Annotated in this window: 51 protein-coding genes (2 of these 51 running past the window's edge); 17 read left to right on the plus strand and 34 right to left on the minus strand. The window is 72.5% G+C overall.

The window, feature by feature from the left end:
- Positions 1-245, minus strand: the start of a protein-coding gene (locus HGK34_RS03045) for a LysR substrate-binding domain-containing protein (RefSeq protein ID WP_307815704.1). The gene continues 691 nt to the left of window position 1, outside the view; the window shows 245 of its 936 coding nt (coding positions 1-245); it begins with the start codon at positions 243-245; the stop codon falls past the left edge of the window.
- 179 nt (positions 246-424) lie between these two features.
- Here HGK34_RS03045 and HGK34_RS03050 point away from each other — a divergent pair, with 179 nt between their 5' ends.
- From HGK34_RS03050 to HGK34_RS03065, 4 genes are all read left to right on the plus strand, one after another.
- Positions 425-979, plus strand: coding sequence for an NADPH-dependent F420 reductase (locus HGK34_RS03050; protein WP_201845103.1), 555 nt, complete (start codon positions 425-427; stop codon positions 977-979).
- A gap of 49 nt (positions 980-1,028) precedes the next feature.
- A complete protein-coding gene (locus HGK34_RS03055) occupies positions 1,029-1,466 on the plus strand; it encodes an isochorismatase family protein (RefSeq protein ID WP_201845104.1) in 438 nt (145 codons plus the stop codon).
- Positions 1,463-1,690 (plus strand): hypothetical protein, encoded by a 228-nt coding sequence (locus tag HGK34_RS03060; protein ID WP_201845105.1) that lies wholly within the window; start codon positions 1,463-1,465, stop codon positions 1,688-1,690. The genes HGK34_RS03055 and HGK34_RS03060 overlap by 4 nt, the downstream gene beginning before the upstream one ends.
- Positions 1,691-1,911: 221 nt before the next feature.
- Positions 1,912-3,054 (plus strand): alpha/beta fold hydrolase, encoded by a 1,143-nt coding sequence (locus tag HGK34_RS03065; protein WP_201845106.1) that lies wholly within the window; start codon positions 1,912-1,914, stop codon positions 3,052-3,054.
- Positions 3,055-3,285: 231 nt separating this feature from the next.
- Here HGK34_RS03065 and HGK34_RS03070 read toward each other — a convergent pair whose 3' ends face one another.
- Together HGK34_RS03070 and HGK34_RS03075 are read right to left on the minus strand one after the other, a co-directional pair.
- Positions 3,286-3,945, minus strand: a complete 660-nt coding sequence (locus HGK34_RS03070; protein WP_201845107.1) for an NADPH-dependent F420 reductase — start codon at positions 3,943-3,945, stop codon at positions 3,286-3,288.
- Complete coding sequence (locus HGK34_RS03075) at positions 3,942-5,012, minus strand: LLM class flavin-dependent oxidoreductase (protein WP_201845108.1); 1,071 nt, start codon at positions 5,010-5,012, stop codon at positions 3,942-3,944. The genes HGK34_RS03070 and HGK34_RS03075 overlap by 4 nt, the downstream gene beginning before the upstream one ends.
- A gap of 97 nt (positions 5,013-5,109) precedes the next feature.
- Here HGK34_RS03075 and HGK34_RS03080 point away from each other — a divergent pair, with 97 nt between their 5' ends.
- The 8 genes from HGK34_RS03080 to HGK34_RS03115 all read left to right on the plus strand — a co-directional run bounded on the left by HGK34_RS03080 (position 5,110) and on the right by HGK34_RS03115 (position 13,724).
- Positions 5,110-5,580: a MarR family winged helix-turn-helix transcriptional regulator gene (locus HGK34_RS03080; RefSeq protein ID WP_201845109.1), complete on the plus strand. Its 471-nt coding sequence runs from the start codon at positions 5,110-5,112 to the stop codon at positions 5,578-5,580.
- Positions 5,581-5,620: 40 nt separating this feature from the next.
- The gene (locus HGK34_RS03085; RefSeq protein ID WP_201845110.1) at positions 5,621-5,953 is read left to right on the plus strand and encodes a GNAT family N-acetyltransferase; all 333 of its coding nucleotides are present in this window, start codon (positions 5,621-5,623) and stop codon (positions 5,951-5,953) included.
- 67 nt (positions 5,954-6,020) lie between these two features.
- Positions 6,021-6,506 carry a cation:proton antiporter regulatory subunit gene (locus HGK34_RS23415; protein WP_201845111.1) on the plus strand — a complete coding sequence of 162 codons (486 nt, stop codon included), beginning with the start codon at positions 6,021-6,023 and terminating at the stop codon, positions 6,504-6,506.
- Between the two features lie 3 nt (positions 6,507-6,509).
- The gene (locus HGK34_RS03095; protein WP_201845112.1) at positions 6,510-7,715 is read left to right on the plus strand and encodes a cation:proton antiporter; all 1,206 of its coding nucleotides are present in this window, start codon (positions 6,510-6,512) and stop codon (positions 7,713-7,715) included.
- A 316-nt stretch (positions 7,716-8,031) separates the two neighbouring features.
- Positions 8,032-10,758 carry a helix-turn-helix transcriptional regulator gene (locus HGK34_RS03100; RefSeq protein WP_307815695.1) on the plus strand — a complete coding sequence of 909 codons (2,727 nt, stop codon included), beginning with the start codon at positions 8,032-8,034 and terminating at the stop codon, positions 10,756-10,758.
- A gap of 178 nt (positions 10,759-10,936) precedes the next feature.
- Complete coding sequence (locus HGK34_RS03105) at positions 10,937-11,926, plus strand: SLAC1 family transporter (protein ID WP_201845114.1); 990 nt, start codon at positions 10,937-10,939, stop codon at positions 11,924-11,926.
- The gene (locus HGK34_RS03110; protein ID WP_201845115.1) at positions 11,914-12,747 is read left to right on the plus strand and encodes an alpha/beta fold hydrolase; all 834 of its coding nucleotides are present in this window, start codon (positions 11,914-11,916) and stop codon (positions 12,745-12,747) included. Before HGK34_RS03105 ends, HGK34_RS03110 begins: the two co-directional genes overlap by 13 nt.
- 152 nt (positions 12,748-12,899) lie before the next feature.
- The gene (locus HGK34_RS03115; RefSeq protein ID WP_201845116.1) at positions 12,900-13,724 is read left to right on the plus strand and encodes an alpha/beta fold hydrolase; all 825 of its coding nucleotides are present in this window, start codon (positions 12,900-12,902) and stop codon (positions 13,722-13,724) included.
- A gap of 444 nt (positions 13,725-14,168) precedes the next feature.
- Here the strand turns inward: HGK34_RS03115 and HGK34_RS03120 are convergent, their stop codons facing one another.
- From HGK34_RS03120 to efeU, 11 genes are all read right to left on the minus strand, one after another.
- Positions 14,169-14,537, minus strand: a complete 369-nt coding sequence (locus HGK34_RS03120; RefSeq protein ID WP_372433063.1) for a metal-sulfur cluster assembly factor — start codon at positions 14,535-14,537, stop codon at positions 14,169-14,171.
- 60 nt (positions 14,538-14,597) lie between these two features.
- Entirely contained in the window at positions 14,598-15,089 is a 492-nt protein-coding gene (gene sufU, locus HGK34_RS03125; RefSeq protein WP_201845117.1) for a Fe-S cluster assembly sulfur transfer protein SufU, read from the minus strand.
- Between the two features lie 145 nt (positions 15,090-15,234).
- A complete protein-coding gene (locus tag HGK34_RS03130) occupies positions 15,235-16,584 on the minus strand; it encodes a SufS family cysteine desulfurase (protein ID WP_201845118.1) in 1,350 nt (449 codons plus the stop codon).
- Between the two features lie 150 nt (positions 16,585-16,734).
- Complete coding sequence (gene sufC, locus HGK34_RS03135) at positions 16,735-17,505, minus strand: Fe-S cluster assembly ATPase SufC (protein ID WP_201845119.1); 771 nt, start codon at positions 17,503-17,505, stop codon at positions 16,735-16,737.
- 128 nt (positions 17,506-17,633) lie between these two features.
- Complete coding sequence (locus HGK34_RS03140; protein ID WP_201845120.1) at positions 17,634-17,960, minus strand: non-heme iron oxygenase ferredoxin subunit; 327 nt, start codon at positions 17,958-17,960, stop codon at positions 17,634-17,636.
- Positions 17,961-17,967: 7 nt separating this feature from the next.
- Positions 17,968-19,239: a Fe-S cluster assembly protein SufD gene (sufD, locus tag HGK34_RS03145; RefSeq protein ID WP_201845121.1), complete on the minus strand. Its 1,272-nt coding sequence runs from the start codon at positions 19,237-19,239 to the stop codon at positions 17,968-17,970.
- A 1-nt stretch (position 19,240) separates the two neighbouring features.
- Positions 19,241-20,671 (minus strand): Fe-S cluster assembly protein SufB, encoded by a 1,431-nt coding sequence (gene sufB / locus HGK34_RS03150; RefSeq protein ID WP_201845122.1) that lies wholly within the window; start codon positions 20,669-20,671, stop codon positions 19,241-19,243.
- Positions 20,668-21,534, minus strand: a complete 867-nt coding sequence (locus HGK34_RS03155) for a helix-turn-helix transcriptional regulator (protein WP_201845123.1) — start codon at positions 21,532-21,534, stop codon at positions 20,668-20,670. Before HGK34_RS03155 ends, sufB begins: the two co-directional genes overlap by 4 nt.
- A 164-nt stretch (positions 21,535-21,698) precedes the next feature.
- A complete protein-coding gene (gene efeB / locus HGK34_RS03160; protein WP_201845124.1) occupies positions 21,699-23,114 on the minus strand; it encodes an iron uptake transporter deferrochelatase/peroxidase subunit in 1,416 nt (471 codons plus the stop codon).
- Positions 23,111-24,310 (minus strand): iron uptake system protein EfeO, encoded by a 1,200-nt coding sequence (efeO, locus tag HGK34_RS03165; protein WP_201845125.1) that lies wholly within the window; start codon positions 24,308-24,310, stop codon positions 23,111-23,113. The genes efeB and efeO overlap by 4 nt, the downstream gene beginning before the upstream one ends.
- Entirely contained in the window at positions 24,307-25,167 is an 861-nt protein-coding gene (gene efeU / locus HGK34_RS03170; protein WP_201845126.1) for an iron uptake transporter permease EfeU, read from the minus strand. Before efeU ends, efeO begins: the two co-directional genes overlap by 4 nt.
- Positions 25,168-25,404: 237 nt before the next feature.
- Here efeU and HGK34_RS03175 point away from each other — a divergent pair, with 237 nt between their 5' ends.
- From HGK34_RS03175 to HGK34_RS03190, 4 genes are all read left to right on the plus strand, one after another.
- Positions 25,405-26,478 carry an ABC transporter ATP-binding protein gene (locus HGK34_RS03175; protein WP_201845127.1) on the plus strand — a complete coding sequence of 358 codons (1,074 nt, stop codon included), beginning with the start codon at positions 25,405-25,407 and terminating at the stop codon, positions 26,476-26,478.
- A complete protein-coding gene (locus HGK34_RS03180; protein WP_201845128.1) occupies positions 26,475-27,305 on the plus strand; it encodes an ABC transporter permease in 831 nt (276 codons plus the stop codon). The genes HGK34_RS03175 and HGK34_RS03180 overlap by 4 nt, the downstream gene beginning before the upstream one ends.
- Before the next feature lie 265 nt (positions 27,306-27,570).
- Entirely contained in the window at positions 27,571-29,115 is a 1,545-nt protein-coding gene (locus HGK34_RS03185) for a S8 family peptidase (protein WP_307815697.1), read from the plus strand.
- Between the two features lie 71 nt (positions 29,116-29,186).
- A complete protein-coding gene (locus HGK34_RS03190) occupies positions 29,187-30,170 on the plus strand; it encodes a COX15/CtaA family protein (RefSeq protein WP_307815698.1) in 984 nt (327 codons plus the stop codon).
- A gap of 119 nt (positions 30,171-30,289) precedes the next feature.
- Here HGK34_RS03190 and HGK34_RS03195 read toward each other — a convergent pair whose 3' ends face one another.
- Positions 30,290-32,761, minus strand: a complete 2,472-nt coding sequence (locus HGK34_RS03195; protein ID WP_201845130.1) for a glycoside hydrolase family 48 protein — start codon at positions 32,759-32,761, stop codon at positions 30,290-30,292.
- 211 nt (positions 32,762-32,972) lie between these two features.
- Here HGK34_RS03195 and HGK34_RS03200 point away from each other — a divergent pair, with 211 nt between their 5' ends.
- The gene (locus tag HGK34_RS03200) at positions 32,973-34,091 is read left to right on the plus strand and encodes a hypothetical protein (protein WP_201845131.1); all 1,119 of its coding nucleotides are present in this window, start codon (positions 32,973-32,975) and stop codon (positions 34,089-34,091) included.
- 227 nt (positions 34,092-34,318) lie between these two features.
- On the opposite strand, the gene HGK34_RS03205 is transcribed toward HGK34_RS03200, so the two are convergent.
- The 19 genes from HGK34_RS03205 to aceB form a co-directional block, all read right to left on the minus strand.
- Positions 34,319-35,308: a hypothetical protein gene (locus HGK34_RS03205; protein ID WP_201845132.1), complete on the minus strand. Its 990-nt coding sequence runs from the start codon at positions 35,306-35,308 to the stop codon at positions 34,319-34,321.
- Between the two features lie 106 nt (positions 35,309-35,414).
- Positions 35,415-36,182, minus strand: a complete 768-nt coding sequence (locus tag HGK34_RS03210; RefSeq protein WP_201845133.1) for a DUF4230 domain-containing protein — start codon at positions 36,180-36,182, stop codon at positions 35,415-35,417.
- Positions 36,183-36,381: 199 nt separating this feature from the next.
- The gene (locus tag HGK34_RS23420; protein WP_307815699.1) at positions 36,382-37,287 is read right to left on the minus strand and encodes an NUDIX domain-containing protein; all 906 of its coding nucleotides are present in this window, start codon (positions 37,285-37,287) and stop codon (positions 36,382-36,384) included.
- Positions 37,288-37,291: 4 nt separating this feature from the next.
- A complete protein-coding gene (gene pyrG / locus HGK34_RS03220; protein ID WP_307815700.1) occupies positions 37,292-38,968 on the minus strand; it encodes a CTP synthase in 1,677 nt (558 codons plus the stop codon).
- Positions 38,969-39,113: 145 nt separating this feature from the next.
- Positions 39,114-40,871: a murein biosynthesis integral membrane protein MurJ gene (gene murJ, locus HGK34_RS03225; RefSeq protein WP_201845134.1), complete on the minus strand. Its 1,758-nt coding sequence runs from the start codon at positions 40,869-40,871 to the stop codon at positions 39,114-39,116.
- Positions 40,868-41,839 carry a hypothetical protein gene (locus tag HGK34_RS03230; protein WP_244666340.1) on the minus strand — a complete coding sequence of 324 codons (972 nt, stop codon included), beginning with the start codon at positions 41,837-41,839 and terminating at the stop codon, positions 40,868-40,870. Before HGK34_RS03230 ends, murJ begins: the two co-directional genes overlap by 4 nt.
- A gap of 43 nt (positions 41,840-41,882) precedes the next feature.
- Positions 41,883-42,917: a copper transporter gene (locus HGK34_RS03235; protein ID WP_201845135.1), complete on the minus strand. Its 1,035-nt coding sequence runs from the start codon at positions 42,915-42,917 to the stop codon at positions 41,883-41,885.
- Positions 42,918-43,010: 93 nt separating this feature from the next.
- Complete coding sequence (gene steA / locus HGK34_RS03240) at positions 43,011-44,207, minus strand: putative cytokinetic ring protein SteA (protein ID WP_244666341.1); 1,197 nt, start codon at positions 44,205-44,207, stop codon at positions 43,011-43,013.
- Positions 44,208-44,212: 5 nt separating this feature from the next.
- Complete coding sequence (recN, locus tag HGK34_RS03245) at positions 44,213-46,024, minus strand: DNA repair protein RecN (RefSeq protein WP_201845137.1); 1,812 nt, start codon at positions 46,022-46,024, stop codon at positions 44,213-44,215.
- Position 46,025: 1 nt separating this feature from the next.
- Entirely contained in the window at positions 46,026-46,955 is a 930-nt protein-coding gene (locus HGK34_RS03250) for an NAD kinase (protein ID WP_201845138.1), read from the minus strand.
- The gene (locus tag HGK34_RS03255; protein ID WP_201845139.1) at positions 46,952-48,007 is read right to left on the minus strand and encodes a TlyA family RNA methyltransferase; all 1,056 of its coding nucleotides are present in this window, start codon (positions 48,005-48,007) and stop codon (positions 46,952-46,954) included. Before HGK34_RS03255 ends, HGK34_RS03250 begins: the two co-directional genes overlap by 4 nt.
- 15 nt (positions 48,008-48,022) lie before the next feature.
- Positions 48,023-48,274 carry a hypothetical protein gene (locus tag HGK34_RS03260; RefSeq protein ID WP_201845140.1) on the minus strand — a complete coding sequence of 84 codons (252 nt, stop codon included), beginning with the start codon at positions 48,272-48,274 and terminating at the stop codon, positions 48,023-48,025.
- A 153-nt stretch (positions 48,275-48,427) separates the two neighbouring features.
- Complete coding sequence (locus tag HGK34_RS03265) at positions 48,428-49,420, minus strand: HAD-IIA family hydrolase (protein ID WP_201845141.1); 993 nt, start codon at positions 49,418-49,420, stop codon at positions 48,428-48,430.
- A complete protein-coding gene (locus HGK34_RS03270) occupies positions 49,417-50,559 on the minus strand; it encodes an ICP22 family protein (RefSeq protein ID WP_201845142.1) in 1,143 nt (380 codons plus the stop codon). The genes HGK34_RS03265 and HGK34_RS03270 overlap by 4 nt, the downstream gene beginning before the upstream one ends.
- Positions 50,547-51,902, minus strand: coding sequence for a hypothetical protein (locus HGK34_RS03275; RefSeq protein ID WP_201845143.1), 1,356 nt, complete (start codon positions 51,900-51,902; stop codon positions 50,547-50,549). Before HGK34_RS03275 ends, HGK34_RS03270 begins: the two co-directional genes overlap by 13 nt.
- Positions 51,903-52,222: 320 nt before the next feature.
- Positions 52,223-53,572, minus strand: coding sequence for a (Fe-S)-binding protein (locus HGK34_RS03280; protein WP_201845144.1), 1,350 nt, complete (start codon positions 53,570-53,572; stop codon positions 52,223-52,225).
- Complete coding sequence (locus tag HGK34_RS03285; RefSeq protein ID WP_201845145.1) at positions 53,572-54,948, minus strand: FAD-binding oxidoreductase; 1,377 nt, start codon at positions 54,946-54,948, stop codon at positions 53,572-53,574. Before HGK34_RS03285 ends, HGK34_RS03280 begins: the two co-directional genes overlap by 1 nt.
- On the minus strand, positions 54,948-56,489 hold the full coding sequence (locus HGK34_RS03290; RefSeq protein WP_443677250.1) for an FAD-linked oxidase C-terminal domain-containing protein: 1,542 nt from the start codon (positions 56,487-56,489) through the stop codon (positions 54,948-54,950). Before HGK34_RS03290 ends, HGK34_RS03285 begins: the two co-directional genes overlap by 1 nt.
- Before the next feature lie 247 nt (positions 56,490-56,736).
- Positions 56,737-57,671 carry the 3' portion of a malate synthase A gene (gene aceB / locus HGK34_RS03295; RefSeq protein WP_201845146.1) on the minus strand. It continues 652 nt past the right edge of the window, so only the last 935 of its 1,587 coding nucleotides appear in the window; its start codon lies off the right edge, out of view — the gene reads right to left on this strand; its stop codon occupies positions 56,737-56,739.

Below are 57,671 nucleotides of genomic sequence, written 5' to 3' on the forward strand. Positions count from 1 at the left end.
GCTTGTTCCAGTGCGGTCAGCGCCTTGGGCGCCTCCTGAAGGAGCGTTCGCCCCGCGGCGGTCAGCTGCACCCGGCGACTCGAACGGACGAACAGCGGCGTGCCGAGCGTCTCCTCGAGCTTGCGGATCTGCTGGCTCAGAGACGGCTGGGAGACGTAGAGGCGCATGGCCGCGCGGCCGAAGTGGAGCTCTTCGGCGACAGCCAGGAAGTAGCGCAGGAGGCGCGGGCCGATATCAATAGACAGATCCTATCGTGCGACGTCAGTACAAGTCTTGGACGCCCACCAGACGCCCGTCATAGCGTCGTACCACGCCATGGGTACAGGCTCCAGCCCTGCCCGTCGATGCCGGTGGGCCGTGCCCGGAACCGGTCTCTTGGCCGGCCTGCCCGGTCGGCGCCCCACACCACCTGGCAAGGAGAGCCATGAACATCACCGTGATCGGACGAGGCAACATCGGCGGCGGTCTGGCCGACCTGTGGGAGCGCGCCGGACACCACGTGACCCGGCTGGGACGCGACGGCGGGGATGCCGGCACCGCGGAAGCGGTGCTGCTCGCCGTCCCGGGAGCCGCCGTGGAGGTAGCTCTGTCGTCCGTCAGAGGGCTGGATGGCAAGCCGGTGCTCGACGCTACCAACCTCTACGGCGGCGCTCGGACTCCGGCGGGGTTCACCTCGAACGCCGAGTACGTCAAGGCCGTGACGGGCGGGCCGACGGCGAAGGCGTTCAGCACCAACTTCGCATCCCTTTTCGGTCAGATCTCCGACGCCCGGGTGCGACCGAGCAACCTCTGGGCGGGTGACGACGAGGCCGCAGGCATCGTCAGGCAGCTCAGCCTCGATGCGGGCTACGAGGCGGTCCGGCTGGGAGACCTGAGCATGGCCGCCACCCAGGAGAGCCTCGCGGGTGTGCTCCTCTCCATCGCACAGTCCGGGCTCGGCCAGTTCGTCTACCGCATGGCCGCGCCCGAACAGCTCTGAGTCTGCCCCTCTCCTCCCGGCGTCCAACCCATCACACAGAAGGAAGAACATGACGCGTACCGCAAAGGTCGGCCTCGACGCACTGCTCACCCCCGAGGAGAGCGTGCTGGTGCTCATCGACCACCAGCCCTTCCAGGTCGCCAATCTCCACAGTCACGAACCGACCATGGTCGTCAACAACGCCGTCGGCCTCGCCAAGTTCGCGAAGGTCTTCGACGTGCCGACGATTCTGACCACAGTGATCGAGGAACGCGGCGGCCACCTCATCCAGGCGATCCAGGACGTCTTCCCGGACCAGAAGCCGATCAACCGCACGTCGATCAACACCTGGGAAGACCCTCGCGTCGTCGACGCCGTGAAGAAGACCGGGCGCAAGAAGCTGATCATCGCCGGGCTGTGGACCGAGATCTGCGTCGCCATGCCCGCCATCCACGCGCTGGACGAGGGGTACGACGTCTTCGTCGTCACGGACGCCAGCGGCGGGTGAGCGCCGAGTCGCACGACATGGCGGTACGCCGCATGGAACGGGCCGGCGTGGTCCCGGTCACCTGGCTGGTCGTGTCCAGCGAATGGCAGCGCGACTGGGCTCGCGAGGAGACGGCCGACCAGCTCGGACCGATCCTCTTCGAGCACGGCGGCGCCACCGGCGTCGCACTCGCCTGGGAGCTGCAGCTGCTGGCCACACCCAGCACCGACGGCGCAGGTGCGTAGCGTCGGCTGCTGCTGAACCGGAGGCGGGCCTGGCGACCGTGGCGTTGGCCGGGCTCGTCCCCGTGCGTCCGTCGAAGGAGAGATCGCGTGCGCCGAACGAGTTGACGTTGTTCCAAGGACACGGTCTCTACTGGCGACGAACCGAGATCACTCGACATCTGCAGCCTGCGACCACAAGGAACGTCGTGGGCGAGATGGCCACCAAGTAACGGAGAACTCCAGTGCAGCTGCTGCGACTGCCCGACGGACGCGATCTCGAGTACGAGGTACAAGGACCGGGCACGGGACCGGTCGTCCTGTTCCACCACGGAATGCCGAGCTCGGCCGTCCCGACGGACACGATCCTGGGTTCGATGACGGAGCGCGGGTTCCGGGTGATCACGTACTCGCGGGCGGGGTACGGCACGTCGAGCCCCGCCGCTGGTCGGTCCGTCGCCGACACGGCTGCCGACTGCGCCTACCTGCTCACCCGCCTCGGCGTCGAGCGGTACCTGGTGGTCGGGTGGTCCGCCGGTGGTCCGCATGCGCTGGCCAGCGCGGCGGCTGCTCCTGAGAGCGTCGAGGGGGTGCTGGTCGTCGCCTCGTTCGCACCGTTCGACGCCGGGGGCCCCGACGACGTCGCGGCCGAGGCGGCGTCCTCGCTGCCACCGGTGGACCTGGCGGTGCTGACCGCCGGGTACGGCATGGACGACGCGGTCGACATGGACCACGACTTGCCGGGAGGGGACGCGGGCTGGGTCGCGGACCTGGCCGCGCTCACCGGCCCGTGGGGTTTCGACCTCGACGCCGTCACGGTGCCGGTCGAGCTGTGGCACGGCGCTCTGGACCATGTGGTCCCGGCCGCGCACGGGTTGTGGTTGGCCGAACACCTGCCCACGGCGCAGAGGCATCTGGAACCCGGGCACGGGCACCTCTCTCTGGCGGTCGACAGGCTGGGCGAGAAGCTCGAGGCGCTGTCGTACCGGACCGCCTGCGTGGCCTGCCACGCCGCCCGCTCGCTGGCGAGGCCGACCGCCCGCGGGGTCGCAGTGGCCTACCTGACCGGCGCGGTCAGGACAACCGTCCATCCTGAGGACCCGGTCGGGCCCCGGGGTGAGCTGACCGCGCCGGACGGCGGCGACGACGGGCACACGGCCCCTGACGATCTGATCACCTGGCGTGAGGAGGGGGTCATCCTGTTGCGTGAACGGTTCTCGCGCGCCGTCGAGGAGCGTGATCTGCCACCCGATGCCGACCCGGAGCAGCTGGCTCGCTACGTCATCACGATCGGGTACGGCATCGCCGTTCAGGCCGCGAACGGCGTCCCGCGCCTGGAGCTGCAGGAAGCAGCGGACCTGGCACTGAGGGGCTGGCCGTCCGAGTAGACGCTCTCGGGCGATGTCCCGTCACGGGACAGGTGGCGTGGGCGGCCAGGAATCATGGTGCGACATTCCTCAGATCCCCTCGGTGCGGCCCGGCGGGTTGCGCCACGGTGTGATGACCACGTCCTCTGTGCCGTGCAGTGTTGCTCACCTGAACCACTCCTCGACTCGGGTTGTCATTCCATCTCTGTCCTGAGGCAGGTCCACGACCTGGAGCTGCGCACGGTCATCCGCCTACGGGCTCGGCACGACCCCCTCGGTCAGAAGTCGCAGATCGGCTGCCTGGACGTTCACGCCGAAGGTGGCGGTGCCCGGCTCGAGCCGGGCACCCTCGGCGAGCGGTCCGATCAGTACGGGGTCGAAGCCCAGGTCGTCGACGAGCACAGCCACCTCGGCGACGTCCGCCGTCCGGTCACCGGCGACCGCGATCGCCTTGCGGCCCGGTGTTCCGGCAGGTCGGGCACCGTCCTCCAGGTCGTGATACCCCATGTGGTTGAGGGCCTTGACCACGTGTGCGCCGTCGAGAAACTTCTGCACCTGCTCGCTGGACGAGACACCGGGCTCGAGGACCCGCTCGCGAGGCCCGTCGACCTCCCACCAGTGGTTCATGGCGTCGACGACGAGCTTGCCGCGCAGCTCGTCGGCCGGGACGGCGCGGTACTTGCCGAGCGGGAGGGCGAGGATCACGACGTCGGCCTCCCGTGCGGCGTCGACGGCCCGGACGGCGGTGGCACCGGGCGTCAGGACGTCGACGGTGAGGGCGATCTTCGAGGGGTCCCCCGACCCCGCGACAAGGACCCGGTACCCGGCGGCGAGGGCGAGGCGGGCCAGGACCGTGCCCACCTTGCCTGCGCCGAGAACGCCGATGGTGCGCGCGGTCGTACGCGCGATCATCGCGCCGCCTCCAGCGTGCTGGGCTCGTCGGCGAGCAGCTCACGCACCATCGGGATCACCTCGGTGCCGTACATCTCGACGGCGCGCAGCCGGTCGCTCGCGGAGACGGCGCCCGCGGCGGAGTAGATCAGGTCGAAGCGCCCGACGTCGAGCGCACCGATGGTGCGGGCCATCTTGCGCGCGACGGTCTCGGGGGAACCGACGTACAGGGATCCGCCCTCGACCTCGGCGTCGAACTCCTCGCGACGCAGGGGCGGCCAGCCGCGCAGTGCACCGATGCGGTCGCGCATCTCCTTGTACCCCGGGTAGAAGAGGCGCTTGGCGTCGTCGTCGGTCGCGGCGACGAATCCGGGTGAGTGCACCCCGACCGGGTAGGCGGTCGTGCCGAGCTGGTCCGTGGCACGCCGGTACAGGTCGACGTACGGGGCGAACCTGTCGGGCGTGCCACCGATGATCGCGAGCATGAGCCGGAACCCGTACTGCGCGGTGCGGATGACCGACTGCGGCGAGCCACCCACGCCGACCCAGGTCGTCAGCCGGCCGGACTCCGTCTTGGGGAACACGTCGGCGCCCGCGAGGGCCGCCCGCGTGGTGCCCTCCCACGTGACCGGACCCTCGTCCAGCAGCTTGTGGAACAGGTCGATCTTCTCCTCGAACAGGATCTCGTAGTCGGCCAGGTCGTAGCCGAACAGCGGGAAGGATTCGGTGAACGAGCCGCGGCCCAGGATCACCTCGGCGCGCCCGCTCGAGAGCGCGTCGACGGTAGCGAAGCGCTGGAAGACGCGCACCGGGTCGTCGGAGGACAGGACGGTCACACCCGAGGCGAGGCGGATGCGCTCGGTGCGGGTCGCGATGCCTGCCAGCACCGTCTCCGGGGTGGAGATCGAGAACTCGGGGCGGTGGTGCTCGCCGAGGGCGATGACGTCCACGCCGGTCTGGTCGGCGAGCACCGCCTCGTCCACGACGGCGCGGATCGCCTGACCGTGGGAGACGACGTCGCCCTGGTCGTCACGGGGCAGGTCACCGAAACTGTCGATGCCGAACTGGACGGTGGTGCGGTCGGTCATGGGTTCGCTCCTCGTGGGATCCGGGACTCATCCCGATTGGATTGACATGTCAATCCTGTATCGTGCAGAGTTGACGTGTCAATTCCCGGAGGGTCCTATGGCTCAGGAGAAGCGTCGCGCGATGCCCACGCGCGAGCAGCTGCGCATCTGGCGCAACTACATCGAGACGGCCGACGCATTGCGCACCCGCCTGGAGGGACGCCTGCAGAGCGAGTCGTCCCTGTCCTCCGCCGACTATCGAGTACTGCTCGAGCTGAGCGAGGCGGACCGGAGGACACTGCGCTCCTCCGAGCTGGCCGCGCTGATCGGCTGGCAACGCAGCCGGCTGTCACACCACCTGGGGCGGATGGAGAAGCGCGGGCTCGTCCACCGAGCGCCGTGCCCCGACGATGTCCACGGCATCGACGTGCGACTGACCGACCTCGGTGCGGAAACGTTCCGGCACGGCTCGGTGCCCCACCTTCGCGACGTGCACGAGCTCTTCGTCGACGCGCTCACCCCGGAACAGTTCGCGCAGGTCGACGAGTTCACCGAGGCACTACGTCGGCACCTGGACCTCGAGCCGTAGCACTGCACGACGAGAAACCTGTCACGAGAGGACCGAAGAGATGAACGAGCAGGACCAGCAAGAAGTGACCGTCCGAGACAACCCTGACGAGAGCCGCTTCGACGTGCTCGTCGACGACACCCCGGCCGGGTTCTCCGTCTACAAGGACCTGGGCGACAACCAGCGCATCTTTTACCACACGGTGGTCTTCGACGAGTTCGGAGGCCGCGGTCTGGCCAGTACGCTCACGCGCACCGCACTGAGCACCAGCATCCAGGCGGGATACCGCATCGTGCCCGTCTGCCCCTACGTGAAGAAATGGCTCTCGACGCACCACGACTTCGACGACGCCATCGACCCCGTGGGCCGGGAGCAGCTCCGCGCCCTGAGCTGAACAGTGCACGACGACGCGGCGAGGGCCACCCGGCACGACGACGCAATGGCGAATGGAGGGATTGACCGTGGACGTTGAGCGCACGGAGCTACCCGGGATCGGTGTCCGCTTCGAGTTCGAGACCAAGCGGGGAGTGCGCCTGGGCGTCGTCGCCCACCGCGACGGCCGCCGTGACTTCATTCTCTACGACCCCGACGACCCCGACTCGGCTCTCGAGTGCATCAACCTCGACGCCGACGAGTCAGGGGCCATGGGCGAGCTACTTGGTGGCGCCCGCGTCATCGAGAAGCTCAACCGGCTGCATCACGAGATCGACAACCTCGTGTCACGGCAGCTCCTGGTCGAGCCGACCAGCCCCTTTGCGGACCGGCCACTCGGTGACACCCGGGCGCGTACCCGCACCGGCGCCTCCGTCGTGGCGATCATCCGTGACTCGGGTGTCGAGACCGGGCCCTCGCCGTCGACGGTCCTGCACGTCGGCGACCGCCTGGTGACGATCGGCACCGAGGAGGCGGTCGCCAAGGTCAGCCGCATCCTGCGCGGGCTCGAGTAGGCCTTGCACCATCTCGTCGAGGTCTTTCTGCAGCTCGGGCTGGTCATTCTGGGCCTGGGCGTCCTGGGTGCGGCCGCCGGTCGCTTCGGGATCTCAGCCATCCCGCTCTACCTGCTCGGAGGACTGGCGTTCGGGGTCGGAGGCGTCCACGATCTCGGGGAGATCACGGCGTTTCTCGACATCGGGGCGGAGATCGGCATCGTCCTGCTCCTGTTCACGATCGGGCTGGAGTACACGCCGCGCGAACTGGTCGGGACCATGCGCACCTCCTGGCGGGGCGCGGTCGTCGATCTGCTCCTGAACGCCGCACCCGGTGTGATCTGCGCGCTGCTGCTCGGCTGGGGTCCGCTGGCCGCCGTCGTGTTCGGCGGCGTCACGTACATCTCGTCCTCCGGCATCATCGCCAAGGTCATGACCGACCTGGGCTGGCTCGGCAACCGGGAGACCCCGACCGTCCTCTCGCTGCTCGTGGCCGAGGACCTCGTCATGGCGATCTACCTGCCGATCGTCACCACGATCCTCGCCGGGCTGGCATTCGCACAGGCCGCCTGGGGTCTCGCGCTGGCCCTGCTCGCCGTCGGTGCCGCGTTCCTGATCGCCTCCCGCGGCGGAAGCCTGCTCTCGCGGTTTCTCGCGTCACCCAACGACGAGATCCTCATGCTCAAGGTTCTCGGCGTGATCCTGGTTGTCGCCGGGCTCGCCGAGCAGGTCCACGTCTCGGCCGCCGTCGGCGCGTTCTTCGTCGGTATCGCGCTCTCCGGCGAGGTCTCGCACCAGGCCGAGCGGGTCCTGACACCGCTCAAGAACCTGTTCGCGGCCGTCTTCTTCGTCAACTTCGGCCTGCAGACCGACCCGCAGTCCCTGCCGCCCGTGCTCGCCGTGGCCGCAGGTCTGGCGGTCGTGACGGTCGGCACGAAGTTCGCCACCGGCTGGTGGGCGGCGCGTCGGACCGGCTCGGCCTTCACCGGCCGGCTGCGCGCCGGGCTGCTGCTCCTTCCCCGCGGAGAGTTCTCCATCGTCATCGCCGGCCTCGGAGTCTCAGCCGGACTCGACCCGCAGCTGGGCTCGATGGCCGCCGCCTACGTGCTGATCCTGGCCGCACTCGGACCGCTCGCGCCACGCCTGGCCGACCCGATCTCGACCAGGCACCGCAAGAAGCTCCGGGCCCGCCGGCTGAAGTCGGCAACGGGTGCCGAGCACGTGGTGTGAGTTCCCGGCAAAGGTCCACCGCCGAGAGGTGCACCGGACCGCGACCGGAAGACGTCGGGAGGCGCAGATCGCCGGGCCCGGGGGGGGCAGGGGTCCGGCGTCGATCGGGGTGACGTGCCCTCACACGGCAGGGCCGGACGCCCCGGTGAGCAGCACCAGCAGGGGCAGGGCGGCGCCGGTCAGCGCGTCGACGCGCGGGCCCGCTACGATACCGAATATGCTCCGAGGTCCGGGTGGCGCGTCTCACGGGGCAGGGACGAGCATCGCGACAACAGGCGGATTCGTCGAGCCCACCGGGCGACGTAGCCGGCCGCTCGTGGGTCGGCAGGCGGAGTGCGAGAGGCTCAACCTTCTGATCGGCGCCGTCCGCGTCGGAAAGAGTCAGTCCCTGGTGGTCCGCGGGGAGCCCGGAGTGGGCAAGTCGGCGCTCCTGCTGCACCTCATGGACAACGCACCCGGATGCCGTGTGGTGTCGGCTCTGGGCATCCAGTCGGAGATGGAGCTGCCGTACGCGGCGCTGCACCAGTTGTGCATGCCGCTGCTCGGCCTCCTCGACGCGGTGCCACAACCTCAGCGCGATGCTCTCGGAACAGCGTTCGGCGTGCATGCGGGCCCGCCCCCGGATCGCTTCCTGGTGGGCGTGGCGGTGCTCAGCCTGCTGTCGGTGGCCGCCGAAGAACAGCCGCTTCTCTGTGTGGTGGACGACGCCCAGTGGCTGGATCGCGTTTCCGCCCAGGTCCTGGCCTTCGTGGCACGACGACTGGACGCCGAGTCAGTGGCGTGTCTCTTCGGCGCGCGGACAGCCGGCGCTGCCGACGAACTTTCCGGGCTTCCGCAACTACAGGTCGGCGCCCTGAACGAGGGCGAAGCGCGAGAGTTGCTCAGCACGGTGATCCGAGGTCCTCTGGACGAGCAAGTACGCGATCGGATCATCGCCGAGGCCCACGGCAACCCGCTGGCGCTTCTCGAGCTGCCGCGCAGTCTGGCGCACGACGAGCTGGCCGGCGGCTTCGGGCTGCTGACGGCGCAGGCACTACCTGGGCGTCTCGAAGACACCTTCCGCCGGAGACTGGCTCCGCTGCCCCCGGACACCCGGCTGCTGCTGCTCCTGGCCTCCGCCGAACCGCTGGGCGACCCCGTGCTGGTCCGGCGCGCGGCGCTTCGGCTCGGTATCAAGTCCGCGGCCTCGGCCACCGCTCCAGCGGCCGACCTGATCGATCTCGGCTTGCGCGTGCGTTTTCGGCACCCGCTCGTCCGGTCCGCGGTCTACCGTGCGGCCACACCAGAGGAACGCATGAGGGTGCACGGCGCCTTGGCCGAGGTGACCGATGCCGCGACCGACCCGGACCGGCGTGCGTGGCACCACGCGCACGCCGCGGCCGAGCCGAACGAGGAGACTGCCGGCGAACTGGAGCATTCAGCCGGACGCGCGCAGGCGCGCGGGGGCCGGGCTGCGGCCGCGGCGTTCATGAGACGGGCGGCCGAGCTCACCCCGGAACCCGGGCGCCGAGCCGAGCGGGCGCTGGCCGCGGCATGGGCCAGCGAGGAAGCCGGCGCACCCGAAGCCGCGAGCGAGCTCCTGACGGCAGCAACGGCCGGGCCGCTCGGCCCGCTGGAACGTGCTCGCGCTTCCCTGTTGCGCGCCCAGATCGCCTTCACCTCCAACCACGGCAACCTCGTTCCGCCACTGCTGCTGCAGGCTGCCCGCCAGCTCGAACCCCTGGACGTACCGCTCGCACGCGAGGCCTACCTGCAGGCGCTCTCCTCGGCGATGTTCGCCGGGCGGCTGACACAGGGAGCCGCGCTCCTGGACGTCGCGGCGGCGGCCAAGGACGCGCCCCCTCCCCCGGGCGTTCCCACGCTGGCCGACCTGCTCCTCGACGCCGTGGCCTTGTTCACCGGGGGCGACGCGCGTGCCGCGGCGCCGGCGATGCAGAGAGCGCTCAAGGCTTCCCTGGACGGCGGCATCCCCGTCGAGGAGGAGATCCGCTGGCTGTGGCTCGCCTTCGGAAACGCGGTGGCGCAGTGGGACGACACGGCCACACGCAGGCTCTCGGAGCACCACGTACGCCTGGCACGCGACACCGGGGCGCTGTCGGTCCTCCCTCTGGCATTGAACTCGCGCATCATGGTCCACCTCTTCGAAGGAGAGCTGGACGAAGCCGAGACGCTGAGCCAGGAGGTGGACGTCATCACGACGGCGACCCAGATCCAGGTCACCAACTACGGGGCGCTCGCTCTCGCCGCGTGGCGGGGCCGTGAGCCGGAGGCGGCGGAACTCATCCACGTGAGCCGTGCGCAGGCCATGAAGCGAGGCGAGGGGGTCGGGCTGACGGTCATCCAGTGGGTGAGCGCGATCCTCTACAACGGTCTGGGCCGGTACGCCGATGCCCGGGCGGCCGCCCAGCAAGCCAGCGCCGACCCGCCGGCGAACGGCGCGGCACGGCAGTGGGCCCCCACAGAGCTCGTAGAGGCAGCGGCTCGGTGCGGCGACCAGGACCTCGCGCACCAGGCGCTGGAAGCGGTGACCGAGACGACCCAGGCGAGCACCACGGACTGGGGACCAGGTATCGAGGCCCGCTCGCGTGCCCTTCTCACCAAGGGACATCAGGCCGAGGAGTTGTACCGGGAAGCCATCGACCGGCTCAGTCGCACCCGACTGCGCTCAGAAGCTGCCCGCGCCCATCTTCTCTACGGTGAGTGGCTACGGCGCGAACGCCGCCGGCTCGACGCCCGTGAGCAGCTGCGCACCGCACACGAGCAGTTCACGGCCATGGGAGCAGAAGCTTTCGCAGAGCGCGCGGCACGGGAGCTGCGAGCCAGCGGAGAGACCGCCCATCGTCAGACCATCGCCACCGGCAACCACCTGACGCCACGTGAAGCTCAGATCGTCCGGCTGGCGAGTGACGGGCTCACCAACTCCGAGGTCGGCAGCCAGCTGTTCATCAGCGCTCGTACCGTCGAGTACCACCTGAGCAAGGTCTTCGCCAAGACCGGTGTGACGTCCCGTACCGGGCTCGGTGTTCTTCTCTCCAACAGCTGATCGCCACCCCGGCAACGGGACCGCGTCTCGCGGTCTACCCGTGATCGGACTGGGGGCACCACGGATGCGACGGCGCGTCGACTCGCGCCACTGTTGCACGGTAATGCCGTGAGGTGAAGCAACCCGTCACCCACCGGATGGTTCACACGGCAGATCGGCGCGAGACTCGGAGCCTGTCATGACCGCAAGGTCCATCCCGCTCAACCTCTTCGGTATCCCGTTCGGCCTGACCGGCCTCGCCGGCGCCTGGCTGGCCGTCGCCCACCAGGGGCATGCCTGGCCCGGTGTCGGCGCGATCCTGCTCTTGCTGGCGGCTCTGACATGGCTGCTCGTGACCGGGAGCTACCTGCGATACGCGCTTGCGGCCAGAAGCATCGTGAGCGACCTGGTTGATCCGGTCAGGGCGCCGTTCGCCTCGCTGTTCACCATCGTGCCGATGGTGCTGGCGGCCGATGGACTGTACCCGCGGGCTCCCACAGCGGGGCGACTCGTCGTGGACGTCTTCCTGGTACTCACCATCGTGCTCGGCGCATGGTTCACCGGCCAGTGGATGTACCGGGGCGTCCGCCTGGATCAGTTCCATCCTGGCCACTTCCTCCCCACGGTGGCGGGCGGACTGCTCGCCGCCAGAGCGGCAGCCCAGGTAGGACAGCACCAGCTGGGCGAGGTCATGTTCGGGCTCGGCATGATCTGCTGGCTCGTCCTCGGCTCGCTCATCCTGGGGCGGCTGCTCTTTCGCCCGCCGCTGCCACCTGCACTGCTCCCCACGATGGCCATCGAGGTCGCCCCCGCCGCGGTGGCGACCCTGGCCTGGTTCAGCCTGTACGGCGACCGGGTCACCCCGGTGGTTTCCCTCTTCGCGGGCTACGGCCTGCTCATGGTCCTGGCCCAGCTCCGCCTGCTCCCCGCGTTCGTGCGACTGCCGTTCGCGAGCAGCACCTGGGCGTTCACCTTCAGCTGGGCCGCGGTGGCGACCACCGTGATCCACTGGGTCGCACAGCTGTCACCGGCCGGTGCACAGTTCTACGAGTACGTAGTCCTCGCGGTGGTGACCGCGCTGATCGGCGGTATCGGCGTCCGCACCCTCGTCGCAGTCGCACGCCGCCAGTTCCCGGCTCCACCTGCCCGGGTCGCACCGCCGGCAAGGACGACGCCATGGCCAACGTGACGGTCGACCGCGAGAACTCAGCCCAGATCGACATCTACTACGAGGACCACGGGAGCGGCCAGGCCGTCGTCCTGATCCATGGCTACCCCCTCGACGGCCGCTCGTGGGAGAAGCAGGAGCACGCCCTCCTGCGGGCCGGATTCCGGGTGATCACCTACGACCGGCGAGGCTTTGGCCAGTCGGCCAGACCATCGGGCGGCTACGACTACGACACCTTCGCCGCCGATCTCGACGGCCTGCTGAACCACCTTCAGCTCGAGAGCACCATCCTGGTCGGCCACGCGATGGGCACCGGCGAGATCACCCGCTACCTGAGCACCTACGGGTCGGCACGGGTGAGCAAGGCGGTGCTGCTGAGCGCGATCCCGCCCTTTCTGCTCAAGACCGGCGACAACCCGGACGGCGTCGACAAGTCGGTCTTCGACCGCATCAAGGCGGCAGTCCTGCACGACCGGCCCGCATTCATCAGGCGGTATCTGGACGACTTCTTCGGCGTCGGCCTCGAAGCCGGCCGCCGGGCCGGTGAGCAGGCGCGGCTGAGCAGCTTCAGGGCCGGGGTCAGCGCCTCCCCGATCGCCACCTACGCCTGTGTGGACACATGGCTGACAGACTTCCGTGCCGACCTTCCTTGGATTGACGTGCCGGTCCTGCTCGTCCATGGCGACGCCGACCGGCTCTTGCCCTTCCATGCCACCGCCGCACGGCTGCCCGGCCTGATCAAGGACCTGGAGTTGGTCACCATCAGGGATGGGCCACACAGCATCGCCTGGTCCTACCCCGAGGAGGTCAATGCCGCTCTGCTCAGCTTCCTGACCCGCTGATCCGGGCGGGACACCGGACCGGGGCAGGTGCTGGTGGCGGGCACGATCAACAGAAAGGTGGTCATCGACATCTCGTCCGGCAGCTGAGCACACCGACAACCGGAGCCCGCTCAAGAAGGGCAGCTCCTCGCACAACCAACGGAGACGGAACAATGCCAACGATTACCACCAACGACGGCGTCGAGATCTTCTACAAGGACTGGGGGACGGGGCAGCCGATCGTGTTCAGCCACGGCTGGCCGCTGTCGGCGGACGACTGGGACACGCAGATGCTGTTCTTCGTCCAGCAGGGCTACCGGGTCATCGCGCACGACCGACGCGGCCACGGCCGCTCCACGCAGGTCGGCGACGGTCACGACATGGACCACTACGCCGACGACCTGGCCGCGGTCACGGCGCACCTGGACCTGCAGGACGCCGTGCACGTCGGGCACTCCACCGGTGGCGGCGAGGTGATCCACTACATCGCCCGGCACGGCGAGTCCCGCGTGGCCAAGGCCGCCATCATCTCCGCGATCCCGCCGCTGATGCTGCAGACCGAGGCCAACCCCGGCGGCCTTCCCCGCAGCGTCTTCGACGACCTGCGCAACCAGCTCGCGGCCAACCGGTCGGAGTTCTACGTGTCTCTGGCCTCTGGACCGTTCTACGGTTTCAACCGGCCGGGGGTGGAGATGCGCGAGCCGCTGGTGCGTAACTGGTGGCGCCAGGGCATGACGGGCGGAGCCAAGGCCCACTACGACGGCATCAAGGCGTTCTCGGAGAGCGACTTCACCGACGACCTGCGCAAGATCACGGTCCCGGTGCTGGTCATGCACGGCGACGACGACCAGATCGTCCCGTACGCCGACTCGGCACCGTTGTCGGCCGAGCTCCTGCAGAACGGCACCCTGAAGACGTACGCGGGCTTCCCGCACGGCATGCCCACCACGCACGCCGACGTCATCAACGCCGACCTGCTCGAATTCATCAAGTCCTGACCGCTCCGGCCGCAGCGACCTGCCACAGCAGGCCACCGCGTCCAAGCAGCATGGGTGCGGCACTCGCACCCGACGCGAACGGTGCTTGGTGCCGGGTGCTTGGTGCCGTGCGACAAGGGCGGCATCAAGCACCGCACAGCCCAACACCACCATAGATGCCAGCAACAACGGCAGATGCCCCCGACCGGCCTCGATCCGACCAGCCTCGATCCGCTCGGCCCACTCTGCGAACGTGATCGCTCGCTGTTGCGCCAGGAGTCCCTCGCGCTCACGGACTTCCGGCGGCTTCCACTCTCCACGGTCAATGAGGATCCGCTCGTCGTCGAGCCAGGCCTCTGCCGCCATCTTGTTCTGTCCGCTTCCGTCCCGCAGGCCCGAGAGAGAACCAGCAGGTCAGACGGCATTTCCCCAGTTCAGGGACCTACCGCCCGACCCCACCACCTCTCAGACGTTGAACCCCAACATCCGCAGCTGCTCCTTGCCCTCGTCCGTGATCTTCTCCGGACCCCACGGCGGCATCCACACCCAGTTGATGCGGTGGCCGGTCACGATGCCCTCCAGGGCCTGCGCGGACTGGTCCTCGATCACGTCGGTCAGCGGGCAGGCCGCGGACGTGAGGGTCATGTCGATGGTGGCGAAGCTGTTCTGGTCGAGCTGCACCCCGTAGACGAGGCCCAGGTCGACGACGTTGATCCCCAGCTCGGGGTCGATCACGTCGCGCAGCGCCTCCTCGACGTCGGCGACGTTCGCGGGCGCACCGGCCGCGGCCGCAGCCTCCGCCACGGGCGCCTCCGTCACGGGCGCCTCGGTCACGGGCGCCTCGGGCGCTTCCTGCCCGACGTCGGTCGTGGTTCCCTCGGTCATGTCCGTCCTTCAGTCGTTGGTGGCCGACGCGCCGCTGCGCACCAGCGAGTCCTTGAGCGCCGCCCAGCCGAGCAGCGCGCACTTGATCCGGGCGGGGTACTTCGACACCCCGGTGAAGGCGGTGGCGTCGCCGAGGTCGTCCTCACGGTCCTCGTCGTCGAGCCCCTTGCCGCGGGAGCTCATGAGGTCGTGGAAGAGCCCGTCCAGGCGCGCCACCTCGTCCAGCGGCTGGTCGCTGACCAGCTCGGTCATCACGGACACCGACGCCTGCGAGATGGAACAGCCCTGACCCTCCCAGGACACGCCGGCCACCCGCGCGGGCTCTCCCTCGGCCCCGGGCACGACGTCGACCCGCAGGGTCACCTCGTCCCCGCAGGTCGGGTTCACCTGGTGCGACTCCCCGTGCAGGTGGTCGGCGTCCACGTCGATCAGCCCCCGGCCCACCGGGTGCTTCGCGTGATCCAGGATCACCTGCTGGTACATCTGCTCGAGCGAGCTCACGCCTGTCCCTTTCCGAAGTTCTCGTCCACCGTAACGCCGCGCGGGCGTCCGGCGCCCGGTCCTGCCGGGCGTCCGGCCGTCGCGGGAGCCGCCGGCGACGACCGCCGACCGCTCCCCCACCGGCCGCCCGCGCGGCGAACCCGGCTCATTCCTCTCCGAAGAACGCCCGGACCCCCGCCAACGCTTCCCGGAAGGCGGTGACCTCGTCGAGAGTCGTGTACACGGCCGCCGACGCCCGTGCCGAGGCGGCCAGCCCGAACCGCCGGTGCAACGGCTGCGCGCAGTGGTGCCCCACCCGCACGGCGATCCCGGCGTCGTCCAGCACCTGCCCGACGTCGTGCGCGTGCACGCCGTCGACCACGAACGACACGGCCGCGACACGGTCCGGCAGCCCGGCCTCCGGGCCGGCGTCCTCCCCGAGCGTTCCGACCGTCTCCGGCCCGAGCACCCGCACGCCCGGGATCTCCCCGATCTTCAGCAGTTCCTCCGCCAGCTCCGCCTCGTGTGCGGCCACCGCGTCCATGCCGAGCTCACGCAGGTAGTCGGCGGCAGCGCCGAAGCCGACGGCCTGCGCGACCATCTGCGTGCCCGCCTCGAACTTCAGCGGCGGCGGGGCGAACGTGGTGGCCTCCATGGTCACCACCTCCACCATGGACCCGCCCGTGGTGACCGGCGGCAGCGCCTCCAGCAGCTCACGCCGCCCGTACAGCGCGCCGACCCCCGTGGGGCCGAGCGTCTTGTGCGCGGAGAACACCGCGAAGTCGACGTCCAGCGCGTGGAAGTCGACCGGGCGGTGCGGCACGGACTGGCAGGCGTCGAGCACGGTGAGCGCACCGGCGTCGCGCGCGGCGGCGGCGATCCGGGCCACCGGTGCCACGGCCCCGGTCACGTTGGACACGTGGGCGAAGGCCACCACGCGGGTCCGCTCGGTGACCAGGTCATCGAGCCCGGACAGGTCGAGCCGCCCGTCCTCCCTCACCGGGATCCACCGCAGCGTCGCACCCGTGCGGGCCGCGAGCTCCTGCCACGGCACGAGGTTGGAGTGGTGTTCGGCCTCGGTCACGAGGATCTCGTCGCCCGGCCCGATCCGGAACTGCTCCGCGGCGGCTCCCCCACGCCCGAGCGTCGCGTTCTGGATACCCGTGGCCACGAGGTTGATCCCCATCGTGGCGCCGGCCGTCCACACGATCTCGTCGGCCTCGACACCCACCAGGGCCGCGACCTGCTCACGTGCGTGCTCGAACGCCTCGGTGGCCTCCTCCGCCAGCGCGTGCGCGCCGCGGTGCACGGCGGCGTTGCGCTGCTCGTAGAAGTCCACCTCGGTGTCGAGCACCACCTGCGGCTTCTGCGACGTCGCCGCCGAGTCGAGATAGACGAGAGGTTTACCGTCGCGCACCGTGCGTCCGAGCAGCGGGAAGTCCGCCCGGACGGCCGCCAGCTCGGCGGGTGTGAAGGTGCGGGCGGCCCGCCCGGCCCCTACTTCAGTGGTGGTCATGATCTCTCCTCGGCACCGATGCTCTCCCGGCGGACGAGCCGCCGTCCGGCCGGTCCTCGCGTGACCGGCCTGGTGGGTGATCGGCCGCCGCGCGCCGGTCCACGGACCGGGCGGCCGATCGCGCGGCCGGTCGCCCGGCCGCGCCGTACGTCAGACGGAGGCCGGGGCCGCCGCGCCGACGTACTTGTCGTAGCCCTCTTCCTCCAGGCGCTCGGCCAGCTCCGGGCCGCCCTCCTCGGCGATGCGGCCGTCGACGAAGACGTGCACGAAGTCCGGCTTGATGTACCGCAGGATGCGCGTGTAGTGCGTGATGAGCAGCACGCCGACGTCCGTGTTCTCCTTGGCGCGGTTCACGCCCTCGGACACGATGCGCAGCGCGTCCACGTCGAGGCCGGAGTCGGTCTCGTCGAGGATCGCGAAGTGCGGCTTGAACAGCTCCATCTGCAGGATCTCGTGCCGCTTCTTCTCACCGCCGGAGAAGCCCTCGTTCACCGAGCGCTCGGAGAAGGCGGAGTCGATGCGCAGGTTGCCCATCGCCTCCTTGACCTCCTTGCCCCAGGTGCGCAGCTTCGGGGCCTCGCCGTCGATGGCGGTCTTCGCGGTGCGCAGGAAGTTCGCCACCGACACGCCCGGCACCTCGACCGGGTACTGCATCGCCAGGAACAGGCCGGCGCGGGCCCGCTCGTCGACGGTCATGGCCAGGACGTCCTCGCCGTCCAGCGTGACGGTGCCGGAGGTCACCTGGTACTTGGGGTGGCCGGCGAGCGCCGAGGCGAGGGTCGACTTGCCCGAACCGTTGGGGCCCATGATGGCGTGGGTCTGGCCGGAGGTGATGGTCAGGTCGACGCCGCGCAGGATCTGCTTGGGGCCTTCCTTGGTCTCGACGCTGACGTGCAGGTCGCGGATCTCGAGGGTGGACATACGTTCTCTCCAGGTTCTTGCGGAAGCTTCGTGTTGTGGACGACGGCGGTAGTGGTGGCGCCGGCCGGGTGGTTCGGCCGGCGCTCGCGCCGCCGGGCGATCAGGGGCTGCCGGGATTCCCGTCGATGTCAGCCGATGTCAATGAGCACCTTGCCGCTGTCGATCTTCACGGGGTAGACGGGCACGGGCCGGATCGCGGGGAGCTGGACGGGATGGCCGGTGCGCACGTCGAACTGTGAGCCGTGCAGCCAGCACTCGACGAGGCAGCCCTCGACCTCGCCGTCGGACAGCGACACCTGCCCGTGGGAGCAGATGTCGCTGAGGGCGTGGTAGTCGCCGTCCGCGTCGCGGACCAGGGCGACGGGCACGGGGGCTCCGTCGACGCCGTCGAGCTCGACGAGCATGGCCTCCTCGGGGGAAAGGTCGTCGGTGAGGCACGCGGTCTGGAACGTCACGAGCAGGTCACTCCGCGTCCGTCTCGGTGGCGGGGTCCGCCTCGCCGGTGATGACGCTCATGGACTTCTCCAGCTCGGCCTCGATGGAGGCGATGAGGCGCTCCTCGACGGAGGCGACGCCGATCTCCTGGATGAGTTCGGCGAAGAAGCCGCGAACCACCAGGCGGCGGGCGTCCGTCTCGGGGATGCCGCGGGCCATGAGGTAGAAGAGCTGCTCGTCGTCGAACCGGCCGGTCGCCGACGCGTGTCCGGCGCCGTCGATCTCACCGGTCTCGATCTCGAGGTTGGGCACGGAGTCCGCGCGCGCGCCGTCGGTGAGGACGAGGTTGCGGTTGAGCTCGTAGGTGTCGGTGCCCTCGGCCTCGGCCTGGATGAGGACGTCGCCCACCCAGACGGTGTGGGCGCCGGAGCCCTGCAGGGCGCCCTTGTAGGTGACGCGGGACTTGCAGCGCGGCACGGCGTGGTCGACGAAGAGGCGGTGCTCCTGGTGCTGGTCGGAGTCGGCGAAGTACAGGCCGACCATCTCGACCTCGCCGCCCTCGCCGGTGAACTCGGCGTCGGGGGTGACGCGCACGACGTCGCCGCCGAACGTGACCACGACGTGCTTGAGCTTGGCGTCGCGGCCGATGCGGGCCCGGTGGCTGGAGGTGTGCACGGCGCCGTCGGCCCAGTCCTGGACGGACACGACGGTCAGGTGCGCGCCGTCGGCGACGTCGATCTCGACCGTCTGGTTGAGCGTGGCGACGCCCGCGTGGTCGATGACGACGACGGCCTCGGCGTGGCGCTCGGCCTTGACGAGCACGTGCGCTGCTGACGGCACGGCTGCCGCGCCCTGGTCCCCGTCGAACCGCACGGAGGTGACGTCGGCCGGGGTGGCCTCGGCGGGCACGGTCACGACCGTGGCCTCGGTGAACGCGTTCCAGGCGGTGACGCCGGTGCGGTCGCCGGGCTTGCCGGCCCGGCCGAGGCGGGCGTCGTCGCGCCCGACGGTCTCGACCTTCACCTCGGGGGCGGCCTCGACCGTCACCCGCACGCCGGAGCCGTCCGCGCCGGCGGTCACCAGGCCGCCGTCGAACAGCGGCTGGATGCGTGCGACCGGGGAGAAGCGCCACTCCTCCTCGCGCCCGGTGGGCACGGGGATGTCGTCCAGGGAGAACGAGGTGAGGCGTTCGGCGCGGGAGCCCTGGGGGGCCGCCGACGCTGCACCCGGCGAATGGGTGTGGGCGCCGTCGGCCACGGCGCGTGAGTGATCCGTGGTCAGATCGGTGGTAGCAGTCATGTCAGCCGACGGAACCTTCCATCTGGAGCTCGATGAGGCGGTTGAGCTCGAGCGCGTACTCCATGGGCAGCTCGCGCGCGATGGGCTCGACGAACCCGCGCACGATCATGGCCATGGCCTCGGTCTCGTCCATGCCTCGGGACATCAGGTAGAACAGCTGGTCCTCGCTCACGCGGGACACGGTGGCCTCGTGGCCCATGGACACGTCGTCCTCGCGCACGTCCACGTACGGGTACGTGTCGCTGCGGGAGATCTGGTCCACGAGCAGGGCGTCGCACAGCACGTTGGACGCGCTGGCGCTGGCGCCTTCGAGCACCTGCACGAGCCCGCGGTAGGACGTGCGGCCGCCGCCGCGCGCCACGGACTTGGACACGATGGACGACGACGTGTGCGGCGCGGCGTGCACCATCTTGGCGCCGGCGTCCTGGTGCTGGCCCTCGCCGGCGAAGGCGATGGACAGCGTCTCGCCGCGGGCGTGCTCGCCCAGCAGGTAGATCGCCGGGTACTTCATGGTGACCTTGGAGCCGATGTTGCCGTCGACCCACTCCATGGTGGCGCCCTCGGCGGCCGTGGCGCGCTTGGTGACCAGGTTGTACACGTTGTTCGACCAGTTCTGGATGGTCGTGTAGCGCACGCGGGCGTTCTTCTTCACGACGATCTCGACGACGGCCGAGTGCAGCGAGTCGGACTGGTAGATCGGCGCGGTGCAGCCCTCGACGTAGTGCACGTAGGAGCCCTCGTCGGCGATGATCAGTGTCCGCTCGAACTGGCCCATGTTCTCCGTGTTGATGCGGAAGTAGGCCTGCAGGGGGATCTCGACGTGCACGCCCGGCGGCACGTAGACGAACGAGCCGCCCGACCACACCGCGGAGTTCAGCGCGGAGAACTTGTTGTCGCCGGCGGGGATGACGGTGCCGAAGTACTCCTGGAACAGCTCCGGGTAGTCGCGCAGGCCCGTGTCGGTGTCGACGAAGATGACACCCTGCTTCTCCAGGTCCTCGCGGATCTGGTGGTAGACGACCTCGGACTCGTACTGCGCGGCGACGCCCGCCACCAGGCGCTGCTTCTCCGCCTCGGGGATGCCGAGCTTGTCGTACGTCTGCTTGATGTCGTCGGGCAGGTCCTCCCAGGAGGTGGCCTGCTTCTCCGTGGAGCGCACGAAGTACTTGATCTTGTCGAAGTCGATGCCGGACAGGTCCGAGCCCCACGACGGCATCGGCTTCTTGTCGAACAGCCGCAGCGCCTTCAGGCGCTGCTTCGTCATCCACTCCGGCTCCTTCTTCAGCGCGGAGATGTTGCGGACGACATCCTCGTTCAGGCCGCGCTGAGCGGCCTGACCGGCCTCGTCGCTGTCGCGCCAGCCGTACTCGTAGCCACCGATCGAGGCGATGATCTCCTCGTCGGTGCGCTGCTCCTGCGTCGGTGCACTCATCGTGTTCCTTCGGTGGTGGGGGTCGTTCCCAGGGGAATGTTCGTGGTGCAGGCGTGCGCTCCGCCCGCGATGGTCGCCAGGCGCTGCACGTGCGTCCCGAGCAGCTCGGTGAACGCACGCGCCTCGGCCTCGCACAGTTCGGTGTGTTCCTCCGCCAGGTGCTGTACGGGGCAGTTCCCCTGGCAGAGCTGGACGGCCGGGACGACGCCGCCTGCTGCCCCGGAGGGACCGGGTGCGGAGCCCGACGGGTCGGTGACGTCCCCGGACAGTGTCCCCGCTGCGGGCACGGGGCGCACGGAGGCGGCGTATCCGTCCTCGGTCAGGAGGGCGGCGAGGCGTGCCGCACGGGTGGCGACGTCGGAGCCGGGGGCCGCGGTGCCGGGGGCCGCGGTGCCGGGCGTGGCGGCGCCGGCGTCGGCACCGTCCAGCCGCTTCGCGTACCGGCGCACGACGGCGTCGTACCGCTCGCGGGCGAACGCCGCCACCGCCTCGTCGCCGCCCTGGCGACGCAGGTGGCGCAGCAGGTCCGCCGCGATTTCCTGGTAGCCGCCGGCCAGCTCGGACTGCCCGCCGTGGGTGACGACGTAGTGCCGTGCCGGACGGCCGCGCCGGGCCGGGCCGGGCTTGCCCTCGTGGACCTCGATCCGGCCCTCCTCCTCCAGGAGGGTGAGGTGCCGGCGTACGGCCGGGGCGGTGAGGCCGAGCGTGGAGGCCAGGTGCGCGGCGGTCACGGGGCCGTCGGAGGCGACGAGCCCGAGCACACGACGGCGAGTGGTGCCTTCGCTCTCGTGCGGGTGGGCCGGCTGCGCGGGCAGGTCCTGCCGCGCGGGACGGCTCACGGCCACGGGTACCGGCATACTCATCTCCCCTCCTGCCGATCGGCTTTAGGGAACATCCTTGTTCCCTAAATGGCGGATGGCAAGCAAGGCCACCCTCAGAAGGTGTCGGGAGAGGTGAAGATCACACGGCGACGGCCCGGTGGTCCGGCCGCGGCCGGACCACCGGGCCGTCGCCGGGCCCCGCGTCGTCAGGCCTCGAAGAGCTCCTGGCCGAGGTAGGCACCGGCCTCCCCGAGCGTGCTGCCCGCCGGAACGGCCGGCGGCACCGCCCAGAGTCCCGAGCCGGTGTGGCGCAGGTACTCCATCATCGTGTCGCTGCGCGAGATCCGGTTCTGCATCGGGATGTACTGCCGGGCGGGATCACGCACGAACGCGATGAAGAACAGGCCCGCGTCGAGCTTGCCGAGGCCGTCGGACCCGTCGGTGTAGTTGTAGCCGCGGCGCAGCAGCCGCGCGCCGTCGTTCGCGCTCGGATGCGCGAGCGCGACGTGGGAGTCCGCGGGCACGAGCGGCCCGTGGGACCCGGCCGCGGTGAAGTCCGGCGCGGTCGTCTCGGAGCCGCCGGACAGCGGTGCGCCGTGGCCCTTGGTCCGGCCGACGACGTTCTCCTGCTCGCGCAGCGACGTGCGGTCCCAGGTCTCCACCGTCATGCGGATCCGGCGGGCCACCAGGTAGGAGCCGCCCGCCAGCCAGTCGGCGCCCGCGTCGTCGCCGGGTGCGACCCACACGTGGTCCGCGAGCGCCTCGTGGTCCTCGGCGACGATGTTGGCGGTGCCGTCCTTGAACCCGAACAGGTTGCGGGGCGTGGACTGGTCCTTGGTGGTGCGGGAGGTGCGCCCGTACCCGAGCTGGGACCAGCGCACGGTGGCGGTGCCGAACGCGAGGCGGGCCAGGTTGCGCACGGCGTGGACGGCGACCTGCGGGTCGTCGGCGCAGGCCTGGACCGCCAGGTCGCCGCCGGTGCGCGCGTCCTCGAGCATGTCGGCGGGGAAGTGGGGCAGGTTCTCCAGCGGTGCGGGGCGCCGGTCGGCGAGGCCGAACCGGTCGGCGCCGTCGGGCGTTCCGGTGGTGGTGAACATCGTGGGGCCGAACCCGATGGTGACGGTGAGGTTCGCCGCGGCGAGGCCCTCGGCCTCCCCGGTGTCGTCCGGTGGCGCGTCGTACGGGCCGCCGTCGGTGCCGTGGGGGCCCGCGGGCAGGCCGCGTGTCATGCGGTCGGCGGCGAGGGTCCAGCGGCGCAGCAGCGCCACGACGTCGTCACGGGAGTCGGTCGTCAGGTCGAACGCGGCGAAGTGCAGGTGTTCCTGCACGGGGGTGGTGATGCCTGCCTGGTGGCCGCCGGTGAAGGGGACGATGTCGTTGGTGCCCGCCGGGGCCGGGGCCGCGGTCGCGCGGCCGGCGGCGAATCCCGCGGCGCTGCCGCCGGCGAGGACGGATGCCGCGCCGACGGCGCCGCCCAGCAGTGCGCGCCGCGAGAACCGGGCCGGCCGGGCGTCCGTCCCAGGCTTCGCGCCTTCGTCGGGCGTGTCGTCCTCGGCGGTCTGCGGCGCGGTGGCGTCCGGGGAGCCGGCGGCCGCGGCCTCGCGTGGGGCGGGGCGCCTCACAGCACCACCGTGGCGGTCAGTCGTGAGAGCGGCTCGCTGAGGGCGTCGACGGCCACGGACAGCGTCCGTACCTGGTCGTCGGTCAGGTCCGTGTAGGAGACGAACCCGTCCTTGCCGTCGCGGTGGGCGTCGAGCTCGTCCTGGAGTGCGTCGAACCGCTCGTCGAGCTCGTCGGCGAGCTCGTCGTCCTTGGCGACGACGACGTCGCGCAGGCTCTCGTAGGCGACGCGGGCGCCGTCGACGTTGGCCTGGAAGTCGACCAGGTCGGTGTGGGACCAGATCTCCTCCTCGCCGGTGATCTTGCCGGTGGCGACCTCGTCGAGGAGTTCCTTGGCGCCGTTGCCGATCGAGGCGGCGTCGATCGTGTCCTCGAAGTCGGCGGCGTGGGTGCGGTCGTGCAGCTCCTGGGTGTCGGCCAGCAGCAGGTCGGCGTACTTGGTGCGCTCGGCGCCGGTGAGCGGGGTGTACTTCTCGTCCTTCGGCGGCCACAGGTCCTTCTCGAGCAGGTGCCAGCCGGTCCACTCCTGCCCCTCGGCGAGGTCCGCCTCGCGCAGGTCCATGCGCGGGTCCAGGTCGCCGAACGACTCGGCGACCGGCTCCATGCGCTCCCAGTGGGCGCGGGTCGGGGCGTAGAGCTCACGAGCCGCGGCGTCGTCGCCCGCGGTGTAGGCGGCGACGAACTCCTCGGTGCCGGCCAGCAGCTCGGACGACTCGTCCTCGACGTACTCGGCGTAGTTGTGCACGGCGGCGTCGAGCTGGTCGCCGAGCGCTCCGGTGGGCGCCACGTCGGCGCCGGAGTCGGTGACGGTGAAGTCGGCGCGGATGCCCTCGCCCGTCATGCCGGGCTTGCAGGCGGTGACGTACCGCCCGGGGGCGGCGGTGACGACGAGGTCGCGGGTGAGGCCGGGGCCGATGTTCTCGACCTCGCCGACGATGCGTTCACCGTCCTCGGCCAGGAGGTAGAACTCGGTGGCTTCCTCGCCGTCGTTGGTCACGGAGAAGACGAGGCTGCCCGAGGGCGCCTCCGTGGCGGACAGTTCGCAGCCCTCGGCGGTGCTGCTCACGGTGACCGTGCCCGCTCCGGTGTCGTCGCCGGGCCCGGCGGCCGGGCTGTTGGCGACGCAGCCGGCGGTCAGGAGCAGGGTGCCGAGCGCCAGCCCTGCGGTGGTGGTGCTGCGGACGGTGGTGCTGTTCAACGGGTTCCTCCGAGTGCGGGCGCGACGGCCTGACGGGGCGCCGCCGGACGTGCCGGGCCGCCGAACGCGGACCGGACGAAGAGCGTGAGGGTGGGGACGAGGTAGCAGGTCCAGGCGATGGCTTCGAGCCAGGTGGTGGCCGGGGAGAAGTTGAAGATGCCCTTGAGCAGGGTGCCGTACCAGCTCGACGGCGGGATCTGGGCGGACACGTCGAACGCGAGGGCGTTCAGGCCGGGCAGGATGCCCGCCTCCTGCAGGTCGTGGATGCCGTAGGAGAGCACGCCGGCCGCGACGACCACGAGGAAGACGCCGGTCCAGGAGAAGAACACGCGCAGGTTGAGGCGCAGCGCCCCGCGGTAGAAGGCCCAGCCGATCCCGATCGCGACGGCGAGCCCGGCGAGCGCTCCGACCAGCGGTCCGGCACCGGCGCCGGTCGCCTGGGCGCCCGCCCACAGGAAGAGCGCGGTCTCCAGTCCCTCGCGCCCGACGGCGAGCAGCGCCATGATCACCACGGCCCACCGCCCGGTCTCCACGGCGTGGCCCAGTCTGCCGTCCAGCTCCTTGCGCAGGAACCGGGCATGCTTGCCCATCCAGAAGATCATCCAGGTGATCAGGCCCACCGCGATGACGGACATGATCCCGCCGATGGCCTCCTGGGCCTCGAACGTCAGCCCCTGCGGCCCGAAGGTGAGCAGCGCGCCGAACCCGAGGGACACGGCCAGCGCGATGCCGACACCGGTCCACAGCTCGGGCAGGCGGTCCCTCCGGTCGGTGCGGACCAGGTAGGCGACGAGGATGCCGATGACCAGGGCAGCCTCGAGGCCCTCACGGAGCCCGATGAGGAAGTTGGCGAGCATGACGCGATCCTTCGTGAGAGTGCGGCGGGCGAACCGTGGTTCCGGGCAGCGGCCTCGGCTTCAGGCAAGCCTTCGTTCCATCAGGCAAGCCTAACCTTCGACCGCGCCGCACTGTACCCCTCGGACAGCGCCGCAGGCGCATCGTCTCGCGACCGGGACGGCCCCCTGTGGCCAACCTCACGCGCTGCGCGGGGGCCTGCCGGCACCGCCTCCAGGTGCGGGGCCTACGATCGGCGGGTGCCCACCGCCCCTGATGCCGCGCCGGCCGCGGCAGCCGCCGTCGAGGTGCACGGCCTCGTCAAGCGGTACGGAGGCCGGGCCGTCGTCGACCACCTCGACCTGACCGCCCGCGCGGGCGCCGTCACCGCCGTCCTCGGCCCGAACGGTGCCGGCAAGACCACCACGATCGAGTGCTGCGAAGGCCTGCGCACCCCCGACGACGGCACGGTGCGCGTGCTCGGCCTCGACCCCGTGGCGGACGCCAGGACACTGCGGCCCCGCGTCGGCGTCATGCTGCAGGACGGCGGCCTCCCCAACGGGGCACGCGCCGGCGAGGTGCTGCGCCACGTCGCCGCCATGTACGCCGCACCGCGCGACGTCGGCGAGCTCACCGAACGCCTCGGCATCGACAGCTTCGCCCGCACCAGCGTCCGGCGCCTGTCCGGCGGCCAGCGGCAGCGCCTCGCCCTGGCGTGCGCCGTCGTCGGCCGCGGCCAGGTCGTCTTCCTCGACGAACCCAGTGCCGGCATGGACCCCCAGTCACGCCGCGCCGTGTGGGAACTGATCCGCGAGCTGCGCGCCGACGGCGTCGCCGTCGTCCTGACCACCCACCTCATGGACGAGGCGGCGGACCTTGCCGACCACGTCCACGTCGTCGACCACGGCCAGGTGATCGCCGCCGGCACCGTCTCCGAGCTGCTCGCCGACGGCAGCCCGGGCACGACGACCGCCACCTGCGTACGCGTCGAGGCCCGGCCCGGCCTCGACGTCGCACGCCTGACGGCCGCGCTCGAGGCGGACACCCCACCCGGACACACCCCGCCCGGACATCCCGCGCCCGGACATCCCCCGGCCGAGCAGGCGCGCACGCCGGCACGCGAGACCTCCGGCACCCCGAGCGAGGGACGGCGCTGGACGGTCGCCGAGCCCGAACCAGGCACCTACCTCGCCGAGGGACCCGTCGACCCCGGCTCGCTGGCGACCGTGGCCACCTGGCTCGCCGACGCCGGATCCCTCGCACGATCCGTCACCACGGGCGGCCGCACCCTGGAGGACGTCTTCCTCGACCTGACCGGGAGGCACCTGCGATGAGCGACGACGCACGCACCGCCGGGCCCGCACGCCCACCGCACCCGGGCGGTCCTGCCGCGGACGGCCCGGCGCCGGTCGCGGGCACCGCCGCCGCGCCACCGCTGCGCCGCATCGCGACCCAGGCCGCGTTCGAGACCCGCACCCTCCTGCGCAACGGCGAACAACTTCTCGTCTCACTGATCCTGCCCGTGCTGGTGCTGATCGGGATGGCGACGGCGCCGTTCCTCGGCATCGACACCGGCGGAACCAGCCGGATCGACTTCGCCACGCCCGGCGTGCTGGCGCTCGCCGTCGTGTCCAGCGCGTTCACCTCCCAGTCGATCGCCACGGCGTTCGACCGGCGCCACGGCGTGCTGCGACTGCTGGCCACGACCCCGCTCGGGCGGGGCGGGCTGCTCGCCGGCAAGGCGCTGGCCGTGCTCGCCGTCCTGGCGGTGCAGGCGGTGGTGCTCAGCGTGGTCGCGGGCGTGCTCGGGTGGACGCCAGACCCGGCCGGGCTGCTCCCGGGCGCCGTCGCCCTCCTGCTCGGGACCGCGTGCTTCACCGCCCTGGCGATGCTGCTGGCCGGGACGGTACGTCCCGAGGGCGTGCTGGCGGTGGCGAACCTCGTGTGGATCCTGCTCGTGCTGGGCGGCGGCCTGGTGGTCCCGCCGGACCGGCTGGGACCGCTCGGCCCGGTCGCCGCGCTGCTGCCCTCCGGCGCGCTCGGCGAGGCGTTGCGGTCCGCCCTGCTCGACGGCGCGCTGCCGCCGGGCCCGATGCTGGTCCTGGCAGCCTGGACCGTCGTGGCCGGCCTGGCCGCCGGCCGCTGGTTCCGCTGGCACTGACCACGCCGCCCGCGCGATTTTCACCCCATATGACCGCGCTATGACCTATTCATAATCGGGCAATCTATCCTTAACCCTACGATTTTTCTTGACGCAAACCTATGCTTCCCGTGACCGATGCGGAGTCTTGTGGCACCGCATACCGATTCCGGAGAACCCGGACACCGGGAGGTAGAAGATGAAGCGCGTCACCCCACACAACCCCGGCTCACGCCGGACCCGCCGCGCGAGACGATGGGCCGCCACCGCGGCCGGAGTCGCAGTCGTGGCCGCACCGGCGCTGGCCGCACCCGGCGCCGCGAACGCCGCGGTGGCCATGGACGACACGTCACGGATCGTGGCTGCCGACTCCCCCGACGCGATCGAGGGCGAGTACATCGTCGTGCTCGAGTCCGAGATCAGCACCCAGCAGGTCAGCGACAAGGCGCACGGCCTGATCAGGAAGTACGGCGGTGAGGTCGAGAGGTCGTACAAGAAGGCCATCCGCGGCTTCAGCGCCACGATGTCGCCCGGCCAGGCGAACAAGCTCAGCCACGACCCGGCCGTCGCCTACGTCGAGCAGAACCAGGAGGTGCACGCCACCGGCACGCAGTCGCCGACGCCCTCCTGGGGCCTGGACCGCATCGACCAGCGCGACCTCCCGCTGGACGACTCGTACACCTACCCGAACGACGGGTCGGGCGTCACCGCCTACATCATCGACACCGGCATCCTGACCACCCACCAGGACTTCGGTGGTCGCGCCGTCAGCGGCACCGACACGGTCGACGGCGACAACGACGCCACCGACTGCGCCGGCCACGGCACGCACGTGGCGGGGACCGTGGGCGGCTCGTCCTACGGCGTGGCCAAGAACGTGGACCTGGTCGCCGTGCGTGTCCTCGACTGCTCCGGCTCGGGCACCTACGCGGGCGTCATCGACGGCATCGACTGGGTCACCTCCGACCACGCGGCCGGCGAGCCCGCCGTGGCCAACATGTCGCTCGGCGGCGGGTTCTCCCAGGCCGTGAACGACGCCGTGGCCGCCTCCATCGCGGACGGCGTCACCTACGCGCTGGCCGCCGGCAACGACTACGCCGCGGACGCCTGCAACTCCTCCCCGGCCTCGACGCCGGAGGCGATCACCGTCGGCGCCACACAGAGCAACGACGCCCGCGCGTCGTACTCCAACATCGGGACCTGCCTGGACATCTTCGCACCGGGCACGGACATCACGTCGGCCTGGTACACGTCCAACACCGCGACGAACACCATCTCCGGCACCTCGATGGCCACCCCGCACGTCACCGGTGCCGCGGCGCTCGTCGCGGCGGCCAACCCGGGGTTCACCCCCCAGCAGGTCCGCGACCAGCTCGTGGCCGACGCCACCACCGGCGCCGTCTCGAACCCGGGCTCGGGCTCGCCCGACGCCCTGCTCTACGTCGGCGACGAGGCGAACACCCCGCCCGACCCGGACCCGACGCCGGAGCCCGGCTGCACCGGAACCAACGGTGACGACGTCGACATCAACGACAACTCCACGTCCACCTCCCCGATCACCATCTCGGGCTGCACGGCCCCGAGCGGGACGGCCACGGTCGACGTCGACATCGTCCACACCTGGGTCGGCGACCTCACGGTCTCGCTGGTCTCCCCGGACGGCAGCGTCTACACGCTGCGCGAGCGGTCCGGCGGCAGCGCCGACGACATCCACGAGACCTACACGGCCGACGTGAGCAGCGAGTCGCCCGACGGCACCTGGGAACTGCGCGTGCAGGACTCGGCGACCTGGGACACCGGCTACATCGACGCCTGGAGCCTCTCGCTCTGAGGCCACGACGCCGGGGGGCGTCCGGACGGTCCGAGCAGGCGGGCTCGTGACCGGCCGGCGCCTCCCCCGGCGTGACCAGCACCACGCCCGACACGCTGGACTCCCCCGCCGGGACCGCTCCCGGCCTCGTGGCACGCACGGCACGCCTCGCCGTACACCTTGCCGCGCGCCTGCGCCGCTGGACCCCCGCGATCCTCGTCGCGAACGTGGTCGCGCAGATCGGCATCATCGTCACCGGCGGCGCCGTCCGGCTCACCGGGTCGGGCCTGGGCTGCTCCACCTGGCCCGAGTGCGAGCCCGGGCGGTTCACCCCCGCGTTCCACGAGGCCACCACCCTGCACCCGTACATCGAGTTCGGGAACCGCACCCTGACCGGCGCGCTCGGCGTCATCGGGCTGGCCGTGCTGGTGGTCATGATCTCGGACACCTCCCGCACCTGGCGCTACCGCCTGCTCGGCCTCGTTCCCGGGCTCGGCGTGATCGCGCAGGCCGTCATCGGCGGCGTCGTCGTGCTGCTCGACCTGCATCCCGGCTGGGTGTCGCTGCACTTCGGGGTGTCCGGCGCGCTCGTGGCCATGTCCCTGTACCTGCTGCACCGCAGCGGGGAGGGCGACGGGGCGCCGCGCGTGGTCGTCCCGGCGCCGACCCGCGTGCTCTCGGTGGTGCTGGGCGCGCTGACGGCGGTGATCGTGGTGCTCGGCGTGCTGACCACGGGCGCCGGGCCGCACTCCGGGGACGCCGAGGTCGGGTACCGCCTGGCGCTGGACCCCGCGGCGATGTCGATGGCGCACGCGGCCGCGGTGTGGACGTTCCTGGCCGCCCTGGCCGCCTACCTGGTCGTGCTGCACCGGGCGGGCGGCGGGCACACGGACGGCATGTTCCGCGCCCGCCGTGCGGCCTGGCTGCTGGTCGCCATCACGTTCGCGCAGGGTGCGATCGGCTACGTCCAGTACTTCACGGGCCTGCCGATCCTCCTGGTGGGCCTGCACATGCTGGGCGCGGGCCTGCTGATCGCGGGCGCGACACGCGTGTTCCTGACCACCCGCATCCGCTAGCCGTACCGCCGACGCCGCCGCCACCCCGGCCGTTGACCACGACGTTCTGGTTGATGGTTGCGCTCCCATCAACCAGGACGTCGTGGTCGGCGGCCGGGGCGGCGGTGCGACCGGTCAGGTCAGCCCCCGGTGCAGGTGACCGTTGGCGACGACGGCGGTGCGCCCGAGCCGATGAGGCCGAACTCGGTGGATCCGCCCGTGGCGAGCGAGCCGTTCCAGCCGATGTCCGACGCCGTCACCTGGGAGCCCGACGTGCTGAACGTGGCGTTCCACCCCTGGGAGAAGGTGGCCGGCGCCAGGTCGAACGCCGTCGACCAGCCGGTGACCGCCTGGTTCGCCGTGACCTGGACGGACGCCTGGAAGCCGCCCTCCCAGGAGTTGACCACCGTGAACGTGGCCTCGCAGGCGGAGGCCGGGTCCGTCGGGTCGTCCGTCGGCGGGTCGGTCGGGTCATCGGTCGGCGGGTCGGTCGGGTCGTCCGTCGGCGGGTCGGTCGGCCCCGGGTCGCGCGGGTCCGCGATGAGACGGTCGTACTCGGCGAACGCCGTGGCCACCGCGGTCTGCGCCCAGAACCGGTGGTACCGGAACTGCGGCGCGTCGCCGCCGTCCAGGTACTGCTGCACCTGGCCGAACATCGGGTCGTCCTCGTAGAAGGAGCGGATGTCCAGGAAGGAGATACCCGGCTCGATCACGTCACCGTTCGGGTAGGTCCCGCTCCAGTCGGCGGGCACGTAGACGCCGTCGCCGTCGCCACCCGCGTAGACGTCGTCGAACCGGCCGTAGTCGGTGCGGGTCTCGACGGTGGACACGCCCAGGTCGTCGGTGTCCTGCTCGTAGATCGCGTCGAGCAGTGCGCCCGCCGTGTCGGCAGCGGCCTGGTCACCGGACGCGGCGGCCCAGTAGGTGAGGGTCTTGGCGATGGCGCCGGCGACCCCGACGTCCTGGCTGTGGCCTGTGACCTGCACGTGCAGACCGGAGTTGTCGCCCGGGGCCGACGGGTCCCAGGTGTCCGGCTGGCCGGACCAGCTCAGCTCCGAGGGGATTTCCCACGAGTCGTCGGTCACGGTGATCTCCGAGATGACCCACGGCACCCACTTGGCCAGGATGGCCTCGGCGCGGGGGTCGCCGGTCTCGTGGTAGATCTGCGCGATGCGCTCCACGCCCCAGCCCTGCATGCCGAACCACTGGTTCGACGGCGGGTCGTGGTAGACGGGGTCCACATCGTAGACCATGTCGTAGAACGTGGCCGCTCCGGCCGGGTGCGGGGAGTAGTCGCCGCCCACGGAGTTCGTCGCACCGCCGGCGATGCCGCCCTCGGCGGACTGCAGCCACTGGAAGAACTCGAGCTGCCGGTCGTAGCTCTCGGCCCAGTCGGACTCCGCCGTCGGGGACGCCGGGATCAGGTCGGGGTCGTGGGACAGCGCCCAGGCCGCCATCGGGTTCTGGTAGCCGAAGTGCGCGTGGCTCGACCCGATGCGCCAGGCCCACGGGCCGCTCGTGTCCAGCGCGCCGCCCCAGGCGTAGTACCAGGACAGCAGGTAGTGCGCGGAGCTCCTGCCGGAGCCCGCCGGGCAGGACGGCGAGTCGCAGCCGGGGTTCTTGAAGTACTTGTCGAAGAACGAGTACCGCAGGTAGTCGCCCATCTTCGAGGCCCTGTCCACCGTGCCGGCGATCTGGCCCTCGGCTCCCTGCGCGGCGGCGAACTTCTTGGCCCAGTACAGCGCCTCGACCGACCGGGCGTCGGCGTCCGGCGCGTTGGTGTACTTCCACTGCTTGGCGTACTGCGAGTCCCCCGTGAACAGGTCGAGGTAGCCGTTCGGCCCGCCGTAGGAGAAGTCGTCGATCGACGGCTGCGGGATCGTCTCCCACACCGACTCCTGCTCACCACGCTGGAAGGTGTTGATGTAGCTGGTGCCCTGGTAGTCCGGGCCGAGGAGCTCGGACGAGCCGGGCGCCGCACCGAAGCCGTAGACGTTGTCGACGTCGGCGAGCCAGTGCATCCCGTAGATGTCGTCGGTGCCGTAGGTGCTGCTCAGCTCGTCGGCGATCGGGTCGGAGCCCACGGAGACGCCGCTGTCGAGCTGTGACGGGTACTCGCTGGGGTGTCCGTGCTCCGGAGCGTAGGTGGCCGGGGAGCCCGGGTCGTACGCGCCGTTGGTGGGCTGGTTCTCCGTGGTGGGGATCATGTACGCCTCGAGGGTGTCCCACGCCTCGTTCAGCGGCGCCCAGTCGCCGGTCAGCTCCCCGTAGGAAGCCTCCAGCCACAGCCAGAACGAGTAGGCCTCGCTCGTGGTCTCGTGGCCGTAGTCCGGCGCCTCGACCATCAGGGTCTCCACCGAGTGGTAGGGGATGCCCTGGTCGGAGAAGTAGCCGTTGGCCGGGTCCTTGATCTTGTCGTACATCTCGAGGAAGCGGTCGGCGTAGGGGCCCGCCAGTGCACGGGCGTCCTCCTCCGCGCTCGACGTGACGCCGGTCCGTAGGGTGTCCACGCTCGCCGCCGTCGCACCCGCGGTGGCGAAGGCCAACGCGGCGAGGGTGCTGACGGCGACGGCGGACCTGCGCCATCGTCGCCGGTTCGGTTCTCGGGTCATTGCTCGCCCTCCTGGGTCCTGCGCCATCGGCGCGGCGCCCGCGGCGGTGCGGGCGCCTGGACGACGGTCCGGCGCGGAGCCCGGCGGCGGCAACGAAGCTAACCGTTTCACACCACCGGGACGGGGATCGCCGGGCCGGTTTTCCGCCCGTGACCTCCAGGGCGGCTGTAGGGTTGGCCAGACCTCGGTAGACAGAAACACGCGGAGCGCGATGACGGACAACGCCGGTCCCACCACCCCAGCGACGCCCGGCGGGGACCGTGGCGACGAACGCCTGGCCCGTACCGAGGACTTCACTCGGCTCGGCACGGAACCCCGGCAGGAGAGCACGCTCAGCGGCTCCGACGCCTACACGGAGGCGACCGCCCTGCGCGACGCCGCAACGGCGGGCCTGCGCGACGTCACCGCGACAGGCGTGGGCGGCGCCGCGACGACAGGCACGGCCGACGCCGGACGCGGGACCGACGGCGAACGCGGGACCGACGGCGAACGGTCGTCCGGCGCCGCCCCGGCCGGACGGGGCAGTGTCTGGCCTGCCGCCGCGATCCTGCTCCTCACGGTCGCGGCCTGGGCGCCGGTGGCGCTGACGCTCCTGCGCGTCGGTGTGGAACCGGACCCGTTCGCGTTCCGCACCGACAACGTGTTCTGGGTGCTGGCCATCACCGGCTCGGCGGCCACCATGACGCTCGCGGCGGGAGTCGCGGGTCTGCGACCGCGTGCGGCCGGCGCCGGAGGCCTGCGCGTCGCCGCCGCGGTGGTGACTGGAACGCAGCTGTTCGTGCTGGTGGTGATCGCCGTGATCCAGGTGCTCTGGGACGCCCGGGCGGCGATCATGGCCCAGACCGCCTTCACCCTGGTGGCTCTCCTGCTCGCGGCGTCCGCCGTCGTGCTCGCCTGGCTTGCCGCGCGGACGAGCCGGCTCGGCGGACCGGAGGCCTCCCGTGACCGGAAGCCGGTGGCCGGCCTGGTCTGCGTGCTCCTGGGCCAGGGCGTGCTGGCGGTCGGCATGACCTCGCAGTTCCCCGGCGAGTTCGGCATCTACGTCGTCTCGCTCCTGATCAGCACGCTCACCGCCGTCGCCACGCTGACCGGGCTGTGGCTCGTGGCCCGTGGGGCCGCCCTGGCCGGATGGGCCGGAGCGGCGGTCCTGTGCCTGATGGCCGTCCTGTCACTGGGCGGGCTGGTGAACATGTTCGCGCTCGTCGACCTGCCGGCCTCGCACCGGGCCGTCCAGGTCGGGCAGTACCTGTTCTATGCGGCCGGGGCGGTCACGGCCGTCCTCGCGGCGCGCGCTCCGGCCCGCGCCGCCCCCGCGCGCCCAGGAGACTGAATCCGGCCACCGGAGAGCGGCCCCTGAGGCCGGCCACCGGGACGGCGCGGCGGCAGGCCGCGCCTGAGACCGCCCGCCCCCCCAAGGCCGCCCCGTGCGACCAGAACCCGAAGAAGGACCTGGTTCCCGTGGAAGCACGGCGAAGCGGGCCGGAGCCCCCACCGCCGATGACGGCCGTGGCGCTCCGGCCCGCTTCGGCGGCCGGGGACCTCGCTCGGATCCGCGGGTCAGATCTCGGGCATCGACGACGCCTCGACGGGCGGGGCGATGTCCAGGTCCTCCGCCGGCGGCGGGACCGCGCCCGACGCGCCCAGGGCTCGCGTGCCGACCACACCGGTGGCGAAGTTCGCATGGCACTGCGGGCAGTACCACTCGGGCGTCGGGACCGGTACGTCGAAGCCGCCGTAGACGACGTCGTGCGGCAGGTGCATCTCGTCGTGGATCGCCTCGTTCCACACGATCCGCTTGGCGGTGCCGCGCGAGTGGCACGACGGGCAGGCGGGCCGCATCCGGGCGCGCTGCGCGCCGATCCGGTGGGGGTGCAGCAGCTCGTGGCACGGGTCGCAGACCAGGAAGGTGTCGGCGATGAGCCGGCCCAGGTCGCGGGGCGCGGCGCCGTCCTTGCCGGCCGCACGGGCGCCGTCGTCGTGCGGACGCAGCTCCGTGACGTCGACGAACTGCTCGCACGAGAAGCAGCGTTCGTCGTGCCGCAGGTCGGCGCCGGTGATCTGGCGGTGGCCCAGCAGGCGCAGCACGTGCAGGTTGGGCGAGAGCCGGCCGGTCTCGCAGTCGCCCGGCTCGAGGGTGCCGGAGGCGCCGTTGCGGAACTGTCCGGCGATGCCGTCCAGCACGAGCCGGGCGTGCTCCTGCGGCAGCCAGCCGGACGAGCGCGCGTACGCGGAGGCGCCGCTGAACAGGTCGTCCCAGAGCACCGGCTTGTCCGGCCCGAACAGTTCGTCGGCGATCCAGTCCTCGCCCTGGGTGGTGCCCATCAGCTCCACCGACGCCACGATGCCCGGGTCCGAACCGACCACGGTGACCACCACGTCACCGCGCTGCGGACCGTCCGCACCGCGCGGCAGCAGGTGCTCGTTGCCGCCGGTGGCGACGGCGACGGCCTCGCGCAGCCAGTCCTCCGACCAGTTCAGGTACACGGAGGGGACGAGCCACGCGGGCAAGGACGAGACAGGGGGGAGCATGTCCGGTTCGCTGGTCACCGCGGAAGAGTAGCGCAGCGCGCGGCCAGTGATAAACCCGCCGGGACGGATACTTCCGACCCGGCCGGCGGCGTCGTCCTCACGCGCCGGTGCCGGCGCCCCCCGGTCAGTCCGCGGCCCGCCCCTCGAACTCCACGGTCACGCTGTCGTAGCCGAACGAGGTGATCAGGGCCTCCAGGGTCCGGGCCGTGTTGTCCCGTGCCCGCTCGGTCAGCGAGGAGTCCACGGCGGCTTGCGCGATCTTGTCCGAGCCTTGGGACAGCGCTTCCTGGCGCGCGTCCGAGTTGCTCTCGAACAGATCCCCGATCTTGTCCACCAGCCCCTTGTCCTCGCTCAGCGCGTGACTGGACTCCAGGTCGACGGCCGGATCCGCCAGCCGGGGCTCCGGCACCGTGACCGTCACCGCCGTGCCGTCCTCGGAGATCTCGATCGCGTCCGCGTCCAGGTCCGAGAAGTCCACGTAGGACTCCACCGACCCGTTCACCACGAGCGCCAGGTGCGACCCTGCGAGCCATCCCGGCAGGTACTTCACGTCCTGCTCCAGGTCGACAAGGACCTCGTACTCGGCCTCTGCCGCGACGAACCGGGCCAGGTCCCGCATGCCCAGCAGGACCGGCTCGGCCGACCGGTCGATCTCGGAGGTGGTGAACGGGTTCAGGTCGTCCAGGAGCACCCGGATGAAGGCGTCACGCAGGTCGTCCTTGAGCCCCACCAGGACACCGCCCACGATCCCGGCGGCGATCGCGAACCCGACGATCCCGCCGATGATCCCGGCGAGCCAGGCCGGCATCCGCCTTCTGGGTGTCGTGTCCGACGACGGCGCCCGGCCGCCGGTCTCCACGGTGCGCTCGGCCGTCCCTGCTGTGTCGCCCATCCGTGCCCCTCCGCCGTTGACGACAAGTCAGACTTGCCTCACTCTTGCCACTTTCCAGGGACAAACAGTAGTACGGATGAGCTGGGCATTCCCTGCTTGGCACACTTTTCCTGCATCGAGCAGCCCCACCATCGCAGGTTTCGCGCGCTCCGCGGCGACGACGGGGGGCCGCCCGGGCAGCCGGGGCCGGGGCCGCACCTCAGTTGCGGCGGTACTCCCAGGGCGCGGTGATCGGACGGAGGGTCTTCCAGGAGGACGCCCTGCCGATCGCCGCGGCCAGGATGCCCGAGACGGTCTGGCCGTTGTGCAGCCTGCCCGCCAGGGCGAGCGCCGCCGCGTCCTCCAGGGGCACCGGGACCGCCACCATGTCCGCCTCCTCGGCCTCCCGCAGGTGCCGTTCGTGCTCCGGGACGGGCGTGAGATCCCGGGCCAGGTAGACGCGGGCCGCCTCGTTGCTGCCGCCCGGGCTGGGCAGCAGATCCAGCAGCACGTCCCAGCGGGCCGCGTGCACGTCCGCCTCCTCGGCGAGCTCCCGCGCGGCCGCGATGTGCGGGTCCTCGCCGTCGATGTCGAGCAGCCCGGCCGGGAGCTCCCAGAGGAACGCGCCGACCGGGTGCCGGTACTGGCGCAGCAGGAGCACGTTGTCGTCGTCGTCCAGCGCCACGACGATCACGGACCCGGGATGGTTCGTGTACTCGCGCCGCACCACGCCGGCCTCGCCCAGGTCCACCTCGTCGATCGCCACGTCGACGATGCGTCCCTGGAAGGGCATGTCGAGGCGGCGGGCCGGGCGGGGTGCGACGACGTCGGCGATGCGGTCCGCCACGCGCGGACGCGGCGCGTCCGGCTCCCCGGCGGCCGGGCGGCCGGGTTCACCCTCTGGCCCGCCGTCCCGCGCCGGGGCGCCGTCCCGGGCCCGGACGGAGCCCTGCCCGGGCAGCGCCGGCTCCGGCGGTGCGCCGGCGCGCCCCGGGTCCGCGGGCCCGGTGAGGCCTGCCCGCGCCGCCTCCTGTTCCACCCGCGTGATCGGCCCCGTGCGCGGGAACCGCTCCACGGGTTGCAGCGGCTCGAACTGCCCGGTGTGGTCGGTACTCAGGAGCTCCACCCGCTCAAGCTCCCTGACGTTCGAGCGCCGCCGCGATGAGCCCCGCGAACAGCGGGTGCGAGCGTGTCGGGCGGGACTTGAACTCGGGGTGTGCCTGCGTGGCCACGTAGTACGGGTGCACCGCCGCGGGAAGCTCGACGAACTCCACCAGCGTGCCGTCGGGGCTCGTGCCGGAGATCAGCAGGCCGGCCTCCTCCAGCTCCCCCCGGAACGCGTTGTTCACCTCGTAGCGGTGGCGGTGGCGCTCGGCGACCCGCTCGGTGCCGTAGGCCTTGGCCGTGACCGATCCGGGCACGAGGTGGGCGTCGTAGGAGCCCAGGCGCATGGTGCCGCCGAGGTCTCCCTCACCCTCCACGATGGCCTTCTGCTCGGTCATGGTCGCGATCACCGGGTGGGCGGAGTCCGGGGTGAACTCGGTGGACGACGCGTCGTCGTACCCGAGCACGTCGCGGGCGTACTCGATGACCATCGACTGCAGCCCCAGGCAGATGCCGAGGGTCGGCACGAGGTTCTCCCGCGCCCAGCGCAGCGCCCCGACCTTGCCGTCGATGCCCCGCACGCCGAAACCGCCCGGAACCAGCACGGCGTCGACCCCCTCGAGGGATGCCTCGGCACCGGCGGGCGTGCTGCACTCGTCCGCGGCGACCCAGCGGATGGTCACCTTCGCGTCGTTGGCGAACCCGCCGGCCCGCAGGGCCTCGGTGACGGACAGGTAGGCGTCGGGCAGGTCGATGTACTTGCCCACCAGTGCCACCTCGACCGCGTGCTCGGGGTGGTGCACCCGCCCCAGGAGCTGCTCCCAGCCGTCCCAGTCGACGTCGTGGAACGGCAGGTCGAGGCGGCGCACCACGTAGGCGTCCAGGCCCTCGGCATGCAGGACGCGCGGGATGTCGTAGATGCTCGGCGCGTCGACGGCGTTGACCACGGCCTCGTTGTCGACGTCGCACATGAGCGCGATCTTGTTCTTCACCGACTCCGGCACGATGCGGTCGGCGCGCAGCACGATCGCGTCGGGCTGGATACCGATGCTGCGCAGCGCCGCCACCGAGTGCTGGGTGGGCTTGGTCTTCAGCTCGCCGGACGGCCCGATGTACGGCACGAGCGAGACGTGCAGGAAGAACACGTTGTCGCGGCCCAGCTCGTGCCGCACCTGACGGGCGGACTCGAGGAACGGCTGCGACTCGATGTCGCCCACCGTGCCGCCGATCTCCGTGATGATCACGTCGACGTCCTCGGAGGCCTGGTAGCGCATCCGGCGCTTGATCTCGTCGGTGATGTGCGGGATGACCTGCACGGTGTCGCCGAGGTAGTCGCCGCGCCGCTCCGTCGCGATGACGTGCGAGTACACCTGGCCGGTGGTCACGTTGGAGGAGGCAGGCAGTTCCACGTCGAGGAAGCGCTCGTAGTGGCCGATGTCGAGGTCGGTCTCGGCGCCGTCCTCGGTGACGAACACCTCGCCGTGCTGGAACGGGTTCATCGTTCCCGGGTCGACATTCAGGTACGGGTCAAGCTTCTGCATCGTGACCCGCAGCCCGCGCGACCGCAGGAGGCGCCCGAGCGAGGAGGCGGTGAGCCCCTTGCCGAGGGAGGACGCGACTCCTCCGGTGACGAAGATGTGCTTGGTCACCGCAGAGCGGGAGCCGAGGCGGTTCAGGGACTGTCTGTTCAGGGGATCGACCACGGAACTCCAGCCTACCCGTTCGTCTCCGGTCCGCTCGGGGAAAACCCGCGAAGAACTCGCGTAGTTCGCGTCACACCGCCCGCACACACCGCCCGCGCACGACGGCCGCTCAGCCACGGCGTGCCGCTCAGCCACGGCGTGCCGCTCAGCCACGGACCCGTGCGGCGAGCGCGCGCAGCCGGTCGCGCACGGACGCGTCCGCGGCCGCGGCGACCGCCAGGACGACGACGGCCGCCACCGCCCCGGCCAGCAGGCCCGACCCCAGCGCGCCGAGGAACTCGCCGGGGTCGAACGGGCGGTCCCCGGCAGGGCACGCCGCGGAGACGGGACCGGCCGCGGCCGGGCCCCACGCGCCCGGCGTCCCCAGCAGGTGGCCGGTGGCGTACCCGGCCCCCGCCCCCGCCGCCGTCCCGGCCAGCAGCGCGACACCGGTACGGCCCACCCGCGTGAGCGCGCCGCGCCCCAGGTGGCGCCGCACCGCGAGCAGGAGCCCGGCCCCGGCGACGGCCATGCCTGCCGTCCCGGCCGCTCCGAGCGCACCGAGCACGAGAGCGGGAGCCGGCCCGGCGCCGGGGAACCGGGCCTCCGAGCCGAGCCACACCCGCACCCCGAGCAGGCAGAGCGCCATGACACCCCAGCCCGTGGCGGTGGCCACGACGGCGGCCCGGCCGTGGTCCACGGCGTACAGGGCCCGCGACAGGTGCAGCACCAGCGCGTACCCGACCAGACCCGGCGCCATCCAGGCGAGCGCGGCGGCCATGCCGGGGGCGTCGCAGGTGACGACCAGGTCGAAGACGGACTCCACGGCCGGCGCCGCGGCGACGAGGGCGGCGACCCCCGCCGCGGTGACGACCAGCAGCATGCGGGTGGTGCTCGCCACCAGCGCCCGTAGGTCGTCGAGCCGCCCGGCGGCGGAGTGCTCGGCGAGGTACGGGAAGGCGCTGGTCGCGATGGGAAACGCGAGGACGGCGTAGGGCAACAGGTACACGTTGTAGGCATAGAGCCAGGTCGTGTAGCCACCCAGGAAGATCCCGACCTTCATGACGACCACGAGCGCGAGCTGCTGCGCCACGAGCGCTCCCACTCCGGCGAACGCCAGGTGGGCGGCACGCCGCCCTTCACCGCCGGGGAAGCGCAGCGTGGGCCGCAGCCGCAGCCCGGTGCGCAGCACGGGCAGCACGAGCGGCACGGCGAGGGCGACGACGCCGGCGGTGATCCCCCAGGCGAGCCAGTCGAGCGCTCGGGCGGGGATCCGGGCCAGGTCCTGCTCCCCCGCCCCGGCGAGCCGGGCCGCGTAGCCCCAGTAGACGCCGATCACGACCAGACTGGAGATCAGCGGGCTGAACGCGGGCCAGAAGAACCTCTTGTGCGCCTGCAGGATGCCGCCGAGCACGACGGCGATGCCGTACATCGGCACCTGGACGGCGAACACGCGCAGGAACGAGGCCACGACGTCCCGCATTCCCGGGTCCCACCCCAGCTCCGGGTTCCCGTTGCCGGGATCCAGCCAGGCCGCGACGGGCCCGGCCAGGAGCGCCATGAGGGCGCCCACCGGAACGAGCACCACCAGGGTCCAGCCCAGCAGCGCGGACGCCGAGCGGGATGCCTGCTCCCGGCCGTCGGCCGCGGAACCGTCGGCCGAGCCGTCGGCCGCGGAGCCCGCGAGCGACGCACGGCTCAGCGGCCCCGACACGAGAGGGACGACGGCGCCCGCGAGCGCCCCGCCGGCTGCGACCTCGAACAGGACGTTGGGCAGCAGGTTCGCGGCGTTGAACGCGTCGGTGAACGTGCCGTTGCCGACCCACTGGCCCTGCGCCAGCCAGCGGCCGAACCCGACGAGGCGGCTGGCGAGGGTGACCCCGGTGACCAGCAGTGCGGCCCGCGCGAGGCCCGAGCGTGTCAAGGCGTGAGGCCCCGCTTCGCGGCCCCGGGGCTCGCCGGGGGCGTCCCGGTGTCCCGGACGTGTTCGGGGTGCGGCGTGACCGGTCGGCGCCCGAGCATGTCGATCCGGTGGAGCCAGGGACTGGACCGGATGACCTTCGAGAAGCTCACCTTCTCGGAGGCGAGGGTCAGTCCGAGGATCCCGGCCAGTGCGGCGAGCCGCACCGGGCGGGACGCCCCGAAGGCGAGCTGGGAGCCGGCCAGGGCGCCGAGCGCGTTCGCGCCGCCGTCGCCGAGCATGTCCTTCTCCCCGAGGTCGGCGGGAGCGGCCGCGGCCGCCGCGCCGAGCAGTGCTCCGGTGGTCGCGCCCGTTCCGGCGCCGTCGCCCCCGGTCCTGGTGCCCGCCGCGGCTCCGGCGGCGAGGCCGGCCAGGGTGGCGGCCTTCAGCGCGCGGCCGGGCCGCAGGTCGAAGAGGTTCACGAGGTTCGCGGTGCCTCCGATGAGCGCGCCGTTGATGCCGACGTCGACCAGGTGGGCGAACGCCCCGCCGCGGCGCGGTGTCCCGGCGGCGGCCGCCAGGAGCGCGGACCCGCAGATGCCCAGCACCTTGAGTCCGCCGGTGGTGACCTGCCCGCGCCGGAGCGCGCCGAGGTGTCCGCGCAGCCCCTTGGCCGCGGTGGCGGGGTCCTCGGCGAGGTCGTCGATCACTCCGAAGGTTCCGGCCGCGGCGGTCGCGAACGCCGTCGGGCCTGCCGCCGGGCCGCCCGCGACGACGGCACCCGCCACGAGGCCTGCCGCCACGGCCGGTCCCTCCAGCAGGCTGATCGGCTCGCCGCGATGGTTGGTGCGCGTCCACGCCTCGGGTGTCGCGATCCCGGGGTGCACCCGTTTCAGCTCCCCTGATCGCACGGCGGTGTCCAGGCGCCGGCGCGCCCACGCCGTCGTCGCTCCCGCGGCCAGTGCCGCGGCGACGAGCCGGATGGCTCCCATGACAGTGCTCCTTCGTGCGCGTCCGTCGGGACCTGTGATCGTGTCAGTTCTGGGGCATCGGCGGGAGGGCGGAGGTGTCGGCCTCCGGCCCGAAGTGGTCGACGTGCCCGTCCAGGGCCGCAGCGAGCGCGAGCGGCACGGTGATCCTGCTGGCCAGGGTCGTGACCTCGCTGACGGTGCTCAGCTCGCGTGCCAGGTCGTCGTCGGAGCGGACCCGGTCGACCACGTCGTCGCCGTCGGTGGCGGGGCCGGCGAGCACGGAGGGGCCTGCCACCTTTTCGACGCCGATGGCCACGTCGGTCCAGATGTCACCGGCATAGCGCGGGCTCGCGGGTTCGGTGGAGGGTGCCGAGGCGCCGTCGACGTCCCCGGCCGGGGCGGTCTCCTCGTCCGCCGGGGTGGTCTCGACCCCCTCGGCCTCCTGGACCTCGTCCGCCTGGACCGCGGTGGACAGCAGCACGACGGCGTTGGCCGGCAGCGTCTGCTCGTTCGCCGTCCGCAGCAGGCCGAACGTCTGCAGCTGCTGGTCGAGGTCCACCGCGGTGGCGCTACGGTTGCCGGCCGACTCGGTGCCCGTCAGGGCGAGCGTCACGGCGGAGGCGAGCGTGGCCACCGGGGTGTCCTCGGAGGTCTCGACGCCGGCGTCGGCCAGGGTGCCGCGCAGCCCCTCGGCGACGGTGGCCCGCGTGGACTCCTCCGCCGCCTCGGTCCAGTTCATGGGCAGTTTCGCGCTGACCACGACGTCGGCCCCGGCGGACTCGAGCTGGTCGATCACGCCCGCCCGCACGCCGGAGGGCACGTCGCCCAGGCCGACGACCGCGACGCGGCGCCCGAGCAGGGTGCCGTCCACGAGCCGCGGGGCGGCGGCGGCGAGGTAGACCTCGTCCGCGTTCAGCCTGCTCGTCGCGGTGTCGAGCTCGGTGCGCAGCACGTTGCGTTCCTCGCGCAGGGTGTCGACCTGACGGGTGAGGGTCTCGCCGAGCGCTCCCTGGAGCGGCCCCGCCCCGAGGATGATCCCCACCGCGAGGGCGAGGAACACCGAGATGAGCGAGACGAGGTGGTAGCGGAAGTCGATCACGAGGGGTGAGGGTCCTTATGTACGGATGCGGGCGGCGGGAGGACCCGCGGCGCGACGTCGGGAATCGGGGACGGAACGGTCGGTGGCCTGAGGTCAGCCGCCGAACAGGCTACCCACCCACGACCAGAGGTCGTCGAAGCGCGCGCCCAGGATGCCGAAGAAGGCCTGTCCGGCGGACGTCGCTCCGAGCGCGGCCAGGACCGCCGACACGCCGGCCAGGGACAGCGTGGTCAGCTGGATGTTGGAGATGCGGGTGCGGTACAGCCGCGAGACGCCCTTGGCGTCGATGAGTTTGCCGCCCACCCGCAGCCGCGTCAGGAATGTGGAGGCCATGCCGGCACGTCCCTTGTCGAGGAACTCCACGAGGGTGGCATGGGTGCCGACGGCGACGATGAGCTCGGCGCCCTTGTCGTCCGCGAGCAGCATGGCGATGTCCTCGCTGGTGCCGGTCGCGGGGAACACGACGGGTTCGACGCCGAGGCCGCGCACCCGCTCCAGTCCGGGGGCCTTCCCGTCGCGGTAGGCGTGCACCACGACCTCGGCCCCGCCGGCGAGCGCGCGGTCGGAGACGGAGTCCATGTCGCCGACGATCAGATCCGGCTTCCAGCCCTCGTCGAGGATCGCGTCGGCTCCGCCGTCGACCCCGATGAGCACCGGGCGGTTCTCCTTGACGTAGGAGCGCAGCATCGCGAGGTCCTCGCGGTAGTGGTAGCCGCGCACGACGATGAGGACGTGGCGCCCCGCGATCGGGGTGCGGGTCCGGGGCACGCCGACGCCGTCGAGCAGGAGGTCCCGCTCCCGGCGCAGATAGGTCATGGTGTTCTCGGCGAAGCGCTCGATCTCCACCGACAGGCCTTCGCGGGCGGCGGCCATCGCCTCCTCCAGCGACGCCGTGGTCTGCCGCGTGCCCTTGGCGATCACCTCGCCGTCCGCCATGACCTGGCCGTCGACGATCTCCAGTGCGGCACGCTCCTCGACCGCCATGACGGCCGGCCCCAGGTCGTCGACCAGGGGGATGCCCGCCTCGAGCAGGATGCTGGGCCCGGTGTTCGGATACCTGCCGGAGACGGAGCGGGCCGCGTTCAGTACGGCGGCCGGCCGCGCGGCCACGAGCGCGTCGCCCGCCACGCGGTCGATGTCCACGTGGTCGATGACGGCGATGTCGCCCGGGTCGAGCCGTCCGGTGAGCTCCTTGGTCCGCTTCCCGACACGCGCGGGCCCGGTGACGGGGCCACCGGGTTCCGTGCGTTCCTCGTCGTGCTGGCCGGACCGGGTCAGGATCAGCTTCATCGACCTCATCGTCCCACGACTGACGATTCCAGGAGCTCCATGGCGTGCTGCCGGGCCGTGGTCGAGTCCTCCTGGCCGGAGAGCATGCGGGCGAGCTCGACGACGCGGTTCTCGTCGGTGACCTCGCGCACGCCGGTGACGGTGATCATGCCGTCGGCGTCGTGCGCGTCGTCACCGGCCGGGGTGTCACCGTCCGGGTTGCCGTCCGGGGTGTCACCGGCCGACTTCGTCACCACGAGGTGGGTGTCGCCGAACGCCGCCACCTGGGCCAGGTGCGTGACGACGACCACCTGCGTGGTGCGGCCCAGCTGGGCCAGGCGCCGGCCCACCTCGACCGCGGCCCGGCCGCCGACGCCGGCGTCGACCTCGTCGAACACGAACGTGCGCCGCAGGGCCGCGACATCCGCGCCCTCGGGGTCCGTGGCGCCGGACCCGTCCTGCTTGTGCGGGGACGTGGCCAGCGCCACCTCCAGGGCGAGCATGACGCGGGACAGCTCACCGCCCGAGGCGCCCTTGCCCAGCGGACGCGGCGGAGCACCCGGGTGGGGCACCAGGAGCATCGTGACCTGGTCGGCCCCGTACGGTCCGAGCGCGTCCGCGGGGGCGACCGTGACCTCCAGGTGCGCGCCGCCCATCGCGAGGCCGTGCAGCTCGGTCGTGACGGCGCCGGCGAGCTCGGACGCGGCCGTGGTGCGCGCCTCGGTGAGCGCGCCCGCGAGCCGGTCCAGCTCGTCGTCCAGCTCGCCGACACGCTGCTTCATGGACTCCAGGCGGTCGCCGCCGTCGTCCAGGTCCAGGAGCCGCAGGCCGGCATCGCTCGCCCACCGCAGCACGTCGTCGATGGTCTCGCCGTAGCTGCGCGTCAGGCCGTTCAGGTCCGCCATGCGCGCGTGCGCCGCTTCCAGGCCACCCGGGTCCGCCTGGAGATCGTCCAGGTAGGCGGCCACGTCCGTGGCGAGATCGTTGATCAGGTAGCCCACCTCGGCGAACCGCGTGGCGAGCTCGCCCAGCGCCGGGTCGGAGTGGGCACCGCCCTCCAGCGCCCGCCGGGCGGTCTCGACCAGCGCGATCGCGTTGGGCTGCGCGCCGGTCTCGTCCTCGCCGGCCATCGCCTGGTGCGCCTCCCCCGCGGCGACGCGCAGGCCTTCCGCGTTCGCCAGCCGTTCGATCAGCGCCGCCAGCTCCGTGTCCTCACCGGGCTGCGGGTCCACGCGCTCGATCTCCTCGAGCCCGATACGCAGCAGCTCCACCTCACGGGCACGCTCGGCCGCCCTCGCCTCCGAGTCGGCGATCTCCGCGAGCAGCCCCGTGCGCTCCGACCAGGCCGTGCGGTACCCGGCGAGCACGCCCTGGTGGACGGGCCCGGCGAAGTCGTCCAGGGCGTCACGCTGCTTGGCGCTGGTGCGCAGGCGCAGCTGCTCGGCCTGGCCGTGCACCGTGACGAGGTCGTCCGCGATCTGTGCGAGCACTCCCTGCGGCACGGCGCGGCCGCCCAGATGGGCACGGGAGCGGCCGTCGGCGATGGTGCGCAGCACGACGACCGTGCCGTCGTCCTCGATCTCACCGCCTGCCTCGTCCACGCGGGCCGCGGCCGTGGGGTGCCCCGACACGCGGATCCGGCCCTCGACGGCGGCGCGGTCCGCGCCCGGACGCACCGAGTGCGGGTCCGCCTTCCCGCCCATGAGCAGGTTCAGCCCTGTGAGCACCATCGTCTTGCCCGCGCCCGTCTCGCCGGTGATGACGGTCAGCCCCTCGGACAGGGGCACGCGAGCGCCGCGGATGACGCCCAGGTTCTCGATCGCGATCTCCTCGAGCACGTCACTCCTCACCAGGCTCGAAAGTTTGTCCGGACGCATCAGACCGTACCGCCCGCTCGCGCCAGCCCGCGACGGGCAGGTCGAACTTCGACACCAGGCGGTCGGTGAACGGCGCCTGGCTGAGCCGGGCGAGCCGGATCTCGCCCGCCCGGCGCACGGACACGTTCGATCCCTGCGGGACGTCGATCCGCCGCCGCCCGTCGCAGGTCAGCACGCCCGGCACCGCCGAGGCGGGCAGGACCCGCACGCCGATCTCGTTGCGCGGCCCCACCACCAGCGGGCGGGCGAACAGGGCGTGTGCGCTGAGCGGGACGAACAGCACGGCGTCCACGTCAGGCCAGATCACGGGGCCGCCGGCGGAGAACGCGTGCGCCGTCGACCCGGTCGCCGTGGACATGACCACGCCGTCGCAGCCGAAGGACGACAGCGGCCGTCCGTCCACGCTCACCCCGACCTCGAGCATGCGCCCGCCGACGCCCTTCTCGATGGTCACCTCGTTCAGCGCCCAGCCCGAGAGCACGTCGCCGCCGTCGGGCAGGTGCACGTCCACCTCGACGCACGCGCGCCTCTCGACCGTGTAGTCGCACGCGGCCAGCCGCTCGACGGCCCCGTGCAGGTCCTCGCGCTCCGATTCGGCGAGGAAGCCCACGTGCCCCAGGTTCACTCCCAGGAGCGGCACGTCGGTGCCGCGGGTGAGCTCGGCGGCGCGCAGGATCGTGCCGTCCCCGCCGAGCACCATGACGAACTCCGACTCCGTGACGCCCTCGCGCAGCCGTGCGACGTCCATGTGGTCGCCGAAGTCCTCGGCCAGCGCGTCGTCGTGCAGCGTGGGCTCGAAGCCCGCGGCCTTCAGCTCGCGCACCGCCTCGGTGGTCGCCGCCACGGCGGCGGGACGTCCGCCGTGCGTCACGATCAGCACCCGCCGTGTCATGACTGTCCCCGATCGTCGTGGTGGTGCCGGCCCGGTGCGCCGGTGCCGGGTGGGCGCCCGGCTTGGCCGAGGAGGCCGGGCGGTGTCGTGCCGCGGGCGCCGGGTGCGGCCGGAGCCGCGGGTGTGGCCGGAGCCACCGGTAGAGCTGGAGCCCCCGGTGTGGCCGATTCCCCGGGCGAGGCCGGAGCCCCGGATGTGCCCGGGTCCGCGGCGAGGAGAAGGGCCGCGGGGCCGCCGGCGGCGACGGCGGAGGCGGCCGCGCGGTCCAGCTCCTGGGAGTCCAGGACCGGCGCGGCGGCGTCCGCCGTGAGCTGCACGAAGAACTCCCGGTTTCCGCTGGGGCCCGGCACGGGGCTCGCCGCGACCGCCCGCAGCCGCAGCCCCACCTGTTCGGACGCGCGTACCACCGTGGTGACCGCTTCCGCGTGCAGGACCGGGGCCCGCACGACGCCGCCTCGCCCGAGCCGTTCCCTGCCGACCTCGAACTGCGGCTTGACCAGCAGCAACGCCTGCCCGTGCGGCGGCAGGACCGAGGCGACGGCCGGGAGCACGAGGGTGAGCGAGATGAACGAGAGGTCACCGGTGACGAGCCCGGGCGCGCGCGCCAGGTCGGCGCGGGTCAGGTCCCGGGCGTTCTTGCCCTCGACCACGGTGACACGCCGGTCCTCACGCAGCCGGGGCACGAGCTGCCCGTGCCCGACGTCGATCGCCACCACGTGGTCGGCGCCACGCCGCAGCAGCACGTCGGTGAAGCCGCCGGTGGACGCGCCGAGGTCGACGCACCACGCTCCGTCGACCACGGGCGCGCCCTCGCCGAGGGCGTCGAGCGCACCCGCGAGCTTCAGCCCGGCGCGGGAGGCGTACTCGGACTCTCCCCGGTCACCGGCGGCCACCTCGACGTCGGCCCCTCGGGCGACGGCCGCCGACGGCTTGCCGACCGGCCGGCCGCCGACCGACACCCGGCCGGCCGCCACGAGCTCGGCGGCATGCCGGCGGGAGCGAGCCAGCCCCCGCCGCACCAGCTCGGCGTCCACGCGTGCCCGCGCTGTCATCACCGTCTCCACGTCTCAGGCGTCACCGCTCAGGTGGGCACGCAGTGCCTCGTGCACGTGCTCGTAGCGAGCCACGTGCTCGGCCGGGGCGAGCTCGTCCAGCCCGTCCAGGACGGACAACGCCTGCTCCACGACCGGCTCGGAGGCGCGTCCGGCGGCGCCCGCAGCGTCCGCCTGCCCGCCGCCGGCCACGGGGGCTCCCGCGAAGGCCTCTTCCGGCACGTCCCAGCCGTCGTCGCCGGACGCGGCCTCGTACGACTCGCTCACTCGGTCACCCTCCCGCATCGGACTGACCCTCCCGCATCGGACTGACATGGTGCGACAACACGGTACCTTCCGCGCCTGACACTCCCCGGCCAGGCGCACGCCGCGCCGGGGCGCCGTGTGCCGCACGACGACGCCGCCCCGCGCGGGGCATCCTCAGAGCAGGTCCGGGACCGTCGTCGCCGGGGTCCCCGCGTCGGCGGCCGCCCAGGCCGCCGCGCAGGCGGCGCGCACCAGGTCGATCCCCTCGCCGGATTCCGGGCGCAGCACGCCGCCCGTCACCCGCGCCGAGGCCGCACCGCACACCCAGGAGTCCCCCACGCGCGCGGGGGCCGGGTGCGGCTCCAGCAGCACCCGCAGGTCCGCGCCGAGGAAGGAGGGACGCTCCGCCGGCTGGGCCAGGACGGCGTCCCGAGCCGTGGACACACCGGTCAGCACGTGCAGGCCGGGGTATCCGGCGGCCCGCGCCCCGGCGAGGTCGGTGTCCAGCCGGTCGCCGATCACGAGCGGACGGGCCGCCCCCACACGCTCGGCCGCCATGCGGAACATGTCCGGCCCGGGTTTGCCCGCGCTCAAGGGCGTCACCCCGGTCGCCGCGGTCACGGCACCCACGAGCGAGCCGTTGCCGGGAGCGAGACCGCGGGCGGTCGGCAGCGACATGTCCAGGTTGCTCGCCACGTGCCAGGCGCCCCGCCCGACGGCGTACGCGGCCTCCGCGAGGTCCTCCCACGCGAGGTCCGGGGCGAACCCCTGCGCGACGGCGTCCGGAGCGTCGTCGGCGGACGCCACCACCTCGAACCCTGCGGAACGCACTGCCGTGACCAGCCCCTTACCGCCCACGACCAGCACCTTCGCGCCGGGGTCGAGCCGCGTGCGCAGCAGCGTGGCGCAGGCCTGCGCGGCAGTCATCACCTCGTCCGCGTCCGTCGGAATGTCCAGCCCTGTGAGCTGGGCGGCGACCTCCTCCGGTTCCCGGGAGGCGTTGTTGGTCACGAACACGAGTGGCAGCCCGGCCGCCCGCGCCGTGGTGAGGCTCGTGGCGGCGTGCTCGATCGGCAGGTGGCCCCGGTAGGCCACCCCGTCCAGGTCGACGAGCGCGAGGTCGTACGCCTCGGCCAGCGGGACCGAGCTCGCGATCAGCCCGCTCATGCCGCCGGGCCCTGGGTCGTGCCGGCCTCCCCGGTGGTGGTCGCAATGTCGCCGGCTTCCGCGCGGTCCCCGGGCTCCGGGTCGCCCTCCACGGCTTCGGGCTCGTCGGTCACGGCGGTCCCGGACCGGCCGGTCTCCCCGGTCACGGGCTCGTCGGTCACGGCGGTCCCGGGCTCGTCGGTCACGGGCTCGTCGGTCACGGGCTCGTCGACCCCCGCGGTCTCGGTCTCCGCGCCCTCGGGCTCGTCGACGCCCGCCTCGGCGAGGATCTCGGCCACCTCGGCCTCGACCTCGGCGTCCGACGGCTCGGGGAGGTCCGCCAGGTCCTCGACGGCACCGGGGGCGCCCGCCACGTCGGCACCTTCGGCCGAGGCGTACTCGCGGGTCCTGTCCTCGTGCGGGGCGGCCTCGTGCGGGGCGGCCTCGCGCGCCGCGTCCTCGTCCAGCACGCCCGCGTCCGCGGTGTCCTCTCCCGCGACGCGCCCCGGCGTGGCGTCCTCACGGGCGCCGTCCTCGAGGTCCGCCTCCTCGTCGTACATGTCGTAGACGACGACGTCCTCCTCCGGAGCCTCGGCGCCGGTCGCGCGTGCCAGGGCCTCCGGGTCGACCCCGGCCAGCACTGCCGCGGCCTCGTCGGTCCGGCCCGCGGCCTCCAGGGCGACGGACCGCGCCTGCAGGACGCGCAGCCCCAGGTCGCCGGTGGCCTCGTCGGCCGGGATCTTGTCGAGGACGGCGAGCGCGGCATCGTGCTCACCCAGGTCGCTGCGCGCCCCCGACACCACGATCGCCAGCTCCGTGCGCCCGCTGGGGTCGAGGGTTTCCGCCTCGGGGGTCGCCGCGAGCGCGATCGCGCGCTCCGGCCTGCCCAGCCCGCGTTCGGCGTCGGCCATCAGCGGCAGGTGCTCGGAACTGCCGTTGAGCCGCCGGACGGTGCGCAGCTCGCGCAGCGCCTCGGCGAAGCGCCCGGTGTGATAGGCCGTCAGGCCTGCCGCCTCCCGCACGACGTCGATCCGCCCCGCCCTGCGCACGGCCGCCTGGGCGTGCAGGTAGGCGGTCTCCGGGTCGACGTCGAGCAGGCGTCCGGCCATGACCAGGTGCAGACCGACCCGCTCCGCGTTGTCCTTGCTCAGGCCGCGCATCCGGGCACGCGCGTCGCGGTCGAGCTGACCGATGGACGCGTCCTCGGCGATCTCCGGATCGGGCGTCCGGTCCCCGCGGTCGTCACGGCGTGGGCCGCGGTCGTCACGGAAGTCCCTGCCGCCGTCCCGGCGGTCGTCGCGGCGTGGGCCGCGGTCGTCACGGAAGCCACCGCGTGGCCCGCGATCGTCGCCGAAGCTGCGCCGCGGCCCGTCACCGGAACCTCGCCGGTCGTCGCGGGGCCGGCGGTCGCCGCGGAATCCCTGGTCACTGCGGAATCCCTGGTCGCCGCGCGGCCCGCGGTCGTCGCGAGAGCCTCGGTCATCACGACGGCCCCGGTCGTCCCGCCGGTCGTCCCGCCGGTCGAAGTCACGCCGGTCGCGGTCGTCCCGGGAGCTCCGCTGCGGCCCACGGTCGTCGTGCCGACGCTCGCCCCGGCCGAAGCTCTCACGACGGTCCCCGTACCCGCCGCGGCCGCGGTCGTCGCGCTGCGGACGGTCGCCGGAGCCCCGCTCGTCACGACGGGGCCCGCGCTCGTCGTCGTACCGGCGACGCGGACGGTCACCGTACCCACGTCCGTCGCGGCGGTCGTCCTGGCGAGGACCGCGTGTGTCGTCCCGCCTGTCGTACCCACCGCGGTCGTCGCGACGGAACCCGCCGTCGCGTCCGCCGTCCCGGTTCCCGTGACCGCCGCGGTCGTCCCTGCGGCGGTCGCCACCGAAGTCACGGCGGCCACGATCGCCGTAGCCGCCGCCCTCACGACGCGGACCGCGCTCGTCACCTCGCGAACCGCGGTCGTCACCTCGCGAACCGCGCTCGTCGTCGTACCGGCGACGCGGACGGTCACCGTACCCGCGGTCGTCACGCCGGAACCCGCCGCGGCTGCCGCCGTCCGCACCGCGGTCGTCCCTGCGTGGCCCGCGGCCGGAGCCCTCGTGACGTTCGCCGTACCCGCCGCGGCCGCCCTCGTCGCGACGCGGACGGTCGCCGGAGCCCCGCTCGTCACCCCGCGGACCGCGGTCGTCGTCGTACCGGCGACGCGGACGGTCGCCGTACCCGCGGTCGTCGCTGCCACGGAACCCGCTGTCGCGGCGGCCGTAGCCACCGCCCCGGCCGTCGCCGTCACGCCGGAAGCCTCCCTCGCGGCGATCTCCCCCGAGGTCGCGTCCGCGATCGGCACGCCCACGGTCCTCACGCCGGCCGCCGTCACCACGCTCGTCGCGGCGGCGGTCGGATCCGAGGTCGCGGCGCGAACGGTCACCGCCGTGGCCGTCCCGGCGAGGGCCGCGATGCCCCTGCCCGTCGCGGCCGGGTCGGCTGCCCTCGCGGTCGTTCCCCTGCTCACGGGGCGAATCGTTCACTGTGGTCCTTTCAACGGCAGATGCAGGCTCCATTCTCCCACGTGCCACCGCTCCTGCCCGGCCGCTCGGCCCCGACCGCGGTGTGATCCGCACCCACCGTCACCGACCCTGACTCAGCAGGCGTCCGAGGACGCTCGAACGCGCGGGAACGGCCCTCGATCGCCTGCTGAACCGGGCTCGGGCCGACTGCCCTGCGCCAGGAGCGGGACGACGACGGGCCAGGGGCAGGGAGCCGGTGGGGGCAGGGGGCAGAGGGCAGAGGGCAGAGGGCAGGTCGGAGCTGCGAGGTGCCCGACAGCCACCCCTAGCCGGGACCCGCCGGTCCCTCTCCGTTCGCCCCTCGCAGGGACGCGTCCAGCACCTGGATCATGTGCGCCGTCGGGATCGGCCTCCCCCGGCGTTCCAGCGCCGCGGAGATCTGCAGGAGACACCCCGGGTTGGACGTCACCAGCAGCTCGGCATCCGTCGCGGCCACGTTCGCCGCCTTCCTGTCCCCCAGCTCCCGCGCCGGCTCCGGATGCGTGAGGTTGTAGATCCCCGCCGACCCGCAGCACAGGTCGCCCTCGGCGATCTCCTTCACCACCAGGCCCGGGACGGCTGCGAGCAGACGTCGGGGCTGCGCCCTCACCCCTTGCGCGTGGGACAGGTGGCAGGCGTCGTGGTACGCGATCGTCATGGGCAGCGGGTGGCGGGTCGCGACAGGCCCGAGCTCGTCGAGGATCTCCGCCACGTCACGCACCTTCGCGGCGAACTCCTTGGCACGTGCGGCATGGTCGGGATCGTCGGCGAGCAGGTCGGCATACTCCTTCATGGTGGAGCCGCATCCCGCCGAGTTGACCACGACCCGCTCCACCGCGGCGTCCGAGAACGCGTCGATCAGCGCGCGGGCGTACGCCAGCCCTTCGGCCTCGCGTCCCGAGTGCACCGACAGCGCCCCGCAGCACCCTTGTGCGGTGGGCGCCACGACGTCGCACCCCTCCGCCGTGAGCACCCGTACCGTGGCGGCGTTGACGTCGCCGAAGAATTCCCGCTGCACGCAGCCGAGCAGCAGCCCCACGGTCATCCGGCGGCTGCCCACCGCCCGCGTGAGCGGCGCCACCGGCTCGGCCCGCGTGAGCGGCGGCGCCACCGACTCCATCGCCGCCAGCGTCGGCGAGAGCCGCTCCAGCACCGGCCGCACCAGCCGCGACAGCCCGCTGCGCTGGTACAGCGCCAGGAAGGGCCGCACGGCCCGCAGCCGCCGCGGGTGCGGGAACAGGGCGAAGATCGCCGCCCGTACCAGCCGCTGCCCGCGGGTCCGGTGACCGGCACCGCGCCGCTCCACCTGGGCGCGGGTCGCCTCGACGAGCTTGTCGTACCGCACGCCCGACGGGCAGGCGGTCACGCATGCCATGCATCCGAGGCAGGCGTCGACGTGCCCGACCAGAGCCGCCGACATCGGCTCCCCCTCCAGCCCCTGCTTCATGAGGTGGATGCGTCCGCGCGGGGAGTCCATCTCCTCGCCCCAGAGCGTGTAGGTGGGGCAGGCGGGCAGGCAGAAGCCGCAGTGCACGCAGTCGTCCACGAGCTCCCGCGACGGCGGACGGTGCCCGTCGAAGGCTCCCTGGGGACCGGGGTCGAACGACCCGAGCAGGTCCGGCCTGGTCTCGCTCATCAGATCCCTCCCACGAACCGCCCGGGCGCGAGGTTCCGTCCCGGGTCCAGCCGATGCTTGATCGCCCGCATCAGGTCGAGTCCCGCCACGGGCCCCCACGCGTCCACGGCCGCGCGTACCGCACGGGGTGCACGCAGCACGGTCACGGTTCCGTCCCGGGGCGACGGCGCGGCGGCGCGCAGGTGGTGCACGACGCCGGCCACCGCGGCGGGATCGCTCCCGCCGGAGGCCGTCACGCCACCGGGCGCCACCGCCCCACCGGGCCCACCCGACGGGCCGATCGCCACGTACAGCACCCCGGCGGCCGTTCCGCGGACCGCGACGCCCGCCCCGTGGGTGTCCTCCGCGGCACGCGCGGCCTCCAGCAGCCGCACCACTCCGGTCAGCGTCGCGGTCGCCTTCACCAGGACGCCGTCCGCGGGCCGGCCCTCGCCGGAGCCGAGGACGCCGGCGCCGTCGTCGGGCAGCGCGGCCCACCACTCGGGTGGGGTGCTCACCACCTCGCCGCCCGTCAGGGCGGCCGCCTCGCGGGCGCGGGCGACGACGGCGGCCTCCTGACCCTCCAGCAGCACCGCGACCGTCGCCTCCCGCGACCAGGCGGACCGGTCGAGTTCCACCGCCGCCGGCGCGAGCTGGGAGGTGACCACGTCCCGGGCTCGGGTGGCGACGTCGGCCGGATCCCCGGTGGCGACGACCCAGCGTCGCGCGGGCCGGACCGGGTGCAGCCGGAACGCCGCGCGCACGATCACCCCCAGGGTGCCGTAGGAGCCGGTCATGAGCTTGGCCAGGTCGTAGCCGGCGACGTTCTTGACGACCTTGCCCCCGCTGGCCGCCACGGTCCCGTCCGCCAGCACCACCGTGGCCCCGAGCACGAGGTCGCGCAGGGCTCCCCGCTGGAGCCGCCGGGGCCCGGACGAGCCCGTGGCGAGCGTGCCGCCGACGGTCGATCCTCCCGCGAGCCTCGACGGCGGCAGGTCCACGACGAGTTCCTGCCCGGACCTGCCCACGGTCTCCAGCAGGGCGGCCACCGGCAGTCCGGCCTCGGCGACCGCCACGAGGTCACCGGCCTCGTGCTCGACGAGCCGGTCGAGCCCGGCCGTCTCCAGGAGGAGGCCGGCCCGTTCGGGCGGGGCCGCCCAGTCCAGCGCGGTCCCGCCGCCGCGCGCGACGGCCGCGAGCCCCTGCGAGGCGGCCTCGGCGAGCAGGGCCGACACCCCCGCGACCGACGTCGGCCGCGCGACGACCTGCGGCCGGACGCCGTCGACGGCATCGCCGGGCCCGGCCGGGCGGACCTCTCCTGCCGGGTCCTGCCGTTCCAGCGCGGCAGCCAGCCGGTCCGTGTCCGCCCGGGCCGCACCGCTCGCGTCGTCGGACATCAGAACACCTCCGCGACGCCGGCCTCGGACAGCGGGTGCTCGCCCTGCCGTCGGCCGGGGCGTTCGCCGCACAACCGCGGGGTGGGGAAGATCTTGCCGGGGTTGGCGAGGGTGTCGGGGTCGAACGCGCAGCGGACGGCCTGCATCACGGCGAGGTCGTCGTCGGTGAACATCCGGGGCATGTGCTTGGCCTTGTCGGCGCCGACGCCGTGCTCGCCGGTGATGGAGCCGCCGTGCTCCAGGCACAGGTCGAGGATGCCGCCGGCGACCTCCTCGGCGCGTTCGACCGCGCCCGGTTCGGACCCGTCGAACAGCACGAGCGGGTGCAGGTTGCCGTCGCCGGCGTGGAACACGTTCGCCACGCGCACCCCGGCGGCGTCGCCCAGCTCGGTGATGCTCCGCAACACCTGCGGCAGCGCGGTGCGCGGGATGACGCCGTCCTGCACGATGTAGTCGGGGCTGATCCGCCCCACCGCGGCGAACGCGGACTTGCGGCCCTTCCAGATGAGCGCGCGCTCGGCGTCGTCGGCGGCGACACGCACCTCGAAGGCACCGGCCTCCTCGCACAGACGCACGACGTCGTCGAACTCGCCCGCGACGTCGGCCTCGTGCCCGTCCAGCTCGATCACGAGCACGGCACCCGCGCCGTGCGGGTAGCCGCACCGCACCGCCTTCTCGGCGGCCTCGATGGAGAGGGCGTCCATCATCTCGATCGCCGCGGGAATCACCCCGGCGGCAATGATCGCGGAGGTCGCGGCGCCGGCGTCGTCGATCGTGCGGAAGCCGGCCAGGAGGGTGCGGACCTCCTGGGGCAGCCGCGTCAGGCGGACCGTGGCGGCGGTGACGATGCCGAGCGTGCCCTCGCTGCCCACGAGCGCGCCGAGGAGGTCGTACCCGGGCGGGTCGGGCGCCTTGCCGCCGATCTCGACCCGGTCGCCGGCGGGGGTGACGAGGTCCAGCCCGGTGACGTGGTTGGTGGTGAACCCGTACTTGAGGCAGTGTGCGCCGCCGGAGTTCTCGGCGACGTTCCCGCCGATGGAGCACACGGACTGGCTGGACGGGTCAGGCGCGAAGTAGTGGCCGTCGCCGCTGGTCGCGGCGGTGAGCTGAAGGTTGATGACGCCCGGGTCGACGACGGCGCGCTGGTCGGGGACGTCGAGCTCGCGGATGTCCCGCATCTGGGACGTCACCACGAGCACGCCCTCGGAGTGCGGAAGCGCCCCGCCGGACAGCCCGGTTCCCGAGCCGCGCGCCACGAACGGCACGCCGTGGGTGGCGCACGCCCGGACCGTGGTGGCGACGTCGGCCGCATGGCGGGCCAGCACCACCAGCCCGGGGACCACCCGGTAGGCGGCGAGCCCGTCGCACTCGTAGGTACGGCGGCGCGCGTGGTCGGTGATGACGTGCTCGTGGCCGAGCGCGCCGACGAGTTCGGCGGTCAGGGCACCGAGGGCTTCGTGCGTCTGGGCGGGGACGGGGCCGGGTGCGCGAGCGGGCGTCCCGCGACCCGGGGTCCTGTCGGGCGGTGTCCTGTCGGGCACGGCAACCTCCTCGTCGCACTGCCTTCGTACCGGCGGGGACCCCGGCCCGGCGGGTGGGAGCCTCCAGGGCGAAGCTACTACCTCGCCGGGCCGGGGTCAGCGGGGGCGCCGGAGCCGTCCCCGGGGATCCGGGACCGACGTCCGGCGAGATCCGGGACCGACGTCCGGCCGGCCCACGCCGCCTTCCGGCCCGGTGCCCGGGAGGTTGCGGCCCCCGTCGCGGACCTCCCCGGGCAGGCCTCGCCGCTCAGTCCATGCGGCGGTAGGCCGGGAGCGTGAGGAAGTCGGCGTACTCGTCGGCGACGGCGACCTCCAGGAACGTCTGCTTGGCCTCCTCGTAGTCGGACGCGTCGCCGGGGAGCTTCGCGATCTCCTCGGCCACGAGCTCGTGCACGAGCTCCTTCGTGACCCGCCGGCCCGTGTCGGCGAGCTTCACGTCGTTGTGCAGCCACTGCCACACCTGGCTGCGGGAGATCTCGGCGGTGGCGGCGTCCTCCATGAGGTTGAAGATCGCCACGGCGCCGAGACCGCCCAGCCAGGCACGCAGGTACTGGATGCCCACCGAGATGTTGTTGCGCAGGCCGGCCTCGGTGATGTCGCCGGGCGTGGCTGCCACGTCGAGGAGCTGCTCGGCGGTCACCTCGACGTCGTCGCGGGTGCGGTCGATCTGGTTCGGCTTGTCACCCAGGACGTCGGTGAAGACTTCCTTGCACAGCTCCACCATGCCGGGGTGGGCCACCCACGAGCCGTCGAAGCCGTCGCCGGCCTCGCGGGTCTTGTCGTCGCGCACCTTCGCGAAGGCCGTGGCGTTGACCTCCTCGTCCTTGCTGGGGATGAAGGCCGCCATGCCGCCGATGGCGTGCGCGCCGCGCTTGTGGCAGGTCTTGACCAGCAGCTCGGTGTAGGCACGCATGAACGGGACCGTCATCGTGACGGCGTTGCGGTCCGGCAGCATGAACTCGGTACCGCGGGTCCGGAAGGACTTGATGACGGAGAACATGAAGTCCCAGCGGCCTGCGTTCAGGCCGGCGGAGTGGTCGCGCAGCTCGTAGAGGATCTCCTCCATCTCGAACGCGGCCGGGTAGGTCTCGATCAGCACCGTGGCCCGGATCGTGCCCTGCGGGATCCCGAGGTACTCCTGGGCCAGGACGAACGCGTCGTTCCAGAGCCGCGCCTCCAGGT

This window comes from Myceligenerans indicum (assembly GCF_016742955.1).
In the GTDB taxonomy this organism is placed as follows: Bacteria; Actinomycetota; Actinomycetes; order Actinomycetales; family Cellulomonadaceae; genus Myceligenerans; species Myceligenerans indicum.

Bases quoted from the DNA above. Each gene is read 5' to 3' on its own strand.
- HGK34_RS03195 (WP_201845130.1), bottom strand. From the start codon at position 32,761: ATGACCCGAGAACCGAACCGGCGACGATGGCGCAGGTCCGCCGTCGCC.
- HGK34_RS03210 (WP_201845133.1), bottom strand. From the start codon at position 36,182: ATGGGCGACACAGCAGGGACGGCCGAGCGCACCGTGGAGACCGGCGGC.
- HGK34_RS03250 (WP_201845138.1), bottom strand. From the start codon at position 46,955: ATGACACGGCGGGTGCTGATCGTGACGCACGGCGGACGTCCCGCCGCC.
- HGK34_RS03155 (WP_201845123.1), bottom strand. From the start codon at position 21,534: ATGAGTATGCCGGTACCCGTGGCCGTGAGCCGTCCCGCGCGGCAGGAC.
- HGK34_RS03110 (WP_201845115.1), top strand. From the start codon at position 11,914: ATGGCCAACGTGACGGTCGACCGCGAGAACTCAGCCCAGATCGACATC.
- HGK34_RS03270 (WP_201845142.1), bottom strand. From the start codon at position 50,559: ATGCGCGGCCTGAGCAAGGACAACGCGGAGCGGGTCGGTCTGCACCTG.
- HGK34_RS03130 (WP_201845118.1), bottom strand. From the start codon at position 16,584: ATGACCACCACTGAAGTAGGGGCCGGGCGGGCCGCCCGCACCTTCACA.
- HGK34_RS03230 (WP_244666340.1), bottom strand. From the start codon at position 41,839: ATGGGAGCCATCCGGCTCGTCGCCGCGGCACTGGCCGCGGGAGCGACG.
- HGK34_RS03105 (WP_201845114.1), top strand. From the start codon at position 10,937: ATGACCGCAAGGTCCATCCCGCTCAACCTCTTCGGTATCCCGTTCGGC.
- sufD (WP_201845121.1), bottom strand. From the start codon at position 19,239: ATGACTGCTACCACCGATCTGACCACGGATCACTCACGCGCCGTGGCC.
- HGK34_RS03115 (WP_201845116.1), top strand. From the start codon at position 12,900: ATGCCAACGATTACCACCAACGACGGCGTCGAGATCTTCTACAAGGAC.
- sufB (WP_201845122.1), bottom strand. From the start codon at position 20,671: ATGAGTGCACCGACGCAGGAGCAGCGCACCGACGAGGAGATCATCGCC.
- HGK34_RS03285 (WP_201845145.1), bottom strand. From the start codon at position 54,948: ATGTCCGACGACGCGAGCGGTGCGGCCCGGGCGGACACGGACCGGCTG.
- HGK34_RS03050 (WP_201845103.1), top strand. From the start codon at position 425: ATGAACATCACCGTGATCGGACGAGGCAACATCGGCGGCGGTCTGGCC.
- HGK34_RS03085 (WP_201845110.1), top strand. From the start codon at position 5,621: ATGAACGAGCAGGACCAGCAAGAAGTGACCGTCCGAGACAACCCTGAC.
- HGK34_RS03180 (WP_201845128.1), top strand. From the start codon at position 26,475: ATGAGCGACGACGCACGCACCGCCGGGCCCGCACGCCCACCGCACCCG.
- HGK34_RS03080 (WP_201845109.1), top strand. From the start codon at position 5,110: ATGGCTCAGGAGAAGCGTCGCGCGATGCCCACGCGCGAGCAGCTGCGC.
- HGK34_RS03200 (WP_201845131.1), top strand. From the start codon at position 32,973: ATGACGGACAACGCCGGTCCCACCACCCCAGCGACGCCCGGCGGGGAC.
- HGK34_RS03265 (WP_201845141.1), bottom strand. From the start codon at position 49,420: ATGAGCGGGCTGATCGCGAGCTCGGTCCCGCTGGCCGAGGCGTACGAC.
- efeU (WP_201845126.1), bottom strand. From the start codon at position 25,167: ATGCTCGCCAACTTCCTCATCGGGCTCCGTGAGGGCCTCGAGGCTGCC.
- steA (WP_244666341.1), bottom strand. From the start codon at position 44,207: ATGAAGCTGATCCTGACCCGGTCCGGCCAGCACGACGAGGAACGCACG.
- HGK34_RS03075 (WP_201845108.1), bottom strand. From the start codon at position 5,012: ATGACCGACCGCACCACCGTCCAGTTCGGCATCGACAGTTTCGGTGAC.
- HGK34_RS03280 (WP_201845144.1), bottom strand. From the start codon at position 53,572: ATGAGCGAGACCAGGCCGGACCTGCTCGGGTCGTTCGACCCCGGTCCC.
- HGK34_RS03255 (WP_201845139.1), bottom strand. From the start codon at position 48,007: ATGACAGCGCGGGCACGCGTGGACGCCGAGCTGGTGCGGCGGGGGCTG.
- HGK34_RS03070 (WP_201845107.1), bottom strand. From the start codon at position 3,945: ATGATCGCGCGTACGACCGCGCGCACCATCGGCGTTCTCGGCGCAGGC.
- sufC (WP_201845119.1), bottom strand. From the start codon at position 17,505: ATGTCCACCCTCGAGATCCGCGACCTGCACGTCAGCGTCGAGACCAAG.
- HGK34_RS03055 (WP_201845104.1), top strand. From the start codon at position 1,029: ATGACGCGTACCGCAAAGGTCGGCCTCGACGCACTGCTCACCCCCGAG.